The following is a 55528-nucleotide window of genomic DNA, read 5'->3' as shown; positions in this document are numbered from 1 at the left end:
GTGGCCGGCAACATCGTCAATGTGCCCTTTCCGCGGGGCACGGGTTCAGCCGCCTTCCGCGCCGCCATGACAGAGCAGTTGCTGCCGGCCCTGCGCAAGTTCGCGCCCGGGCTGCTGATCATCTCCGCGGGCTTTGATGCGCATCAGCTGGACCCGCTGGGCGGACTGCAGTTCACCGACGATGATTACCACTGGATCACCCGCGAGCTGATGAAGGTGGCCGATGAAAGCGCCGGTGGCCGTGTGGTGTCCGTCCTGGAAGGGGGCTACAGCATGGCGGGCCTGGCCAGCGGCACGGCTGCGCATGTGCGCGCGCTGATGGGCCACTGAGGGCGTGCTGTTCCACTAAGATCACGCCATGGAACGCAAACTTAGGGTCGGCCAACCCATCACCCCCGAGGAATTCGACGAACTCTCCGACGCGCAGCTTGAGCGTCTTGTGCCCAAGGCGCACCGGGAGTTTTTTCCGGGCAAGGACGACTGCGCCGACGGCTATTTTTATCTGCACGACGGCACCGCGTGGAGTTTCTACAAGGGAGGTTTTCTCGATGACTGATCTGGCCAAAGAGTTCGCACCTGCGGGCAGGCTGCGCGCGTCGCTGAACATGGGCAACCCGGTGCTCGCGCACAGCCACACGGCCCCGGAAAAACCTGCTGGCGTCACCATCGACCTGGCGCGTGAATTCGCGCGTGAACTGGGCGTGGCGGTGGATTTTCTGCAGTTCGACACCGCCGCCAAATCGGTCGCTGCGCTGGCCAGCGGCGAGGCCGACATCGGCTTCATGGCGATTGATCCGTTGCGTGCAGCAACCACACATTTCACGCCGGCTTATGTGCAGATCGAGGGCTACTACCTCGTTCCCGAAGGCTCGACTATCCAGACCAATGCGGACGTGGACCGCGCCGGCATACGCATCGTGATGGGCGCCGGCAGTGCCTACGGCCTGTACCTGCAGCGGCACATCCAGCACGCCACACTGGTGCAGGTGCCGACCTCGGAGGCCGTGGTCGATGCCATGCTCAAGGACGGCCTGGACGTGGCGTCCGGTGTCAAGCAGGGGCTGGAAGCGGACGCCCGCCGTGTCGGCGGCGTGCGCCTGCTGGGCGAGCGCTTCATGGTGATCAACCAGGCGATGGCCATGCCGCGGGCGCGCAGCGCTGCAGCGGCCGCCTTTCTGGATGATTTTGTCACCCGCATGAAACGCGGCGGTTTTGTCGCCGCTTCGCTCGCGCGCCATGCGATTGCTGGCGCGACTGTCGCCGACCATTGACCTTCGGTTGGTCGGGATGCTCTTCTTTTAATAGCTGCTTGCGCCCGCGCTGCTTGGGCTACAGGCCTTTTTTGCTTGAATTTTATAAATAAACGGCAACAAGCCGTTTATTTATTTGTAAAACGCCTCGACCTTGCCCTTGATCTTGATCAGCAGCGGGTGGCCCTTGCGGTCCAGCGCCTTGCCGGCGGGCACTTTGACCCAGCCTTCGCTGACGCAATATTCCTCGACGTCCGAACGCTCCTTGTCGTTGAAACGAATGCCAATGTCGTGTTCAAACACGGCGGCAACGTGATGGGGGCTGCGCGGGTCAATCGACAGGTGGTCGGGCAGGGGAGGGCGTTGGGTGGCTTCGTTCATGGCTATCTTTTTTTCAATTAACGCGAGTCGGTATCAAACAGGGCTAGATTTTCCATGATTTGGCGCTGGCCGGAATCAGATGGCCAAACAGGCCGTGTGGCCTGCTTTGAATTCAGGGGTCGTCGACTTAACCCGCCAGACCCGCAAAAATGTTCTGCACATCGTCATTGGCATCGATGGCGGCCAGAAAAGCCTCCACTTCTTCCAGCTCCGCGGCGCTCAGGCTGGCCGGATCAATCGGGTTTTTGGCCTTGTAACCCAGCTTGGCGGACAAGACGCTAAAACCCTGGGCCGGCAAGGCGCGGCTGACCAGGTCCAGGTCGGCCGCATCGGTCAGAAACATGGTGGTGCCGTCTTCCTCGCCCGGTTCAAAGTCCTGCGCGCCGGCTTCAATGGCTGCCAGCTCGGGATCGGCGCCGGGGACGGCCGGTTCGGCTTCAATCATGCCCACATGGTCAAAATCCCAGGACACCGAGCCGGAGGTGCCCAGTTGCCCCTTGCGGAACAAGACACGCATTTCAGGTGCGGTGCGGTTCAGGTTGTCGGTCAGGCATTCGACCATGACTGGCACACGGTGCGGCGCGAAACCTTCGTAAATCACATGTTCAAAATGCACGGCCTCACCCGTGAGGCCCGCGCCTTTCTTGATGGCGCGCTCCAGGGTGTCCTTGGGCATGGAGACCTTGCGGGCCTGCTCCACCACCAGCCGCAGGCGTGCATTCAAGGCCGGATCGGCCCCGCTGCGCGCCGCAACCATGATTTCCTTGGCCAGTTTGCCAAATACCTTGCCCTTGGCATTTGCGGCCAGTTCCTTGCCTTTTGCTTTCCACTGCGCGCCCATGCTTGAAATTCCTTGGTGTTGCGGCGCTCTGAGGCGCCTGACTGGTTTGGGGTGACCGGGACCTGCGCACGACTTACAAAAATGGGCGCAGGACCGGGGGGTTCTGTTTATACACCCATACGCTGGACTTGAGCTCTGAGGTGCTGGAGGCGGCGATGGGCAAACGAGCGGAGGGTGGCCTGAATCCGGTGTTTGAGGCGAGTCCGCTCAGCGTGTGACTCCGTTGGCCGTGGGCCCAATGCTTTGGACCGGTGTGTTCAGGTTTGAGCTAGTGAGCAGCCGATAGCCCGTGCCAGTCTGGGCTCTCATAGAGCAAGTCTTCTCCTACGGTGCTTGTGAGCGTCACTCCCAGCATCGCCATGTCACGCGAGATTTCTTCCCGGAGCAACGAGATGCCCTTGCAGACGCCTTGCTCGCCACCGACAGCCGCCGCGTAATTGAAGGGCCGGCCGACAAAGACGAATCGGGCGCCAAGGGCCAATGCTTTGAGCACGTCGGTGCCGCGCCGAAAGCCGCTGTCAATCATCACTGGAATCTCCGGGCACGCCTTGACGATGCCGGGCAACACACGCATCGGTGAAACGGTGCTATCGAGCTGTCGGCCGCCATGGTTGGAGACGATGATGCCGTCGGCGCCATTTTCCACCGCTAGACGGGCGTCCCGGACATCCAGGATTCCCTTGAGCACCAGTTTGCCTGGCCACATCTGTCGGATCAGGCGGATGTGTTCCCAGCCCAGATGCCCACGATCCGAAAAGTCACGCAGCACATTGGCGGAGAGGATGGGCGCACCGCGCCGGGCGTAGTTATTCTCAAAATGCGGCATGCCGTGCTTCACCAGGGTTTTGAGAAACGTCCCGAAGAGCCAGCGCGGATGTGTCAGCCCTTGCCACGCCAGTCGTGCGCTGGGCCGCAGTGGCGTTGAGAAACCGGCGCGGATGTTGTTCTCCCGATTGGATGCGATGGACGCATCAAGCGTGACCACCAATGTGCCGTAACCAGCAGCCTTGACGCGATCGATCAGCGCGACGATCTCGGGCTCCGAGCCGGGCAGGTAAGCCTGGAACCAGGCCCGTGGGTTCGTCTGTACGATTTTCTCAAGCGGGATGAGCGAAGAGCCACTCATGATCATAGGCACGTTCTCCCGCGCCGCCGCGTTGGCCAGCGCGAGGTCGCCGTGGTAGGCGGACAAGGCGCAAAGCCCCATAGGCGCGATGCCGAAGGGTGCGGACCAGGTTTCGCCGAACAGGCTGGTTTCAGTCGAACGCGCTGAGGTATTCACCAAAACGCGCGTCACGAACTCGAATCTCTCGAAAGCTCTGGCGTTTGCCTGGAGCGACTGGTTGCGTTCCACGCCGCCACAGACATACGCAAAGACAGGGGCCGGCAGATGCCGGCGTGCTGCAACTTCAAAGTCGTCCAGGGAAAGAACATGGCCCAACCGTGCCGGAAGGACGATCGGTTTGCCGAAGCTGATTGTTGCAGCGACGTGGTCCGGCAGGCCCATGCCGCTTGCTGAAGTTTCGCGCTGCATACCCGGCTTACTTTTCCCCCCAAGGCATCACTTGCCACAGTTGCTTGAAGCTGGCCTCGGTGTCTTTCAGTTCTGCTGAGTAGGCTTGAGGTTCAAGATAGCGCAGAGGAGCGAAGTAACTCGCAGCTTTAGCTTGAAATTCCGGGTCCGCGGCGGTCTTCTTCAGTGCGGAGGCGAGCTGCTCACGGATCTGTGCGGGCAAGCCTTTGGGCGCTGCGAAGCCGCGTAGGGACGCCATGATGATGTCGTACCCCTGTTCGCGGAACGTCGGCACGTCCGGAGCCACGGTGCTCCGCTTCGCGCTCATTTGGCCGAGCTGGCGAAGCTGGTTGCCGCCCTTCACAGCGGCCAGCGCCTCGCCGATGTTCATGACTGCGATCGTGATCTGTTTGCCCACCGTGGCATTGAGGACCTCGGCGGCACCTTTGAAAGGCACATGGTTCATCTTGATCCCGGCCGCCTTTTCGAGCTGCAAGGCCGCAAGATGGTCGTCCGAGCCGACCCCGGTTGTGCCGTAAGACACCTCCCCAGGATGCGCCTTGGCGTACGTGACAAGGTCCTTGAGCGTCTTGAATTCGCTGTCAGCGCGCACCGAGATGTTGTCTGGATCGTCGACCACGTTCCCCAGCAGGTCATAGTCCTGCCAGTGGAAGTTCGACTTTCGTTCGATCGGAATCGTCAAAACATTTGGCGTGTTGATCATGCCGATCGTGTAGCCGTCCGCCGGAGCGCGCGTGAGCTCGCCGAAACCGATGCCGCCGCCTGCGCCCGGCCGGTTCACGACCACGATGCTGGCGTTGTTGCCAAGATGCTTGGCCATGTGTTGCGCGACCAGTCTCGCGATGACGTCGCTGCCCCCCCCGGGGCGTACGACACGATCATCTTGATAGGTTGTTCGGGGTACGCCGCCTGAGAGATGGCTGGCATGACGGCAGCCGCGCACAGGGTGAGCGTCGGAAGCAGTCGACGCAGCAAGTTGGAGATAGATTTCATGGTGCTTGTCTCTTTTTGAAAGTTGGTTTTTGAACTAGCCGAGAATCTGTGCGCGGCGCCGCTCGAAATCTGGCCAGACTTCGGGGTTGATCAGGCGTGGCGGGCGACCGCCGGACAACACGCCGACGATCTGTTCTGCCGAAATGGCGGCGATGTTGCCCCTGGCCTCATGCGTTACGCCAGCCGTATGAAAGGTGGCGAACACGTTGTCCATCGCCAGCAGCGGGTGGTCGAGCGGTGGCGGCTCCCGATCCCATACGTCGATGCCTGCCCCCGCCAAATGTCCTGACTGCAGCGCCTGCACCAGCGCGACCTCGTCATGAATGCCGCCCCGCGCCGTGGTGATGAAAATGGAACCCTTCTTCATCTGTGCAAAGGTGTCTGCATTCATCAGTTTGACCGTGCTGGCGTCTCGGGGGCAGTGCAGCGACACAAAGTCAGACTGCGAGAGCAATGCCTGGAAGGACACCGCACTAGCGCCGCGGCGCCCAATTTCCTCTGCGGATAGAAGGGGGTCTGTTGCGATCACCTCGAGGCCGAACGCCGCGCAGAGCGCCGCGACGCGCGTGCCGATGTGACCCATGCCGACGAGACCGACGGTTTTACCGCGAATCTCATGACCCATCACGTCTTCACGCGCGTAGCCGATTTCCCGGCGCATGCGGCGGTCTCCTTCCAGCATCCTGCGCGAAACGCCAAGCATGAGGCCTAGCGTGTGCTCCGCAACGGAAGCGGCATTGCCACCTGCCTGATTCACCACGGCGACGCCGGCGGCAGTGCAGGCCGCAACGTCGACCGTGTCATAACCGGCGCCGCTGGATGAGACGCACAGCAGCTTCGGGCTGCGCGCAATGAGATCGGCTTGTGCGAACCACTCCCTGGGGAGTTCGTCCTTCGCCGCCGAGACGTGGTACACATGCGCGCTGGCTAGCGCGTCCCAGGCCGCGGTCGGGTTGCCACGCACCGGAAACACGCGCAGCGAGACATCCGTCTCGCGCGCCAAACGCGCGTCAAAAGTGGGAGCGATCCACAGGTCCGTTCGGACCACTCTTTTGTCGGCGGTCGTCATTCAGCGTGGTTCCGTGTTGCAACCCAGGCGGGTCAACGTTGCATCGATCCACGTGGTGTCCAGCGTGCCAGCCGCGATATCTGCCAGCATCTTCTTTTCGAGTTCCATCTTCTTGTGGGTGGCGGCGAGGACTTCTTCGACATCGTCGTAGGGAACGCACAGAAGGCCATCCGCGTCACCGACGATCAGGTCACCCGGCTGGATGACCATGCCATCAATGGCGATGGGGACATTGATCTCACCTGGGCCGTCCTTGTACGGACCGCGATGCGTCACGCCCGCTGCGTAAAGAGGGAAATCGCCGCGGCGGATCTCCTCGCAATCGCGCACAGCACCGTTCAGAACGATGCCGGCCAGGCCGATGCGGACCGATGTGGCGACCATGATCTCGCCGAAAAGGGAATTCGTCAGGTCACCCCCTGCATCGACCACGATCACGTCGCCTGGCTGGGCGAGCGTGAGCGCCTTGTGGATCATGAGGTTGTCACCCGGCCGGCACTTCACCGTGATTGCCGGCCCAGCCAGGTAGCCGCCCTTGTGCATGGGGCGCAGTCGGGGACCTGCCGCCGTCATACGCGTCATGCAGTCGCTGATGTTGGCAACGGGAAGACCATTGAAAGCTGCCACGAGTTTCGCCGACACTTGGCGCCTGCGCTTGAGAATTTGAAGACCGACCATAGGAAGTATTGATAGAAGTGGTTAAGGGGTAAGGCCCCTGCAATGTACAATAAAAAAACAATATAGTCGTCTTAATCGATGAAGGGTATACACCTATTAAGGTGAATCCTGCTCTCAGCGCTTTATAAAAGAACAAAATAGGAACAAACATGGCTGCTGCCGCTGACAATGCCTACGAAATCCTGAAGCAGCGCGTGATAGGAGGCACCTATGCGCCAGGGGCGCAGCTCAAGGAGGAGCACCTCGCGCGCGAGCTGGAAATTAGCCGGACCCCGATCCGGGCAGCCCTCAAGCGTCTGGTCGATGACGGGCTCGCGACTGCCGACCCGAACCGTGGTGTTCGCGCGGCGGAATGGACCGACTTGGACATCGAGGAAACCTTCGACTTGCGCGGCCTGCTGGAGTCGCATGGCGCTGGTCTCGCGGCACGTCGAGGCGGCCTCCCGCTTGCGGATCGCCTTGATGACCTGAACGAGCAGATGGATAAAGCGATCGCGGCTGGGGACGGAGGTCCAACCGAACGCCTGCAGGAGATCAATTCCCAGTTTCATCACGCGATCCTGGAGGCAAGCGGCTCGCCTCGCCTGCGCGCTATGCTGGCAGGCCTCATCGACATGCCGATCGTGATTCGTTCGCATTTCATCAGCACCCGGCAGGACAAGTTGCAGAGCCTTCAGCACCACCGTGACCTTGCCGCTGCCATCCGCGCGGGCGACCCGGAGCTCGCCAGGCAGGTCATGCACCTGCACCTGCGCGTCGCCTCGCACCGGTTCAAGCGCCAGCGCATGGAATTCAGCGCTGCCCATCCGGATGGAGATCACCGTTGATTCCTGCCCTGCACGCTGGCGACCTGCCGCCTTCGCTCACTCTGGCGTACCTTGCGGAGCTCAGGCTTCGTGGTTTTGGGGGTGACATCGAACAGACCCACGCCGACCGCACCGTGTTCGCGACGGACAACTCCATCTACCAGCTTGCGCCACAAGCGATTCTCTTCCCGCGCGATGAGACGGACGTCGTTCGTATCGCCAAACTCGCCAGTGATCCACGCTTCACCTCCCTGAAATTCACGCCGCGCGGCGGCGGCACCGGCACGAACGGCCAGTCGCTCACCGACGGCCTGTCCGTGGATCTGTCGCGGTATATGAATGCCATTCTCGAAATCAATCTCGAAGAAGGCTGGGCGCGGGTGCAGGCGGGCGTTGTGAAGGACCAGTTGAATGCGGCCGTGGCGGCCAGCGGGTTATTTTTCGCGCCGGAACTGTCACCGTCCAATCGCGCGACGATTGGCGGCATGATTGCGACCGATGCTTCGGGGCAAGGATCGGTGCTCTATGGCAAGACACGGGACCACGTGATGGCGCTGAACGCGGTGTTCATGGATGGTACGCAATGGCAGTCCAGGCCGCTGACGCCAACTGAACTTGAAAGCGCCAAAGGCCGCAACGACCGGGTCGGTCGCGTGCTGCGTGTGCTTGACCGCATCCGCCAGGACGACGCTGAACTGATCGCCGAAACTTTCCCAAAGCTGAATCGATGTGTCACGGGCTACGACCTCGCACATCTTTGCGATTGTCATGGCCGCTTCGACCTCGGCGCCGTGATCTGTGGTGCGGAAGGCACGTTGGCATTCGTGACCGAGGCAAAAGTCAAACTCACGCCGGTGCCGCGTTTCACCGCCTTGCTGAACATCCGTTACGCCTCGTTCGATGCCGCGCTTCGGGATGCGGGTACTTTGATGAAGCTGCAGGCGGCATCAAGCGAAACGATCGATGCAACCGTCCTCAGGCTGGCGCGGCAGGACGCCGTCTGGCTCAAGGTGTGTGCCTTTTTTCCTGACGATCCCGAAGGGCCGGCCGAGGGTGTCAACATCGTCGAGTTCGTCGCCGCGGATGAAACGTCGATCCAAGAGCAACTGGCACGCGTCGAGTCGGAGCTTGCCGTTGGGGGCGCCGGTCGAAGAGGCTATACGGTCGCGCGAGGTGCCGAAGCCGCCGCAGCGATCTGGTCTATGCGCAAGAAATCGGTGGGCCTTCTGGGCAGTATGCAGGGCGAGCAACGTCCCATGCCGTTTGTGGAGGACACCGTCGTTCCGCCCGAGCACCTGGCAGACTACATCCAGGAGTTTCGCGCGGCACTGGATCGCCGCGGACTGGTCTACGGTATGTTCGGCCATGTCGACGCCGGATGTCTCCATGTCCGCCCGGCACTGGACATGAAAGATCCGGCACAGGAGCGGCTTGTGCGGGAGATCTCCGATGAAGTGTTCGAGTTGACGCGCAAGTACCGGGGCGTACTTTGGGGAGAACACGGCAAAGGTTTTAGGTCCGAATACGCGCCGGCCTTCTTTGGCCGGCTTTACCCGCGTATGCAGGAGGTCAAGGCGGCTTTCGATCCGCACAACCAACTCAACCCGGGAAAAATCGCCTCCCCGCCGGGCCACGAACTCACGCGCCTGGACCAGGTTCCGACGAGAGGACAAGCTGACAGACAGATACCGATCAGCGTATGGCGTTCGAACGAGGACGCGCTGCATTGCAACGGCAACGCGGCATGTTTCAACTACGACCCCGATGATGCGATGTGTCCATCATGGAAGGCAACTCGCGACCGGAAGCATTCCCCAAAAGGTCGGGCGTCTTTGATGCGCGAGTGGCTGCGGCTGCTGGCAGCAAAAAATGTGGATCCCGTTGCGGCCTTGTCTCGCGGCTGGCTGGACCTGCCATCCCGTGCGCTCAATACCTGGAAAGCCCGCCGCGGTGCTTCCGACTTCTCTCATGAGGTAAAAGAGGCGATGGACGGATGCTTGGCGTGCAAGTCCTGTGTGGGCCAGTGCCCCGTCAAGGTGGACGTTCCCGCTTTTCGGTCGCGTTTTCTGAATACCTACTACGGCCGCTTCATGCGCCCCTTTAAAGATCACCTTGTCGCGAGTCTGGAAGCCTGCTTGCCGCTGGCCGCGAAAGCGCCGAGACTCGTCAATGCCTTCACCCATAGTCAGTTCGGCCACTTCGTGGCGCGCCGACTAGGGTTTGTCGAGCTGCCGGAGCTTGGGACCGTCGCCATCCGGGAGCAGTTGGATCAATGGGGTGTGCGGACAGCGACGCCGGGAGCGCTTGCGAAATTGACGCCCGCCGAGCGCAGTAAGAGTGTTTTGGTGGTGCAGGACGCGTTCACCACGCATTACGACGCTGAAGTGTTGCTCGACTTTGTCGAACTGCTTAGACACCTGGGATTCATGCCATGGCTCGCACCGTTTCGCCCTAATGGCAAGCCGCAACACGTGCTCGGTATGCTCGACAGGTTCCGGCGGACAGCAAGCTCCAATGCGGATATGTTGAGAGCGCTCGCAGAAACGGGCGTGTCCTTGGTTGGCGTGGATCCCTCCATGACCCTGGCCTACCGGTCGGAGTATGTCAAGGCGCTGGGGATGGAGGCGGTTCCCCAAATTCTGTTGCCGCAAGAGTGGCTGGCCATGCGGATCGATGAACTGGATCCGATACCGCTGGAGGACGGTTCGGCGTGGTCGCTTTTGCCACACTGCACCGAGCGGACAAACGCCCCCGTCGCTACTTCAGATTGGATCAAAGTCGCGCGTCGGCTGGGCGTTGATTTGAAGATACTCGAAAGTGGCTGCTGCGGTATGGCGGGTCTGTACGGACACGACCTGGCGAACAGGGCCACATCGGAGAAAATCTACGGCCTTAGTTGGGGGCCCATCCTCGCCAACGCTAGCCACGAAGGCAGAACGGTTGCGACAGGTTTCTCCTGCAGATGCCAAGCGGAAATTGTTGATGATCTGCGTTTGATGCATCCCCTTCAGTTGTTGCTCCGTACGCTAAAAGCAAAGCGTTCGCAGAGCATGCCACGGTCGCACACGCAGGATTCGAAAAACCTCGAGCATCACGAGGAGTACTGAGATCGGCAAGCGCCCTTGGAAGGCAATGTCTTCTTTGGACAAAGCGGATATTCGCAAAGTTGATTTGCGCCAACTATCGGTAATCGAACATGTCGCCAATCAGAAAATGATAGCTTTCGCCTGGAAATGGTCCCACGCTCGTAGCCTTCCGCGGCAGTTGTTGGGTCAAATGGGCCTTGGTTCGCAAGGCTTAGTGCTGAGTTGATTCGCGGAATCACCCCTGGCTCAAGACCAAGCCGTTCATTGTGTACGCCGGGCCGATCTGCCGCCTGTTCAAGCGCGCCAAACATTGAATTTTTTCCAGACTATCCATACCGGGTTGGTGGCCTGATCGCGGCCTTGAATTCCCATGGGCAATGGATTGAAGAAAAAAATGCGTGTCGTGACGCGGTGGATGGGGCTGGGGGTGATAGTCGCCGCTTGCCTCCCTCTCGGTGTGACCCCGAGGGCCAAGCAGCGCGAAGAGATTCTTCGATTTGAGTTTGAGTATTTCGGACCTTTGTTCAGGCGACGCGTGATCCCGTCGGCTGACATTTTTTCAGCGCCTCGTCACGCGTCATCACGGCGGCGTACTTTTGTCCCATGTCGAAGATACTCGCATCGTGCGGTGCGATGGCCCTGTCGCCCACACAGTCGCTGAGGACGACAGGGCGGAAACCCCAGGACATCGCGTCCACCACGCTGGCGCGCACACAACCGCTTGTCACCGCGCCCGCCACCACCAGCGTCTGCACCCCCCGCTGGGTCAGCCACTGCGTGAGCGGTGTACCGAAGAAGGCGGAGGGAACCGTCTTGCGCACGACCAGTTCACCGGCGGCCGGTGTCAGTTCGGGCACGATGGCGCTGCGGTGTTCCTGCTCCTTCAAGGTCAACATGGCAGGTACCTTCAGGGAGAAGATGTTGTGGTCGGCGCCGTCGTCCGCGTAGACGATGCGGCTGTGGGCAATGGCCCAGCCGCGCTCGCGTGCGGCCTGCAACAACGGCACCGTGTTGGCGATGGCCGTGGGAATGTTGCCGCCCCCAAAAATCTCAGGGTCGGCAAAACCATTGACGAAATCGACGATCAGCAGGCCGTAGGGCGCTTGCAGCGGGAGTTCCGCGCCAAAGCCCTGTTTCGCGTAGGTGGGGAGGTCGACGTGCATAGTTAAAACGCCTTTCATTGGTCCAAAACCTTGCCTTCGCGTACAACGTCTTCGCCGTCGAGGCGAACGGTGCACTTGCGCAGGGGAATATCAATGTGACAAGTGGTGGTGCGGTGACCGCCAGCCTCGTTGTTAGGCCCCAGCGAGAACAGGAAATTGCCTTCGAAGGCGCGCGCGTCCATGCCAATCGTGGCCTCGCGGTCGTACAGGCCCAGCGTGGACCAGCGCGCGCGTGATTGCAGACCCCAGCCAATGTGGGAGATCGCAAAAGACTCCGGATCGTTAAAGGCGGCCATGTAATCGTTCAACAACTCGGCATCGATGCCGCCTTCTATCTTGGTGGCGTAGCCGTTCTCCACGGTCAGGACAATGCGTTCACTGCAATACCTTTTTTGCGGAAGCAGGATATCCCCTTTGTCGATCACGATGGTGCCGTTGCTTCCGCTCTCGTCCGGGAAGGTCAGGGCAAAACCACTGGGCCAGTGATCCCAGCGGCCAGGTTCATCCACGAAACCGTACTCGCTGATCACGGGAAATTCACCCAGCTTGCAGCGCAGGTCTGTGCCCGCGGCGGAGACGATGTGCATTTCCCTGGCTTTGTCGATGCGGGTTGCTGCCGCTTTCACACGCGTCCGGTCCGCCTCGGTGGGTACCAGGCGCGCCAGTACTTCGGGCGGCTCTACGGCCAGCAGGATCTTGGTGCCGGTCGACAGGATGGCGTGCTGCTCGGGGGAGAACAGCAGCGTCATCAAATCGAGCACCAGGTCGCTGGCCGTCAGTGCCGCGATGGCGGCGGGGTTGCCTGTGAGAGGTGTGGTGCCGAGATAAGCCAGGCTGTCGCGGCTGTGGGCCTTCTCGCCATTGACAGGCGGCAGGTCCAGCCGGTTGACAATCGCGCCCATCTCCTGGGTGGCGATCAAGGCGCATGCCAGGGTCTGTGGATGCGTAGAGGCTCCGGTCAGAATGGTCACGGTCTGGCCGGGCTCTAGCTTGGAGAGGGTCAAGACCTGCTTCCAGGCGCTGACCAATTGGTAGTTGCTGACGGGCATGTGTACTCCTTGGGGTTGGAGAGATAGTGAAAGGGCTCAGGCTGCGTTGGCCGGCGTCAGGGCGTGCCCAAGGAAGTTGCCGAAAGCCGCATAAAAGCCTTCTTCATCGTCCCAGGGAATCATGTGACCGGCATTCGGCACGTGGGCGAGCTGCAGCCCGGGCAACAACTGCTCAAGCTCCTTTTGGTCCTCCGCTTGAATCACGCCGCCGCGACCGGCCACCATCAGCAGCGCAGGCACCTTGATATGAGGGACATCGGCATGAATGTCATCCTGGTGGAAACCGTCAAATGTCGTGACGATGGCGCGTTCGTCGCAAGTCTGAAGCCATTCGGCGCGCAAGCGAAGCTGCTCTTCGGTCCAGGTCGGGCAAAACTGGCGCATCTGCGCTATCGTGATGCCGCGCTGTGCGAGGCGGATCGAATCGATGTACCAAGGCAGTTGCGAGGGGTAACGGCGGCGGCCCGGACCGGAGACCGGCGGGTCGATGAGGACCAGCTTTTCCAGCCCTTGCGGATGTTGGCGGGCCAGGCGGATGCCGATGCGTGCGCCCATGGAATGGCCGACAAGCTGGTAGGCGCCCAAGCCGAGGGCTTCTGCAAACGCCGCCACATCGGCCGCGCAGGCGTCCAGGCCGTAGTCCAGCGAGTCGGAGGCTTCCGAAAGGCCGCGCCCACGCACGTCAAGCACGTAGGTGTCGAAGTGCCGGCCAAAGCGTTCGGCGACAAAGCCCCAGGTCACGGCCGGGCTGGTGATGCCCGGCACGATGACCACAGTCGGCCCTTGGCCACCATAACGCAAGTAGTGCTGACGAATGCCGTTGGCGCGCACGTTGGCGCCATAGAGGAAGTGGGAGGTATTTGGCATGGACTGCGGTTCTCAGTAAGCGCCGGAGAGCAGGGCACCCGCGCCGGGGACGATGGGCTCGAGCCCAAGCGCCTTTAGCATCGCGTAGGTGGTGGCGACGGCGGCGGTGATGACTGGCTTGCCCGTCATTGCCTCGACCTGGGCGATCACCGGGAGCGAGGGCATCTGCACGCAAGCGGACAGCACGATCACGTCAACGTCGTCGGTCTTGAGCTTTTGCACGATGGCCGGCAGGCGTGAGGGATCGTGGCGACCCACTTCGAGGTTGTCTGGAATTTGCAGCGCCGTCCAGTCCGAGACCTCGAAGCCTTCGTTGCGGATGTAGTCCACCACGAGTTCGGTCAGGGGCAGCATGTAGGGCGCCACCAGGGCGACACGTTTCGCCCCCAGGACTTTCAGGCCGTCGACCAGCGCGCCGGCGCTGGTGATGACAGGTGCCTTGCCGTCGTTCTTCTCCGTATGCGCCGTCAGTCGCTCTTGCGAGCGGCGGTGGTAGCCATGGCCCATGGCCATGATGGCCACCAGGCAGGCATAACCCAACACGTCGACGCGTGCATCGCTGAGCTCAAGGGCGCAGCGGTCGGATTCGCCGTCCATGGCGGCCAGCTCATCCTTTTGCACGGTTTTCATGCGCATGCGGCTGGAATGGAAGGTGAAACGCTCGGGCCGGATCTGCTCGCGCAGGCGCAACATGGCCGGGATCTCCGTTTCCATGGTGGTGTTCGAGCTGGGCACAATCTGGCCAATGCGGTAGTTGCGGTTCATTTGAGTTGCTCCTTTTGTGTGTCGGGCTTAGTTGGGCGTGAGTTTGAAAATCCGCTCGGCATTGCCGTGGCAAACCAATGCGCGCGTGGTCTCGTCGAGGTCGGACTGTTCGATGAAGTCGGCCGCGATCGCTGTGGATTCGTAGGGATAGTCCACCGAGAACAGCACCGCTTCGGCACCCATCTCGGCGATAGCACCTTTCAGTGCGGCCTCGGAGCAAACGCCTGAGGTGGTGATGAGGATGTTGCTGCCGATGTATTCCGACGGCTTGCGCTGGAGCTTCACGCCGAAGGGGTAGGCGGAGAAGCGGCTGTCGAAGCGCCAGCGTTGGAAGGGCAGGCCTTCGCCCATGTGGCCAATGATCAGTTTTAGCTTGGGAAAACGATCGAAGACGCCGGAGAACAGAAGGCGCAGGGCGTGGGAGCCGGTTTCGACCCCCCAACCCCATGCCGCGCCCTGGATCACGGGAAATCCCGCGAGTGTCTGCGGCACTTGCGGGAAGTCGATCGGATGTAGATACAGCGGGACGTCGAGTGCCTGCAGGCGTTCCCAGACCACGTCATAGGCCGGGTCATCGTAATAACGGCCTTGGCTGTGGCCGTTGACCAGTGCGCCCTTGAAGCCCAACTCGACCACTGCGCGTTCCAGCTCCTTGGCGGCTTGTTGGGGGGCCTGCATGGGCAAGGAAGCAAAACCTCCAAAACGGGTCGGATGTTTGGCAATGCGTGACGCCAAGTAGTCGTTGTTCTCCCTTGCACCCCGGATGGCTGTGGCGGTGTCCGCCTCACCCTGTACGCCTGGTCCCGTCTGGGAAAGAATGGTCAGTGCAATGCCCGCCTTGTCCATTTCTTCCAGCCGCAGTGTGTCGATGTCCGCCAATCGACGCCCCAGATCGGCGGCGGTGGCGGGATCGATGAACTGCAGAAACGCTTTTGAATACTGTTCAAAGCCGGGTGCCATGAAATGTTCTTCAAAGGCGATTTTTTTGATTCTGCTCATGAAAACTCCTGAAAATTACGAAGAAAGTATGTATGGACTACGTAAGTTATTGGCTATGAAATTGACTTCTGCTTGATATTTATCAATGAAAAATAGGTCGCCTTGGCATGCCTCCCTCGATATAATCGTCAGGGTACTAACATATTGGAGGGCCTGTGGTGATTGCCAAACCTGAAAAGGACATCGATCCAGCCAAGGAGGCGCTTTTTGCGCGACCGGGCTTTTTGATCCGCCGACTCCACCAGATCCACGTCGCCATGTTTATGGAGGAGTTCAAGTCGACGAACATCACGCCGGTGCAGTACGGCTTGATGAGCGCCGTGGCGGCGCTGCCTGGTTTGGATCAGACGGCGCTGGGTCAGGAGGTGGGGCTCGATCGCACCACCACCGCCGATGTGGTCAAGCGGCTCGAGGAGCGTGGGCTGCTGGAGCGCCGGCCCAACCCCCACGACCGCCGTACGCGTCATGTGCAGCTGACGGCCCAGGGTCAAGCCCGTGTTGCGGAATTGCATGGTGATATGACGCGCGCCCAGGAGCGTCTGCTTGAGCCGCTGCGGCCGGCGGAAAAGGCCATCCTCCTGGACCTCATGCGCCGCCTCGTCGAGGCCAACAACCAGTACAGCCGCACGATCCTGCGCGGCATCTGATGGGCTGGGCAGGATAGATCACAAGGGGTAGACCAGGTCGTTGGCAATGATCGTGGTGTCGTAGATGGCCTGACGCTCCTTGAGCAGCAGGCCGCCTTCCTTGCGCACCAGATGGTCATAAAAGGTGCCAGCCATGTGAATGGTGCTGGGGCCTTCGACCAGGGTTTGCAGCAGCACAAAGTTGGCCTGCGCCTCGATGCTGCCGTCTTCCGTCTCGTCGGTCACCCGCGTGTTGCTGACCAGGTGGAGGTTGTAGCGAGGGGCGAACATCTGGGTGCGCGAAATCGCGATGGCTCTATCGATCATCATGTTCCGCCCATGTGCGTAGACCAGGCCAACGGGCATGTTGAGCTCGGCGTTCTCGCGCGCCGTGATGCGGTAAATCCCGTCCTCGGTGAAAAAATCAGGCCACTGTTCGACCAGGCCGGCGTCCAGAACCGCACAGTACTCGGCGTTGAAGGCCTCGACCTCACGTGCCAGCACGGCGGAGCGTTCCCGCGAAATCTTGCGTGGACGAAAAAGAATGGATGTTTGCTCGATCATGGTCAGAATCCCATCACTTGGCGGTAGTACTGGTACATCCCGCGGATACATGCCTCGGAAATGAGTGTTTCGGAGGTGCCGACGCGGTCGGCGTCCAGCTTGATGACGTTGGTGTTGCTGCTGGAGCGGCGCACACCTTCCTGCACAAACTTCATGGCCTCGTTGTCCTCAAGGCCGAGAAAACCGGCCGGGCCCATCAGATTGCCCTGGCGCAGGCGGTGCTGTGTCATCTCCTCGGTGTCGTCTTCGTAGCCGAACATGGTCCATTGCATCAACATGCTGTTGGGGCCGTTGGGAACAATCTGGCGAACGCCCAGCGTGTTCATTTCACGCTGAACCACCAGGTTGGGCCAAACGGTTTGCATGGTCACCGACCACTCGGAATCGAACTCCTTCACGAATTCGAGAAAGCGGTCGTCGCGCAGGTGCATGCCTTCGTGGAAGGAGCGCATCTCCTTCTTGTTCTCGCTGCTGACCACGGCATATTTGTCTTCGGACTTGGCCGAAGCCATGGTTCCGTGGCGGCAGTGTTTGCTGTCGGCAATCATGGCCGACTTGTTGCCCGCAACGAGCAGGCCAAAAACCACCAGAAAGGAGTGCAGCAGCGTCGCGTGATATGGGTCCTTCAGGTTCTCGTGGTACATCTTCCAGTTGCATGGCAACTCGTTTTTGTAATAACCCAGAATCTTCAGTTTCCTGCCGTTGAAGACGACGTCGAAGTCCTTCAGCATCTCCGGACCGAGGTACTCCTCGATAGGCTCCACGTCCGCCGAATAGGAAGCGAAAACCACGCCGCGATGGGTGGTCACGAACAATTTTTTGAGGCCATGCTCTTCGTTCTTGAAGTCCTTGGGCATGCCGCCGGTCTTGTTGACGCCGCGTTTGAACGGTACGCCCTGCAGGTTGCCCTTCAGGTCGTAAGACCATTGGTGGTAGGGACAGACAAATTCTTTGACATTGCCCTGGCCGTGACGGCAGAACTCTGCGCCTCGGTGTGCGCACCGGTTTTCGAACACGTTGATCGAGCCGTCCTCTGCGCGCGAGACGACGACCGGGGTGTCTCCAACGTAAGAGCGCTTGTAATCACCGGAGTTGGGGATCTCTGCCTCCAGGGCGACGTAGTTCCAGGTGCGACCCCGGAAGATGAGTTCCATTTCTTTGCCATACACCGCTTCATTGGTGTAGACCCAGTCTGGAATGAAATGCATCGCGTCTTCTGGCCAAACGCAGGCCGAGAGGTCTGCGTCCTTGGATCGGACGGTGCGGTTGAGGACGGCGTGGGTGCTGTGCATACCTGGCTCCGGTTCAGGAAACGGTGAGGGTGGGTGTTCGCGCCAAGGCGGCGCGGACAAGGGGGCGAAGCGGCGCCGTGGCGTCGCAAAGAGAAATCGGATCGCAAGGTGTCTTGCTGTCTACCAGCGGCTTGAGCTGGCGAAGGTCGCCGCCGGCATTGAGGGCGATGGCGTGCAGGATCTGGCCTGTTTCATTGGTGCCCAGCAGCAAAAATTTCGGCGCCGCGTCGGGGCTGCTGAAATCGTCGCGGCGGTGATATTGCAGGCCGGCCACAGGCATGCCCAGGATCTGAAGGTTGTTGCCAAACTGGTCGCTCCAGAACCAGGGCGCGCTCAGAGGGGCGGTCGGCATTCCGGCGATCGCCGCCGCAGCCAGCCTGGCCTGCTCGTTGGCGTTTTGCCAGGATTCCAGGCGCATCTCATGTCCGGTGAAGGGGTGGGTCTGACTGCTGCAATCGCCTGCCGCATAAACGCCTGGGGCGCTGGTCATGCAGTGCGCGTCGACACAAATGCCACCATTGCCCGAATGAATGGACAGGCCTGCGCGGCTGGCGATTGCCACCTCGGGCGCCAAGCCAACGGCGACGACAATCATGTCTGCGGACAAGGTCTCGCCGGAAGCCAGGCCAATGCTGACACCGTCGGCGCGGACATCAAAGGATTCGCAGCGGGCGTTCAGTCGCAGGTCTACGCCCGAGGCTGTGACGGCATGGTGCAACCAGGATGACATCTCTGGCGGAAGGGCTCGACCCAGCAAGCGGTCGGCGCTCTCAATCACCGTTGCTGACAAACCTATGGACCGGGCGGTTGAAGCCACTTCCAGCCCAAGGAATCCGCCGCCCAGGATCAGTACCGAGCGGCATTGGTGCATCTCTTCGCGCAGGCGCAGGGCGTCTGCGATGGTGCGCAGGTAATGGATGTGGGCCGTGCCAGGCGTAAGGTCGGCGATGGTTCTGGCCTTGCCGCCTGTGGCGATCACGCAGTGTTGCCAGGTGATCGTTTTCCCGTTTTTCAACAGGGCCGTGTGTCCGTGAACGTCCAGGGACGCAACCTCCGTGTCAAGCAGGGTCTCGATAGCTTTTTCTTCGTGGAATCCTGTCGGATGGATCTGGATATCTTCAGCCGCGCCCGAGCCCGAAAGCATGGTTTTGGACAAGGGTGGGCGTTCATAGGGCAGCGGCCGCTCTGATCCCGCCACAACAATTCGATCCTGGTAGCCAAAGTCCCGCAGCGCTGCTGCCGCCGTCGCGCCGGCCTGGCCTGCGCCGATGATCAGGACGCCAGTGTGATCGGCATTCATCACGCGTCCACCAGGATGTCATCGCCTTCAACCTTCACCAAGTACACGCGGATCGGCTGGGTGGCGGGGGCGCACATGGCGGCGCCCGTCTTCAGATCAAAGCGCGCCTGGTGCAGTGGGCATTCGACACAGCCATCCTCTACATAGCCCTCGGAGAGCAGTGCGTATTGATGGGTGCAGATGTTGTCGGTGACGTGGAAGCCGCCGCCGCTGTTAAACAGCGCGAGCTTCAGATCGCCGATGACAACGGCGACCACTTCGTCTTCGCCGACCTGATCGGCGGTAGCAATCTTGGTCCAGGTCATGGTGGGTCTTTGTGTTGAAGGAGGATGAATTATCATCACTGTACTGATAATCGTCAATAGATTGTATTTGTGCTATTTGTCAGGGTTTTTACTTATCACTTATTCAACAGGTAGTTAAAAAACTCCCATTAAATCAACATCAAATGGCCTAAATTGGTGCAAAGTTGAGTTTTGGGCAACCCTAACTGGTGCATTTGAAAATCAGGTCAATCCCTATGTAAAAACCCTGTTGACACGGCTTAATGCACTCAGTATGCTGACGATAAATAGCCCACAACTACAGATAAAACGGCCTTGGGCAAGCCGTCGATCCATACTTTTTCTGGAGTTCACATGCAGCGACGTGCCTTCCTCGATAAAACCGCCATGGTTGGTGTTCTGGGTGCTATCGCAGCCCCGGCCATGGCGCAATCCACGCCCAGCATCAAATGGCGCATGTCCACCAGCTGGCCCAAAAGCCTGGACACGATGTACGGCTCGGCCGAACATCTGTGCAAGCGCGTCGCCGAGTTGACTGACGGCAAGTTCCAGATTCAATGTTTTGCCGGCGGCGAGGTTGTCCCCCCGGCGCAGAACATGGAAGCCGTGAGCAACGGGACCATCGAGGTCAACCATGTGCTGGCGTCGGCTTTTGTGGGCAAGAACACGGCCGTGGCTTTCGACACCGGTCTGCCTTTCGGCTTGAACGCTCGCCAGCACAACGCCTGGATGCAGTTCGGCGGCGGCATGCAACTGGTGCGGGAGATGTACAAGAAGATGGGCATCACCAACTTTGTGTGCGGCAACGTTGGCGTCCAGATGGGCGGCTGGTACCGCAAACAGATCAAAAGCGTGGCCGACCTCAAGGGGCTGAAGATGCGCATCGGTGGGATAGGCGGCATGGTGCTGTCCAAGTTGGGTGCCGTTCCACAACAGATTCCGGCCGCTGACATCTACCCTTCGCTGGAAAAGGGCACCATCGATGCGGCCGAATGGATTGGCCCTTATGACGATGCCAAGCTTGGCCTGAACAAGGTCGCGCCTTTTTACTACGCGCCAGGCTGGTGGGAAGGCAGCGCCTCAATTACCGCGATGGTTAACAGCAAAGCCTGGGACGCGTTGCCGCCTGCGTACAAAGCCGCCTTCGAATGTGCCTGCAATGAGCAGACCATGAAGATGATTGCTGACTACGACAACCGGAATCCCGAGGCGATCAAAAAGCTGGTCGGTCAAGGGGCCAAGCTGTCCTACTTCCCCAAGCCCGTGATGGACGCTGCTTTCAAGGCTTCCAACGAACTGATGAACGAACTTTCGGAAGCCAACCCTGACTTCAAGGCGATGTTGCCGAGCTGGCTCAAGTACCGCCGTGATCAGGCCAGTTGGTTCCGCGTGGCAGAGGCCGAGCTGGACAACTACACCTTCGCAAACGTCACCAAGTAAACACGGCCAGGTGCCGCAAGGGGCGCCCACCCGCAGGCGCCCCTTGAATGATTGATCGTCCCACATGAAAACGATAACCCCCAACGACCGCGCGCTGCCTGGCTGGGTGCGCGGCATAGACCATCTGACCGACTTTGCCGGTGTGCTTGCAAAGTGGGCTTTATTGCTGGCTTGCGTGATCAGCGGTGGCAACGCGCTGGTGCGCTATGGCATTGGCATCAGCTCCAATGGCTGGCTGGAGATCCAGTGGTATCTCTTTGGCGCTGGCGTGATGCTGGGCGCCGCGCAAGTGCTCCGACTCAACGAACATGTTCGCGTCGACCTGTTTTATGGACGCTGGTCGGCGCGCCGCCAGGTTTATATAGATCTTTTTGGGCTGATCGTCTTCTTGCTGCCGATCACGGTCCTTCTCGCCTACCTGTCGTGGCCGCTGCTTGTTGACATGGTCCGTTCAGGGGAGTCCTCCCCCAATGCCGGAGGACTGATCCGCTGGCCTGCGATGGCACTGTTGCCCGCGGGATTCGGTCTCCTGGTGCTTCAGGCGCTCAGCGAGATCGCCAAACGGGTTCTATGGCTACAGAACCGCTATGAGATGAACCTTCACTACGAAAAGCCCCTGCAATGAGCCTCGAAGCATTTCCACCGATGATGTTCGCGGCCCTGGTGGCCATTTTGCTGCTCGGCTTTCCTGTGGCTTTTTCCTTGGCCGCGCTGGGTGTTGCCAGCGGCGGTGTCGCCATCTACATGGATGGTTCCCCGCCGGATTCATGTCGGCCCTGCCTCTGAACGTTTTCGGCATCCTGTCGAACGACCTTTTGCTGGCGATTCCCTTTTTCACCCTGATGGGATGCGTGCTTGAACGCTGCGGCCTGGCCGAGGACATGCTTGATTCAATGGGCCAACTCTTCGGACCCGTGCGCGGTGGCCTGGGCTACTCCGTCATTATTGTGGGCTTCATTCTGGGCGCGATCACGGGTACCGTGGCCGGCCAGGTGATTGCCATGGCGATGATTTCGCTGCCGGTGATGATGCGTTATGGCTACAACATGCGTTACGCCACTGGCGTGTTGGCGGCCTCTGGCACGATCACGCAGATTGTTCCGCCCTCCCTGTGCCTAATTGTTCTGGCCGACCAGCTCGGCCGCTCAGTGGGCGACATGTACAAGGGCGCGTGGGGGCCCGCCATCCTGCAGGTTTTCCTCTTCGCGCTTTACACCTTTCTTCTCGGCCGCTTCCGGCCGCAAGATGTGCCGGGCATACCGAAGGAGGCGCGCACGCTCAATGGTTGGGCCTTGTGGTCCAAGTGCCTGCGCGGCATCATCCCTTCAGCTTTTCTTATCTTCGCGGTGCTGGGGTCCATGGGCGGCTTGCCGGGTATTGACGAGGCCATCGCCACACCAACCGAGGCGGGCGCCATGGGGGCGCTTGGTGCGTTCCTGCTGGCGGCCGTGCATGGCCGGCTGAGCTGGTCGTTGCTGCAAAGTGCCATGGCCTCGACCATGCGTATGACTGCGATGGTGGTGTTCATCCTGATTGGCTCACGCGCTTTTTCCCTGGTGTTTCAAGGTGTCAGCGGCGGCTTATGGATAGAACACATGCTGGCTGATCTGCCGGGCGGCCAGGTAGGCTTTCTGATCGTGGTCAATGTGTTCATTTTCTTTCTTGCATTTTTCCTCGACTTTTTCGAGATCGCCTTCATCATCCTGCCCTTGCTGGGCCCGGTGGCGCAAAAGCTCGGCATTGACCTGGTGTGGTTTGGCGTGCTGATTTGTGTGAACATGCAAACCAGCTTCATGCATCCACCCTTCGGATTTTCCCTCTTCTACCTGCGTGGCATTTCCGACACGCTGCACAAAGAAGGAAAGCTGCCCCACAAGGTGCAGTCAAAGGACATCTACCTCGGTGCCATTCCGTGGGTCTTCATGCAGCTGATACTCGTTGCCGTGGTCATCTTTGTGCCTCAGACGGTCACCTTCTTCCTTGATAAGGAGATGGTGGTGGACACCGATAAAGTGCAGCTCAACTTCCAGAATGCTCCCGAGCGGGCGGAAGATACACCCAATGAACGTGACGACCCATCCAAGATGTTCGGCGGCGCAGCCAGCGATCCCAAATAGCTCACCGGAGACAGAAAATGCAACACAGTCAACCCGATCCTGCCAAGTCGGCGAGTCAGGGCGTGGGCGCGCGCGTGGAACGCAAGGAAGATGCCCGGCATCTGAACGGTCGTGGACAGTTCGTGGCCGACATGTACATGCCGGAGATGAATGAGGTCGCCTTCCTGCGCAGCCCCTTTGCGCATGCCCGCATCATCAGCACCACGCTGGCGCCCGAAACCGCCAGCCGCGTCGTGCTACGTGCATCCATGGGCGATGTTCTCGACATTGTCGCCGAATCGGCGCTTCCGACCTACCAGTCGTCAGCGCAACCACCGCTGGCCTCGGGCAAAGTACGTTTTGTGGGCGAGCCGGTCGCACTGGCTTTTGCGCCCACCCGCGCGGAGGCCGAAGACATCGCCGAGACCATAGAACTCGAATTCGAGGATCTGCCGGTCTATGCCGACGCGACCACGGCCAAAGCCGCGACAGCGGATTTCATCCATGAGGGCTGGACACATCACAACTTTCTGACGCTGAAAGCCGACACCAGCTTCGACGCACTTGCCAGTCAGGCCAAACTGGTCGTCAGGCGTTCCGTCGATCTGGCGCGCCATTGCATGGTGCCTATGGAAGGCAAGGCCGTGCTGGCGTATTGGGATCATCAGGCCGACATGCTGGTGGTCTACACCGCCACCCAGGTGCCGCACATGATTCGCACCATCCTGGCCAAGTGCCTTGGCATGGATCAGGGCCAGGTTCGCGTTGTCGCACCAGATGTGGGCGGCGCGTTTGGCTACAAATGTGTGTTGCAACAGGAAGAGCTGTGCGTCGCCTGGCTGGCCAAAACCCATCGCAAACCGTTTCGCTATCTGGAGGATAGACGCGAACATCTGATCGCTGGTGCCAATACGCGGGAGCATCACTACGACATGACGGCCTATGCCGACGAGCGCGGCAAGATCTTGGCGCTAGACGCGCATATCGTCATCGACGGCGGCGCATATTCTGTCTGGCCTTTCACCATTGGCCTGGAACCAGGGCAGGCGATAGGCAATCTTCCCGGCCCCTATGCGTTCCGCGGTTACCGCTGTGTGACGGAATGCGTGGCAACGAACAAACCCGGTTTTGTTCCGTATCGCGGCGTGGCGCGCACGGGCGTTTGTTTCGCCATGGAGCTGACGATAGACGCGGTAGCCCGTGCGGTGGGCCGCGAGCCTTGGGAAGTGCGCCTGGAAAATCTTGTGTCGGCAGACCTCATGCCCTACGTCAACGTCACCAACAAACATCTGGACAGCGGTGACTACCCCGCCAGCCTGCTGAAGGCCCGCGAGATGATTGATTTCGAAGCGGTGCGCGAGCGGCAGCGCCAAGGGGAGGCGGATGGCCGGCTGATCGGCATGGGCTTTGCCACCTACACCGAGCAGTCGGCCCATGGCACCTCCGTCTTCGCCGCCTGGGGCACGCCTGTCATCCCGGGTTTCGACTCCGCCACCGTGCGCGTCACACCCGATGGTGGACTGGAGATGCGTGTTGGCGTGCATTCGCACGGCCAGGGCATGGAAACCAGCTTTGCGCAGATTGCTCACGAAGTCCTGGGAATTGATATCTCCCGCATGAAGTTGGTCCACGGCGATACGGCACAGACACCTTACTCGACGGGAACCTACGCTTCACGTTCGCTGGTGATGTCGGGCGGGGCGGTGTCGCGCGCCTGTAAAGTGCTGGCCCCGCGCATCAAGCGGATAGGCGCTCATTTGCTGGGTGCCCAACCAGAGGATGTGGAACTGGTGAATGGCCGGGTTGTCGGCCCCGGTGGCAGCGTCGCCATCGCCGAAATCGCCGAGGCCTGGTACCTGCGCCCCGACAGGTTGCCTGCCGACGTTGACCAAGGGGGCCTGGAGACCACCACCGGGTTTAAACCGAAGGTCGATACCGGTGCCTTCACATACGCCAGCCACGCCGTTACGGTCGCCGTGGATCCCGAAACCGGGCACGTTGAAATTCACGACTACGTCATCGTGGAAGACTGCGGCACCATGATCAACCCCTTGATCGTCGAAGGACAGACCTATGGCGGGGTCGCGCAAGGCATAGGCACCGCCTTGTACGAAGAGACGCCGTATGACGCCAACGGCCAGCCGCTGGCATCAACACTGGCCGACTATATGTTGCCGGGCGCCACGGAAGTTCCGCGCATGCGCATCCATCATTTTGAGACACCTTCGCCGCACACCGAGTTCGGCGCCAAAGGGATGGGCGAAGGCGGCGCGATTGCACCGCCGGCGGCCATTTTTAACGCGGTCAACGACGCCCTGCAAGGACTGGGCGCGGAAGTTGCTCACACCCCGCTGACACCCCGGCGCCTGCTCGAGGCCATTGCTAGGGCAGAGGCGGTTCAGCTTCGCCAGGCCGCTTAAGGAATCAATAATGAAAGCAGCTTTATTTGAATATGTCCGTCCTTCGACGCTGAAGGACGGACTCCAGCGCCTGGCCGAGGGGCAAGGCGCGGTCAAGGTCATGGGGGGGAGCCAGTCATTGGGGCCCATGCTCAACCTCCGGCTCGCACGGCCCAAGGTGGTCGTGGACTGCACGGCACTGCCCGAGATGCGCGATGTAACGATTGCCGATGGGGTGATCCGTATCGGAGGGGCCGTGACCCATGCCGAGATCGAAGATGGCGTGTTCCCGCTGCTGCGTGGAAGCCTTCTTCAAACCGTGGCAGCAGGCATTGCCTACCGTGCTATCCGCAACCGCGGCACCGTGGCCGGAAGTCTGGCGCACGCCGATCCGGCGGCGGACTGGGTGTTGACCATGACGGCGCTGGCCGCGCAGTTGGAATTGGTGTCGTCTGGAGGCAAGCGCATGGTCCCCATGGACCGCTTCATGCTTGGGGCTTACACCACCGATGTGGCCGAAGGCGAATTGATCAGCGCCATCCATGTGCCTGAGCTGGGGGACAAGGCCCGCTGGGGCTATGCGAAGTTCTGCCGCAAGACCGGCGAATTCGCCGAAGCCAGTTGCTGCGCTGTTTTTGATCCGCGTCGAGGATTCGCGCGCGTGGTGGTCGGCGCGCTGGACGGGGCGCCCCAGGCGCTGCCGGCTATCGCGGCTGCGGTCGCCGAGTCGGGTGCCATCCCGACGCGTGCCGACATCGGCAAGGCCCTGGAGGCCGCCGCCCCAGGCAAGGACGCCATAGACCGCAAACTGATGACGGCCGCTGTCCTGCGCTGTCTGGAACAAGTGTTGGGCAAGGAGAAAACGTTATGACGGTCATCGCCATCGAGATCAACAACAGGACAGTCAACCGCGACGTGCCGTCGCGCATGCACCTGGCCGACTTCGTTCGCGACGAAGGCCGTCAGACCGGAACCCACCTGGGTTGTGAGCACGGCGTCTGTGGCGCCTGCACCCTTCTGGTCGACGGTCAGCCGGTTCGCTCCTGCATCACGTTTGCCGTGGCCTGCGACGGCAAGAAGGTCACCACGGTCGAAGGTTACGGCGACGACGCGATCATGGCGCGGCTGCGTCCTGCCTTCTCGCGTCACCATGGCCTGCAGTGCGGCTTTTGCACACCGGGCATGCTGGCGACCGCGCGTGACATCGTGCTGCGTTTTCCCCATGCCGACGAAGATCTGATTCGTGTAGAACTTTCCGGCAATCTTTGCCGCTGCACAGGTTACATGGGCATCGTCAATGCCGTCATGGATGTCCTGGCGCAATGCCGTGATGACGCGGTTCCCGCAGTGTCGAAACTTCGGGCAGAAACCAAGAAGGTTTTCAAGGAGGTCACGGTCGTGGCAGGGGGCGCGGCCGGCTTTCAAACCTTCCAGGCGACCGACATTGGCAAGGTGGCCGTGGTCGCAGAAAAACAGGCGGCCGCCGACGAGAATGCCACGGCGATCAAGGGCGGCACCAGCATACAAGGCAGCTTCAAGGTTCCCTATCCCGCCGACGCCGTCTGGAAGTTCATGGCAGACCTGCCTGCCGTGGCCGGCTGCCTGCCCGGGGCGGAACTGACAGAGCACGTGGGTGATCGCGTCAAAGGCCGCGTGGCCATCAAGTTCGGCCCGATGTCGGCCAGTTTCAATGGTGCCGCACGTCTGGATCGCAACGAGCAGGCGCATTCCGCCGTTCTCAAGGGCGCTGGTCAGGACTCCATCAGCAAGTCCCGGGCAAATGGCGATGTGTCCTACCGCATGGTCGAGATCGACGCGAACACCACCAAGGTGGAGGTCGATCTTCTCTATTCGCTGCAGGGTCCCTTGGCCCAGTTCTCGCGTTCAGGTCTGGTGAAAGACTTTGTCGGCCGCCTGATTCAGGAATTCGGCAAGAACGTCACGCTTCGCATGAATCCGAACCGCTCGTCAGATTTGCCTCTGCCGCCGGCAAAGCTCAATGCCTTCAGCCTTGGCATGAGCGTGATGTGGTCCCGTATCAAGCGGCTCTTCGGCCGTGGTGAATGAATCAAAAAAACGTAGTTTCCGTTCCTGTTTGGCGCGATCGTCTGGGGGGCGTGCCTGGCTTCTTACTTCCTATTGGAGAATTACTATGAACCGTTTACTGTCTCGCCTGATCGGCAGTCTTGCCGTTGGCTGTCTTGGTCTTACCCTTTCAGTGGGCGCGCTGGCCCAGGGCCCCGAAAAGCTCAAAGTCCGCATGGACTGGACACCCTGGGGCGTTCAGGCCGCCATGCACCTGGCCCAGCAAAAGGGATGGTTCGCCGCTTCTGGCCTGGATGTCACGCTGGAAGACGGCAACGGCTCCGTGACGACGGTCCAGATCGTTGGCGGTGGTGATCAGTTTGATGTGGGACATGCGGCCCTGGCGTCCATGATGATTGCCCGCGACAAGGGCCTGCCGGTCAAGGCCGTCGCCGTTTTCGCGCGTTTGAGTGACATCGGCTTGCTGGTTCCGAAAGATGCCGGCATCAAGGGACCCGAAAGATCTGAAGGGCAAAAAGGTTGCCTACACCGCAGGCTCCCTTGAAGCGCCTTTCATTGACGCTTTCCTGGCGTCAGGCGGATTGAAACGAAGCGACCTGGAATTGGTCAACGTCGACGCGGCAGGCAAGGCCGCCACTTATTCTGCCGGACGCGCCGACGCTGCGTTTTCGACCATTCCCTTCTTTCTGCCTGTGGTGTCGCAAACGCGTGCCTCCAATGCAATCCGATTTGCAGACTACAACTTGAACATGCCAAGTTTTGGACTGTTTGCGACTGAGGCCAAGCTGGCGGCAAAACACGAAGCGATCGCCAAGTTTGCAAGCATTGTTGCCGCTTCATGGCAATACATCTACAACGGCCATGAGTCCGAAGCCGTTGATGCCATCGTCGCGCAACGGCCGCAAGCCAAGCTGAACAAGGAGATTCTGCGGGCACAGATTGATGCGCTCAAGGGTTTCTTCCAGCTTCCCGTTCCTGCCGGGCAAATGCTGGGCGCGCCTGTTGCCGCGGACTTTAGCGTCGCGGTCAAGACACTCACGGACGTCGGACTGATCAAGTCGATCAAGGACGGCAATGAATTTTTTGCACCCGGCCTGGTGCGTGTTGCTGCGGGTGTGCCGAAGTGAGCGCATCAACCATCACCTCCGTCGACGTGCGCAAGGTTTACGGGGGCGAGACGCCTCTGACGGCCCTGGACGGGATTTCGCTCGACATCCGGCCTGGCGAATTCGTCAGCATTCTTGGGCCCAGCGGCTGCGGAAAGAGCACCTTTCTGCGTTGCATCGCGGGCCTTGAAGAAACCTCCTCCGGAAGCCTCAAGGCGGACGGCCGGGAGATTTCCGGTCCACCGGATCACGTCGGCATGGTTTTTCAGCGCGACGCCCTGCTCGAATGGAGAACGATAGCGCGCAACATCATGCTTCCGATCGAGTTCGCGGGCAAACCAGTAGCGAACTACCAGCAGCCCATGCGTGATTTGCTGAAGCTGGTGGGCCTGACCGACTTCGCTTCCAAATACCCCCGGGAACTGTCCGGCGGCATGCGCCAACGGGCTGCGATCTGCCGGGCCTTGATTGATCAACCCAGCCTGCTGCTGATGGACGAGCCTTTCGGGGCGCTTGACGCACTCACGCGCGACCAGATGAACGCAGAGCTGCAGCGCATCTGGCTGGAGACGCGCAATACAGTGGTGTTTGTGACGCATGGCATCGCGGAAGCCGTCTACCTGGCCGACCGTGTGGTGGTGTTTTCGCCCAGGCCGGGTCGAATTGCGGACATCATAGAGATCGACCTTCCTAGGCCTAGAAAGCTGGCGGTGCGCGAGACGCCCGAGTTTGGCAAATACACCAACCGCATACGCGCACTTTTTCATGACATGGGACTCCTCAACGAAGAGCCTGGACAAGTCAACGAGGCGGTCGCAGCATGAGCACGAAAAAAACACATGCAGCGCAGCAGTGGATCCTGGGCGCACTCTCGCTGATAGGCTTCCTGGTCGTGTGGGAGGTCCTGGTGCGTGTGCTGCACGTGCGCCCAGTCACCCTTCCGCCGCCCAGCGCTGTGATCAACGAGTTATTCGGCGAGTGGCGTTTCTACCTGGACCACGCCGCTTATACCCTGCTCACGACGCTGGCCGGATTCGTCCTGGCCGCCGTCATAGGCGTGTTGCTGGCAACGATGCTGGTGGGCTCAAAACTGTTTGAACACACGGTTTATCCCCTGATCATCGGCCTGAACAGCGTGCCTAAGGTGGCGATTGCGCCGCTGTTCGTGATCTGGCTTGGGACGGGCTCCGAACCCAAGATTGCCATCGCGTTTCTCATCGCTGTTTTTGCGGTCATCGTGGATGCGATGCACGGACTGCGATCGGTGCCTGGCGATGTGCTGGATCTGGGGCGTGTGCTCAAAGGCTCCAGGATGGATTTCTTTTTCAAGGTTCGTTTGCCAGGGGCACTTCCGTCCATTCTTGCGGGTATGAAGGTCGCCATCTCTCTGGCCTTGGTGGGGGCAATCGTTGGCGAATTCGTGGCGTCCCAGCGAGGCCTTGGTTACGTCATCCTGAGCGCCCAAGGTACTTTTGATACGCCCCGTGTTTTTGCCGCGGTGGCCGTGCTTGCCTTCATGGGCCTGGGTCTGTATGGCGCTTTGGCCTGGGCTGAGCGTTATTTGACGCCCTGGCGTCGCTGAGGACGCGCAAGCTTTACCCTAGGGAAAAGTTGGAAGCATGAGAGCTGAGCTTGCTCGGCTTGAGCGAGACGGCACTCTCGACTCAAGGCCTTGAGGTCGTGGCAAACTGATGGCGAGAGTGCCCGGGTCTGCAGCATCGCCCATAGCGATGACTGCGGACATACCGCTGTACATGGAGGAAGGCACGCAGGATGTCATTCAATCGCTGGTGTTTTTCTGTGCTCGACCTTTCCTTGGCGAAGAAATTTCTCGCCAGTCATGATCCTCTGAATGTGATCGTTGGCTGCGCGATTTTTCTTTGATGACAAGCGCGCGGCGGACAAACAGTCTGCTATGTCAAGGCCGGCACTTTACGAGAATGATTGTTATGGACTGCGATTCAATCGGTCGATTTCCATTCCTTCAGGGGTGTTTTCAGCGCGTGGATCTTCTCCCATCAGACGTGGAAATCTCTTCAAGACAGACAGAAATCTGGCTCATGCCGGTCAAATTTTTAGGCAGGCTCAAGTCCTTGTTGAAGCGGGTGTTGATGCTCTGAGCTCCCAAAATTTCTAAGCATCCTGGAAGGCAAAAGACGTTTTGCGGGCATCTCTGCTCAACTGCGCCCAATCAGGTGAAGTTTCCCAAAATTGCAGTCTGGTGGTGTTGGTTTCTTGTCAATTTTTCTTCCGTGGTGAATGTATGTGAAATTTTTCATTCATTTCTTTTCACCTTGTAACGAAGGCGCATATGATCCGATTTCGCGAGGCTTATATTCCTCGCGACACGACGTCTCCATCACCTTTCAGGCTTGAAAAAATCCATATGAAATTGAAAACTGCAATAGTGACCGCTGCCCTCATGACCGCTTTCTCTGCCTTTGCTCAAAACAAACCAGTTGTTCATTTCATCGCGACAGGTGGGACGATCGCCATGAAGATCGATCCCGTGAAGAACGCGCCTGTGCCGGCGATCTCGGGCGATGACTTGCTGGCCACAGTTCCCGATATCGGCAAATACGCAAGCATCCACGTGAACAATTTGTCGAACGTGCCTTCGGACTACATGGATCCGGTGCGCTGGGTGCAGCTCAGCAAGGCCGTGCAAAGCTCTCTTGACAGCAAGGACGTGGCCGGCGTGATCGTGTCGCACGGCACGGACACGCTGGAAGAGACCGCCTTCTGGCTGGACTTGACCGTGAAGTCGTCCAAGCCTGTGGTCCTGATTGGTGCCCAGCGCAATGCATCACAGTCCGATTTTGATGGTCCACGCAACCTGCTCAATGCCGCCCGTATCGCTGTGGATGAAAAGTCCAAGGGCATGGGTGTGATGCTGGCCATGAACAACCAGATCAACTCCGCGCGCTACGTGAGGAAGACGCATACAGGCAATGTCGAGACCTTCAACTCTGGCGACTTTGGTTTCCTCGGGGAGGTCTACCAGGACCGCGTCATGTACGCCAATGCGCCTGTGCGCCGCCAGCACATCGAGATCCGTACCGACAAGATGCCTGAAGTGGAAATCATCGCCATGTATGGCGGTGCCGAAGGTGCGGCACTTCGCCATGCGGTTGACCGCGGTGTCAAAGGCATTGTGGTTCAGGCCCTGGGCATGGGCAATATGAACGCGCCTATGTTCGAAGCCGTGAAGTACGCGCTGTCCAAGTCGGTTCCCGTGGTGATCTCGACCCGTGTCGACAATGGCCGCGTGTTGCCCAACTATGGCTTTGTTGGTGGCGGCAAGACCACGTCCGACGCAGGTGCGGTGATGGCCGATGACTTGAAACCAGCCAAGGCGCGCATCCTGCTGATGCTCTTGTTGCAAAGCGGCGTGAAGGACAAGGCAGCCTTGCAAGCGGCTTTCGATCGCTGAGATTTCTGAAGAAGGAATAAGCCAGTGGTGACGACCCAGCAGGGCGTCGCTGCTGGCATGCCGGGCGAATGATGCGCCTCTGCTTCAATCACGCCCAACATCAAAGGTTTTTCGGACTATCCATGCCAGGTTCAGTGGTCTAATCGCGGCCCTGAATTCCCAGTGTCAATGGATTGAAGAAAAGAATGCGTTTAGTGATGAGATGGATGGGGCAGGGGGCGATTTTTGCCACTGCCGCCGCAGCCCTGGTAGCCCAGGCTGCCACAGGATTTGAACAATGTCCCCAGTTTTTTGCCAAGAGCCAGCCGCCGGCCGTGCAGCAGCGGCCTTTGCAGCGGGCGCTGTGTTACGAGGCTTTTGCCATTTTGCACAGCGGGGAAACCAAAACCCCGGTGTTTGTCGCCCAGCGCCTGAACCGCGAAAGCATTGACGACGCCGGCGAGAAACGCTCCAACAAGTTTTTCGCCGATGCGCGCTTGCCGCAGAGTGAGCGGGCGGCTCTGGACGACTACAAACACTCCGGTTATTCGCGTGGCCATATGGCGCCAGCGGCGGACATGCCCAGTCCCGCCGCCATGGCCCAGAGCTTCTCGCTGGCCAACATGGTGCCCCAGGCCATGAAACACAACTCGGGCGCCTGGGCCAAGATCGAGCAGGCCACGCGCAAATACGCGCACCGGGCGAAAGGAGACGTGTTTGTGATCACCGGCCCGGTGTTCACGCCGGAGAGCGAAAGTATTGGCCACAACCATGTGAAGGTGCCGACCTACCTCTACAAGCTGGTTTACGACGTTGAAACCAACCGCGCCTGGGCGCACTGGCAGGCAAACCTGGATGAAACCCGGGCCTCGCAGCCCATCAGTTATGACGAGCTGGTCAAACGCACCGGGGTGAAGTTTCTGCCGGGTGTGGTGCCCAAGTCTTAGTACTGGCCACTAGCCGCGTTTGGGAATGCCCAGGCCCTTGACGACCGCAGGGCGCGCCACAAAAGCTTCCAGCACGCGTGTGACGTTGGAAAAATCCTGGATGCCGACCAGCTCCCCGGCTTCATAAAAGCCGATCAGGTTGCGCACCCAGCCGAAGGTGGCGATGTCGGCGATGGTGTAAGCATCCCCCATGATCCAGGCGTGGCCGGCCAGGCGCTGGTCCAGCACGCCGAGCAGGCGTCTGGATTCGGCAACATAGCGGTCGCGCGGGCGTTTGTCTTCGTAGTCCTTGCCGGCGAACTTGTTGAAGAAACCAACCTGGCCGAACATCGGGCCTATGCCGCCCATCTGGAACATCAGCCACTGAATGGTTTCGTAACGGCCGGCGGCGTCTGTCGGCATGAACTGTCCGCTCTTCTCGGCCAGGTAAATCAGGATGGCACCGGACTCGAACAGGGCCAGCGGTTGGCCGCCCGGGCCATTGGGGTCGAGGATGGCCGGGATCTTGTTGTTGGGGCTGAGCGACAGAAACTCGGGCGACATCTGGTCATGGCTGCCGAAGTCCACCAGGTGCGGCTCGTAGGGCAGGCCGGTTTCTTCCAGCATGATGGAAATCTTGACGCCGTTGGGCGTGGGCAAGGAATACAGCTGCAACCGGTCGGGATGTTGGGCTGGCCACTTCTGGGTGATGGGGAAAGTGGAGAGATCGGTCATGGGGCTCCGGGGTTTTGATGGGCGTAATGAGCGTTCAATGTAGCGCAAGTCGACGAAAGGCGTATCCGCTCGGAGCTGAACAGGCGCGGTCAAATTCATTCGCGGACAATTCGTGAAATCTCAAGGACTCGCCTCATGAACACCTCCTCAGATCCTCACGCCATCACCACCGTTGCGCAGCTGGAATCGTTGTTTGGCACGGTGGGCGCGGCCTCCATCCAGAAGGAAGTGGCCTTTGTGCATCCGCATTACCGGGCGCTGATCGAGGCCTCGCCGTTTGCGGTACTCGCCACGGCCGGGCCGGGTGGGCTGGACGTTTCGCCGCGTGGTGATCCGCCCGGTTTTGTGCAGGTGTTGGACGACACCACCTTGCTGGTGCCCGAGCGCCGGGGCAACAACCGGGTCGACAGCCTGCGCAACATCGTGACCGATCCGCGCGTGGCCTTGCTCTTTTTGATTCCCGGCGTGGGTGAAACCTTGCGCGTGAACGGCCACGCCAGCATCAGCATCGCGCCCGAGATGCTGGCGCGTTTTGTCGTGCAAGGCCAGTTGCCCAAGTGTGTGATCGTGGTCAAGGTGGAGACGGTGTTCTTCCAGTGCGCGCGGGCCATCCAGCGCTCTGCTTTGTGGCAGGCCCCGGCGGCGGATGTGCGGGCCAGCTTACCCAGCCCAGGCACCATTTTGCAGGCGCTCACGCAGGCGGCGATCGATGGCGAGGCCTACGACCGCGAACTGCCGGCCCGCCAGCGCGCCACCTTATATTAAAGCTGTAATGCGCATTTGCTATGAAATAAATAGCTGATTGCGCAATGCGCATGAGGGCTGGAGGCCTATTTTATTCATAATCTGCGCTGTGGCCGGCGCCAGGGCTCAAAGGTCAATCACCACCTTGAAGCCGCCCCAGAACATGCGCATGCCGTCAAAAGGCAGCTTTTTCGGGTCCATCATGTCGGCCAGGCGCGGGTCTTTCATCACCTTGGCATTGACGCTGTCCCGGTGTTTGCGCGACTTGTAGACGATCCACGAAAACACCACCACCTCGCTGGCCTTGAGCTGCACGCTTTGCGGGAAGGAGGTGACCTTGCCCGGCTTCACGTCGTCGGCCACACTTTCCGTGTATTGCAGCGCACCGTGTTCGCGCCAGATCTTGCCAGCCTTGCGCGCCATGCGGCGGTAGGCGTCGATGTTTTTCTTCGGAACCGGCAGCACAAAACCATCGATGTAGTGGGCCATGGGAGTTCTCCTTTGCGGGTGGTTGAAAAAACGGGATCAGGGTTCAGGCGTTGACCAGGCACAGGATGTTGCCGTCCGGGTCTTTGCACCACGCCACCTTGCGTTCGCCCGAGACATGGATGTCGCCTTGGCGCGTGGTGTCGGGTAGGTCGTAATGTTCAAAGGCCACACCTTTGTCTTTCAGCGTTGTCACCAGTGTTTCGATGTTGTCGCCCACGGTCCAGGTCGCGGCCGTGGCCTGGTTGCTGCCGGCGTAGGGCGATGGGTAGACCAGGACCGTGCTGCTGCCGCTGCGCAGGGTCAACAGGCCGGGTTCGCCGTCGTCCAGGGGCTGCAAGCCCAGTTGGTCCACATAAAACGTCCGGGCGCGGGCCACGTCCTTGACGGCGATGGTGGCCATGGCGTTGCTGTGGTTCAACATGTCGCTCTCCTTGTGAAAAAACATGTTCTGCGCTGAGTGCGATCACGGCCAGGCCAATTCATTCATACCGGTCTGCGTGTTGGTTCATGCTTCAGCCATGAAGGCGTCGAGCTTGACAAATGTGGCTGTCCATCCGCGCTCGTGGTTGTCGCGTGCGGCCTGATCGAAAAACTGCTCATGCAGAAACGTCAATTCCGTGCCTTCTGCCGTGGGCCGCAAGGCCACGGTGACCCGGGACACCCGTTCGGGTGTGCTTTTCCAGGCCCAGGTAAACACCAGCTTGCGGTGCTTGAGCACCTCCTGGTAGACGCCGCTGACATCGTGGGCTTCGCCGTCCGGCGTCGTGAAGGCGATGTGGTAACGGCCGCCGATACGCACATCCAGGTCGGCCCGCGTGACAGAAGACGGCTCGCCCGGGCCGAACCATTGGGTCAGGGCTTGCGGGGTTGTCCATGCTTGCCAGACTTTTTCGGGCGGGACCGGGTAGGTCCGCTGGAGCCGGAGTGAGGGGCTTTCCTGGAGGGCGCTGCTTGCCATGGTTTGATTTCCTCTTGGTGGTACAGATATCGGCCAAGTGCATCGAGTCTGTCGCGCCAGAACTTCCGGTACAGGGAGAACCACATGACAGCCTCCTGCAAAGCTGGTTCGGAAGGGGGCTGTGCTGTGTGTCAGTGCGGCGAACCAGCCGGTTCAGAACATCGCCTTTAAACTTAACCGTGTGGTTTAGTTTAAAAGCCATGCCGAGTCTTTGTCAAGCGAGGGCGTTAATGGGTGTAACGAGCCGCTTGTGCGGGCTTCACTCTGCGGGAATAATCGCCTGTCCTCACTTCATCAGGAAACCCTGTACATGATCGCTTCTTCTTTCCGCCGGCGCGCCGGTCTGGCCACCGTGCTCGCGGTGACCGGTTTGCTGACACTGCCGGCGCTGGCTCAGGATGCCCACTATCCAGCCAAGCCCATCCGTTTTATCGTGCCTTATCTGCCTGGTGGCACGACCGATCTGGTGGCGCGCTCGGTGGGCCAGCGCGTGGCCGAAAAGCTGGGCCAGCCGGTGATCATCGACAACAAACCGGGCGCCGGCGGCAACATCGGCATGGACGCGGTGGCCAAGGCGGCACCTGACGGCTACACCATTGGTTTTGGCGCCATCTCGACCAATGCGCTGAACCCGCATCTCTACAAGTCCATGGCCTTCGATCCGCGCAAGGACTTCAGCGCCATCAGCCTGCTCGGCCATTCCACCATCGTGTTGGAAGTCAGCCCGGCGCTGCCGGTGAAAACCGTGGCCGAGTTTGTGAGCTATGTGAAACAGAAACCCGGCCTGACCTATGGCACGGCGGGCGCGGGTACCTCCATGCACCTGGCGGCCGCTATGTTCGAACAGATGACACAAACCAGCTTGACCCATGTGCCTTACAAGGGCAGCGGGCCTGGCATCAACGACATGCTGGGCGGCCACCTGCCGGTGATGTTTGACAACCTGCCGGCGTCGCTGCCACACATCAAATCCGGCAAGTTGCGTGCGCTGGCCGTGGCCGGCAAAACCCGTTCGCCCTCGCTGCCGGATGTGCCGACCATGGCCGAGGCCGGTATTGCTGGTTATGACGTGGACCCATGGTTCGGCGTTTTCGGCCCGGCCGGCATGCCGCGCGCCGTGGTGCAGGCCTTGAACGAGGCTTTTGTCGAAGCGCTGGCGCAACCGGCCATCAAGGACAAGCTGATACAAGCCGGCTTTTCGCCGCGCAGCTCCAGCGCCGAAAGCCTGGGCGCGCTGGCGGCCTCGGAGTACGAACGTCTGGGCAAGGTGGCGCGCGCCGCGAAGATGTCGCTGGAGTAAATTCGCTATTTAATTGATAGCTGCTTGCGCATATGATGAAAGGGCTGGAGGCCAATTTCTCTTAAAAAATATGAGAAATCGGCCGCCAGCACCGTGTCAAGCATGGCGGCGTTCCAGCCAGAGTTAGGCCGCTTCCACCAGCAAGCCGGCTGCCCTTTGTACCTCGATGCGGATTTCTTCCATCAGCCGCGCCTTGAGCTCCATAAATACCGGCGTGGTCTTGACCGAATAGTGGCGCGGGTGCTCGATAGGCACCGGCAGGTCACACTTGATGCGGCCCGGGCGCGCACTCATCACCACCACACGGTTGCCCATGAAGATGGCTTCGTCGATGTCGTGGGTGACAAACAGCACGGTCTTGCGTTCGGCCTCCCAGATGCCTTGCAGCAACTCCTGCATCAACTCACGGGTCTGATGGTCCAGCGCGCCGAAAGGCTCGTCCATCAGCAACATGCGCGGGCTGTTGGCCAGGGCCCTGGCCAGCGCCGTGCGTTGTTGCATGCCGCCCGAGAGTTGTTTGGGGAAGTGGTTCTCAAACCCTTTGAGGCCGACCTTGGCAATAAAGGGCTGGGCAATCGCGTGTTGCTCGGCCAGCGGCAGACCTTTTTCACGCAGGCCGAAGCAGACGTTTTCCAGAATGGTCAACCAGGGGAACAGGGTGTAACTCTGGAACACCATGCCGCGGTCGGCACCCGGGCCGGTGACGGGACGGCCGTCCAGCGTGATGCTGCCGGTGGTCGGGATGTCCAGGCCGGCCACCATGCGCAGCAAGGTGCTTTTGCCGCAACCCGAGGGGCCGAGGATGGTGATGAAGTCGTTCTCGGCCACGTTCAGGTCGGTGGCCTGCAAGGCGACGGTGCCGCCCTTGGCGCCCGCGAAGGTTTTGGAGACCTGGGAGATTTGAAGAATGCTCATGAAGTTTTCGGTGTGCTGGCCGTCGCCATGACAGTTATTTGCCGAGCTGTGCCCAGGGGAACAGCTTGCGGTTCAGGGCTTTGAAGGCCATGTCGGTCACCAGCCCGATCACGCCGATGACGATGATGCCGAAAATGATCTGGTCGGTGGCCATCAAGGCCTGGCTGTCGGTGATCATGTGGCCGATGCCGCTGGACGCGCCTATCAGTTCAGCCACGATCACATAAGTCCAGGCCCAGCCCAGCACCATGCGCAGGGTCTCGGCAATCTCGGGCGCGCTGCTGGGCAGCAACACACGCGTGACGATGCCGCGGTCGCCCGCGCCCAGCGTGTAGGCCGCTTCCACCAGATCGCGCCGCGTGTTGCCCACACTCACGGCAAACATCAGCACCAGCTGGAAAAACGAGCCGATAAAAATCACCGCCAGTTTTTGCGCCTCGCCAATGCCGGCCCACAGAATCAGCAGCGGGATGAAGGCCGAGGCCGGCAGGTAACGTGCAAAACTCACAAAGGGTTCAAAAAACGCTTCGATTGGTTTGTAGGCGCCCATCAGCACACCCAGCGGAATAGCCAGCAAGGCGGCCAGGGCAAACCCGCCCAGCACCCGCCAGACCGTCATGCCGATGTCCTTGATGAAGCCCTGGTTGACCAGCAGGTCGTAACCCGATCGCACCATGGTGAGCGGGTCGGCCAGGAAGGTCTTGGAGACCATCCCGCCGAACGTGACCGCGGCCCAGAGTGCAAAAAACAGGACGAAGAAGCTAATCCCCAGCGCGATGCGCGCGCCGGGGTTCACGGGTTGAAGAGGCCGCATTTATTTGAGGAAGCGGGTGTCGGCCAGCTTGCTCATGTCGGGCAAGGCCTTGATGATGCCGGCGCCCATCAGCAGCTCGGCGGCCTCCTTGCTGAAGGCCGCGTGTTCACCAGCGAAGAACTTCTGGTTCGCGCTGCGGTCTTGCCAGCGCAGGTATTTGGCCGAGGCTTCAAACGCTTCGCCGGTCTGCTTCACGTCGGCGCCCATGATCTCGTAACTCTTTTTCGGATCTTTCTGGATCATCTCGACGGCTTCAAAGTAGCTGTCGGCCAGGGCCTTGGCGGCTTTCGGGTTGTCGGCCAGGAACTTGGGGGTACAGCCCACGGTGTCCATGATCATGGGGTAGTCGAGGGTGGTGGCGATGATCTTGCCGGCTTCCGGCTTGGCGCGCACGGCACCCAGGTAAGGCTCGTAAGTCATGGCGGCGTCAATGCCGTCGGTGCCGGCGATCATGGCGTTGGCCGCGGCTTGTGGTTCCAGGTTGACGATTTTCACGTCTTTGGTGCTCAGGCCGTTTTTCTTGAGCATCCAGGCCAGGGTGAAATAAGGCGCGGTGCCGGGTGCGCTGGCGGCCACGGTTTTGCCTTTGAGGTCGCTGATCTTGCTGATGTTGGGTTTGACCACCATGCCATCGGCGCCGTAACTTTTGTCCAGCTGGAAAATCTGCGTGGTGGCCACGCCGTTGGCATTCCAGACGATCCAGGTTTCCACCGTGGTGGCGGCGCATTGCACGTCACCCGAGGCAATCGCCAGGTGGCGGTCTTTTTGCGGGATTTTCTTGATCGACACATCCAGCCCGTTTTTCTTGAAAATGCCGGCTTCCTTGGCCAGGGTCAGCGGTGCAAAACCGGTCCATCCCGACATGGCCAGGGTGACTTTGGTTTCCTGGGCTTGCGCAGAGAGACAGGCGAGGGCGACGAGAGAGAGGGTCAGCAGCTTTTTCATGGGTTCTCCTGGTTTTTAGGGGGTGAAAGGGTTGGTGGCCAAACTGTATGCAGTCTTCATGCCAGCCGCAATGCGTGTAAATCCGGTATTTGCGCATCAAGCGCATGCGCAATGTCGCCGGCCGCCACCAGATGGTGCATGGCTTCCATGTCGCGAGCCAGGCTGCGGTCTTCCATCATGGCGGGGGAGACGATACGGATCAGGCGCAACACACTTTCAAGCGGCGCCGAACTGGTGAGCGGGCGCAAAACTCGATGCCCTGGGCGGCAGCCAGCAGTTCGATGCCGACAATGTGTGCGGTGTTGCGCAACATGGGCTGCAGGCGGCGCGCGGCAAAGGTGGCCATGCTCACATGGTCTTCCTGATTGGCCGAGGTCGGCAGGCTGTCGACACTGGCCGGGTGCGCCAGCGACTTGTTTTCGGAAGCCAGCGCGGCCGCCGTGACATGCACAATCATGAAGCCGGAGTTGAGGCCGGCATCGGGCGTCAAAAAGGGCGGCAGGCGCGACACCACGGTGTCCACCAGCATGGCGATGCGGCGTTCTGTGATGGCGCCGATTTCGGCAATCACCACGGCCAGCGCATCACAGGCCAGCGCGACCGGTTCCGCATGGAAGTTGCCACCGGAGAGCAGGCTGCCTTGCTCGGCGAAAACCAGCGGGTTGTCGGTCACGGCATTGGCCTCGATCACCAGCACCTGCGCGGCATAACGCATCTGGTCCAGGCAGGCGCCCATGACCTGGGGCTGGCAACGCAGGCAATATGGGTCTTGCACGCGGTCGTCGCCTTCGAGGTGCGAGCGGCGAATCTCGCTGCCCAGCATCAGCGAGCGGTAGGCCGCGGCGCAAGCGATCTGCCCAGGCTGGCCGCGCACGGCGTGGATGCGCGGATCAAACGGGCCGTCGCTGCCGCGTGCCGCGTCGAGCGTCAAGGCGCCGGAAATCACGGCGGCTTCAAACAGACGGTCGGTCGCCAGCAAGGCGTCCAGCGCCAGTGCAGTGGAAACCTGGGTGCCGTTGATCAGTGCCAGGCCTTCCTTGGCCGAGAGTTTTAACGGCGCCAGGCCGGCTTGCGTCAGTGCCTCAGCGGCGGGCATGCGCTGGCCCTGGTAAAAGACTTCGCCTTCACCAATCAGCGGCAGACACAAATGGGCTAACGGCGCAAGGTCGCCTGAGGCGCCGACCGAGCCCTGGCAGGGGATGACCGGGCATACGCCCTGGTTGTGCAAGGCCAGCAGGCCGTCAATCACTTCTTCGCGCACGCCGGAATAACCGCGCGCCAGACTGGTCGCCTTGAGCAGCAGGATCAGGTGCACCACCCGTTCAGCCAGCGGCTCACCCACACCCACCGCATGGGAGCGCAGCAGCTTGAGCTGCAACAAGGCCAGGTCTTCCTTGGCGATGCGGGTGTTGGCGAGTTTGCCAAAACCGGTGTTCACGCCGTAGACGGCATCGCCGCCCTCAGCGGCTTGTTTGACCAGAGCGGCACTGGCGCGAATGCCCGCGCGGCAGGCCGGGTCGAGTTGCACCGACACGGGTGTCACGCCGCACAGGCGCCGCAGCTGGGCAAGGCTGAGTTGCCCCGGGATCAGGGTTTCGGATTGGGGCATGGGGTAATAAGGAAAAAGGAAACGGGTGGCTGGGAGCGGCTCAGCCCAGCATCGGCAGGTTCAGGCTGTTGCTTTTGGCGCTGGCTTTGGCGATGTCGTAACCCGCGTCGGCATGGCGCATCACGCCGGTGGCCGGGTCGTTGAACAACACCCGTTCAATACGCTCCGCCGCTTCGGCCGTGCCGTCGCAGACGATGACCACACCCGAATGTTGCGAATAACCCATGCCGACGCCGCCGCCATGGTGCAGGCTGACCCAGGTGGCGCCGCTGGCGGTGTTGAGCAAAGCGTTGAGCAGCGGCCAGTCGCTGACGGCATCGCTGCCGTCTTTCATGGCTTCGGTTTCGCGATTCGGCGAGGCGACCGAGCCGCTGTCGAGGTGGTCGCGCCCGATGACGATGGGGGCTTTCAGTTCGCCGCTTTTGACCATCTCATTGAAGGCCAGGCCGGCCAGGTGGCGCTCGCCCAGACCTATCCAGCAAATACGCGCTGGCAGGCCTTGGTAGCTGATACGTTCTTCGGCCATGTCCAGCCAGCGGTGCAGGTGTTTGTTGTCGGGGAAGAGTTCTTTCATCTTCGCGTCGGTCTTGCGGATGTCCTCCGGGTCGCCGCTCAGGGCCACCCAGCGGAAGGGGCCGACACCGCGGCAGAACAGCGGCCGAATGTAGGCGGGCACAAAGCCGGGGTAGTCAAAGGCGTTGGCCACACCAAAATCCTTGGCGACCTGGCGCAGGTTGTTGCCATAGTCCACGGTCGGGATGCCCATGGCATGAAAGGCCAGCAAGGCTTTCACATGGGTGGCGCAGGATGTGCCGGCGGCCTGTGTCAGCGCCGCATGTTGGGCCGGGTCTTTTTGCGCGGCCTGCCATTGCGCGACGGTCCAGCCGGCTGGCAAATAACCGTTGATGATGTCGTGCGCCGAGGTCTGGTCGGTCACCATGTCGGGACGCAGGCCGCCGGCTGCGGCGCGCCTGGCCAGCTCGGGCACGATTTCGGCCGCGTTGCCGCACAGGGCAATCGACACCGCTTCCTTGCGGCTGGTGTGGTGCTGGATCATCGCCAGCGCTTCATCCAGATCTTTGGCCTGTTTGTCCACGTACTTGGTGCGCAGCCGGAAGTCGATGCGCGACTGCTGGCATTCGATGTTGAGCGAGCAGGCGCCGGCAAAGGTGGCGGCCAGCGGCTGCGCGCCACCCATGCCGCCCAGGCCGGCGGTGAGCACCCAGCGGCCAGACAAATCGCCGTTGAAATGCTGGCGCCCGGCTTCGACAAAGGTCTCGTAGGTGCCCTGCACGATGCCCTGCGTGCCGATGTAGATCCAGCTGCCGGCCGTCATCTGGCCATACATCATCAGGCCTGCGCGATCCAGTTCGTTGAAGTGTTCCCAGGTTGCCCATTTGGGCACCAGGTTGGAGTTGGCGATCAGCACACGCGGTGCGCCGGTATGGGTGCGAAACACGCCCACCGGTTTGCCCGACTGCACCAGCAGGGTTTCGTCGGCCTTGAGTTTGCGCAGCGAATCCAGGATGGCGTCAAACGCCGGCCAGTTGCGCGCGGCCTTGCCGATGCCGCCGTAAACCACCAGTTCGTCGGGGTTCTCGGCCACCTCGGGATCGAGGTTGTTCTGGATCATGCGGTAAGCCGCCTCGATCTGCCAGTTGGCGCAACTCAGGGTGTTGCCGCGGGGCGCGCGCACCGGCCTGGCCTTGCTGTCGAGAAAAGGGGTTTTCGAAAGGTCTGACATGGCAAAACTCCGGCGATGACGGGAAACAGGGGAAAACAAACACTGTCCGGTAAATCGTAGTTGTCTATACAACTTGTGTCAACTGGGGTAATCTATGGCTTATGCCAACACCTTTAATGCCTGCGTATGAGCAGGTCAAGGCCTTCATCAAGACACGTATCAGCGCCGGCACCTGGAAGCCGGGCGACCCGGTGCCCAGTGAGGCGGTGCTGGCGGTGCAGTTCGGCATCAGCCGCATGACGGTCAACCGCGCCCTGCGCGAACTGGCTGCCGAGGGCCTAGTGACGCGGGTGCAGGGATCGGGCACACGGGTGGCCGAGTTGCACCGTATTTCTTCCCGGCTCACAATCCGGGACATCCATGAAGAGGTGGCCGAGCGCGGCCATTTACACACCACCCGGGTTTTGCAGGTCGTGGCCGAAAAGGCCAGCGTCGATCTGGCCAAAACCATGGGTTTGCGCACGGGTGCGCGGGTTTTTCACACCTTGCTGGTGCATATGGAAAACGGCGTGCCCATCCAGTACGAGGACCGCTACGTGAACCCGGCCGCCGCGCCGGATTTTCTCGACACCGACTTTACCCAGACCACACCTACCCACCATCTGCTGGTGCATGCGCCTTTGACCGAAGCCAGTTATTCCATCGAGGCTTGCTTGCCGACGGCCCAGGAGGCCAAACAACTGGGCATCAAACGCAACGAACCCTGCCTGGCCATGATGCGTCGCACCGTCAGCGGCGCCCATGTGGCCAGCGTGGCCCGGCTGGTTTATCCTGGCACGCGTTACAGCTTTGCAGGACAATTCCAGGCATGAGCCGACTGGCCGTTCCCGAGGCAAAACCAGGCGCTCACAGAGCGGAGCTTATCCCATGACTTGGCAAATGATTCCCCTGGAAGATGTGGTGCCCGCGCCCTGGCGCAATGGCGGCGGTGTCACGCGTGAACTGCTGGCCTGGCCGACCCCGCAGGACTGGGACTGGCGGATTTCGGTGGCCGAAGTGGACAAGAGCGGCCCGTTTTCGCATTTCGACGGCGTACAGCGCTGGTTTGCGGTGCTGGGTGGCGCGGGGGTCAGCCTGGCGCTGGACGGGCAGGCACACCTGCTCACGGCGCAAAGTGATCCGCTGTGTTTTGACGGCGCCTTGCCCTGTGGCTGCGAGTTGCTGGACGGACCCACCGAGGACTTCAATTTGATGTTGCGCAAGGGGCGGGCCAGTGCCCGCATGGTGCGTGTGCTGGGCGTGCTGGACACCCAGGTGGTCCCCGGCACCCGTGTCGCGGTCTATGCCTGGGACGAGCCGGTGGCCGTGCAGGTGGACACAAGTTTTGCCACCGTGCCGCCGCACACCCTGGCTTGGCGGGTGATGCTTGAAGGCGCTTCTGTACGCCTTGAAGCGCCGACCGCTCTCTGGATGGAAATTCGATGACATTACAAATCTGGCGCCATTGCCGCATTGCCACCCTGCAGCCGGACCACGCTGCGCCTTATGGCCTGATCGAAGACGCGGCGCTGGCCGTCGAAGCCGGGCAGGTGGCCTGGGTCGGTCCGCGCAGCGAGTTGCCGGGCGAGCTGACAGTTCGCTGTACACGTGAACACGACGCCGGCGGCGCAATGATCACGCCGGGCCTGATCGATTGCCACACCCACCTGGTGTACGGCGGTGACCGCGCGCAGGAGTTCGAGCTGCGGCTCCAGGGCGCGAGTTACGAAGACATTGCCCGGGCCGGCGGCGGCATTGCTTCCACGGTCAAGGCCACACGTGCGGCGTCGGAGGCAGAGCTGCAGGCGCAGAGCCTGAAACGGCTGCAAGCCCTGGTGGCCGAGGGGGTCACCACCATCGAAATCAAGTCCGGCTACGGCCTGGCGCTGGAACATGAGCGCAAAACCCTGAGGGTGGCCCGTGCGCTGGGCCGTGCGCAGCCGGTGGATGTACGCACGACCTTTCTTGGTGCCCACGCCGTGCCGCCCGAGTTTGCCGGTCGCACCGATGCCTACCTGGATGAGGTGTTACGCATGTTGCCGGCGTTACATGCGGAAGGCCTGGTTGACGCGGTGGACGCCTTTTGTGAACGTATTGCCTTCAGCACGGCGCAGACCGAACGTGTGTTCGACACGGCGCGCCAACTCGGGCTACCGGTCAAGCTGCATGCCGAACAACTCAGCGACAGCGGCGGCGCGCAACTCGCGGCGCGTTACGGCGCGCTCAGTTGCGATCACCTGGAGTGGCTGAGCGAAGCGGGTGCGGCTGCGATGGCGGCTGCAGGCAGTGTGGCCGTGTTATTGCCCGGTGCGTTTTACTTTTTGCGTGAAACCCGGGTACCGCCTATAGAATTGTTGCGTGCGCAGCAGGTGGCCATGGCGATTTCTACCGACTGCAATCCCGGCAGCTCGCCGTGTACCTCTTTGCTCTTGATGCTCAACATGGCCTGTACCTTGTTCCGGCTCACGCCTGAAGAAGCCCTGGCCGGTGTGACCCGTCATGCGGCGCGCGCGCTGGGTCTGCCAGATCGTGGTGTGTTGGCCAGGGGCCAGCGTGCCGACTTTGTGTTGTGGGATGTGTCCCATCCCGCCCAATTGAGTTATGCCCTGGGTGCGAATCCGCGTCTCCAAACAATTTTTAATGGTGAACCTGTATGAGTTTTAAATTGGAGCAAGGCAGCGTGCCTTTGCTGGTTAGCATGCCGCACACCGGCACCGAAATTCCGCCCGACTTGCGCGGCGACTACACGGCGCGTGCGCTGGACGTCGAAGACACCGACTGGCATTTGCATCGGCTGTATGACTTTTTGTCGGCGCTCGGCGCCAGCGTGCTCAGGCCGACCTATTCACGGTATGTCATCGACCTGAACCGTCCACCCGACGACGCACCGATGTACCCCGGAGCGTCCAACACCGAGTTGTGCCCAACACGGTTTTTCAACGGTGATGCGTTGTACCAGGAAGGCAAGGCCCCTGAACCTGCCGAGCGCCTGCGCCGTCGCGAAACCTATTGGCAGCCTTATCACACGGCCTTGGCCAATGAGCTGGCACGCCTCAAGGAAAAACATGGTTTTGTGCTGCTCTGGGACGCACACAGCATCCGCTCCGAAATCCCCTGGCTGTTCGATGGCCGCCTGCCAGACCTGAACATTGGCACGGCCGACGGCGCGGCCGCTGATCCTTCCATCGCCGAAGCCGCGGCCGCCGCCTGTGCTGGCGCGGAGGGCGTGAGCAGCATCGTCAATGGCCGCTTCAAGGGCGGCTACATCACGCGCCGTTATGGTCAGCCGGCGCAGCATGTGCACGCGATCCAGCTGGAGAAATGCCAGAGCCTGTACATGCAGGAAGTCGCGCCGTTTGCCTATGACGAGGCGAAGGCGAAAAAGATCCAGCCGGTGCTCAAGGCCATGGTGGAAGGCAGCCTGGCTGCGGCCCGCAAGCTGTATGGCCAGTGAGGTCAAGCATTTCCTCGCACCCCAGGCCTGGGTCAATGGGGCCTGGGCGCAGGAGGTGTTGCTGAGTATTGCGGCAGATGGTCACTGGACACATGTCGAGCCCCAGGCCAGTGCCGAGTTGCAACGCGGGGCAGAACGTCTGGGTGGGCCGGTCTTGCCGGGCTTGGTCAATGCCCACAGCCACGCCTTCCAGCGCGCGATCGCCGGATTGACCGAACGCGCCAGCGGCAGCGATGACGATTTCTGGAGCTGGCGCGATCGCATGTACAGCGCCGCGCTGCGTATCACACCGGAGCAGCTGGAAGCCGTGGCGGCGCTGCTTTACGCCGAGCTGCTGCAAGCCGGTTACACCCAGGTCTGCGAATTCCATTACCTGCATAACCACACCGATGGCCAGCCTTATGCCGACCCGCTGGCCATGTCGCTGGCACTGGTACGTGCGGCGCAGCGTGTGGGCATGGGCCTGACCCTGCTGCCCACGCTGTATATGCGTTCGGGTTTTGGCGCCAAGGGCCTGCGCGAGGACCAGCGACGTTTTGCCTCCACCCCGGACTCGGTGTTGCGCCTGGCCGAAGGGGTGCGAGGCCAAAGCACCGGCCATATCAATACCGGCCTGGCTTTGCATTCACTGCGTGCGGTGGACGAGGCGGCGCTGCACGAAGTCGCGGCCGCGGCCAGGGCGCGGGGCATGGCGGTCCATATCCACATCGCCGAGCAGATGCAGGAAGTCCAAGACTGCCTCACGGCGCATGGCGCGCGGCCTATCGAATGGTTGCTGCAACACGCGCAGGTCGATGCGCGCTGGAACCTGGTCCATGCCACGCAGGCCAGCGCGGTCGAGCTACAGGGTGTGCAGCGCAGTGGCGCGGCGGTTGTGATTTGCCCAAGCACCGAAGCCAATCTGGGTGACGGTGTGTTTGACCTGCCGACCTATGCGGCGGCCGGCGGCCGCTGGTCCATTGGTTCCGACAGCCACGTCACACGCAATTGGCAGGAAGAACTTCGCCTGCTCGAATACTCCCAGCGCCTGACCTTGCGTCAGCGCAACATCGCGGCGCGAACCTTGGGCGGGCCTAGCAGTGCCGGATCGTTGTTTAACGCCGCGCTGGCCGGCGGCTCCGCGGCGACGTCCTTGCCGCTGGGCGGCATCCGGCCCGGCGAGCGTGCCGACTTTTCGGTAATCGATAGGTCATCACCGGCCTTGCTAGGCATTCCGGCCGAGCATCTGCTGGACGCGCTGGTGTTCTCCAGTCCCGACGCGCGTTTCCGCGAGGTGTTTGTAGCCGGGAAACCTGTGGTCAGCGGTGGGCAGGCGGCCGGGTGGCCGCGTCTGGCTCAAGACTTCTCGCAGGCCATGAATACCTTGTGGGCCTGAGCAGCGTCATCGACGCTGGCGCCACACCGGCTGGCCTGTGTTTCTTTGAGCCTAGGTTTCTTCCAAAACGCGCAAGCGGCTGCGCAGCGTTTCCAGCTCTTCAAGCAGTTGTAGCGCCAGTGCGGCACCGGCCAGGTTCACCCCCAGGTCTTCCTGCAGGCGCAGCGCGACAAGCGCGCGTTGCATGTGCAGGCCGGTGAAACGCCAGTATTCGGGCGTTGGGCCGCTGGGCACTATCAGGCCTTCATCGACCAGTTCAATGACCACGTTGGCTTGCGTCGCGCAGGCGCGGCACAGATCGGCCAGGGTGAGTTCGGTCTGGTCTTCCAGAACAAACCCGATGAGTTGAGGGATGGCGGTGTGGGATGTCATGGCTGGCCTTCCAGTTGGGCGCGCGGGTTGAAGGTCTTGAATGCCGTGGCCATACCCTGGTAAGCATTTTTTGCGGCATCGGTGTCGGCTGGCGGCAGCGTGAGCTGCAACACGTAATAAAAATCACCGGGCGTCTTGCCGGGCAGGCCGCGTCCCTTGAGCCGTAGTTTGCGACCGGTGGCCGAGCCGGCGGGGATTTTGACCTCGACCCGGCCGGTCGGCGTGGGCGCTTCAACTTCGGCCCCCAGTGCGGCCTCCCAGGGTGCTACGGGCAGGTCCATGTAAACATCGTGGCCCTCGGTCCGGTAAAGCTGGTGCGGCAAAAACGCCACGTCCAGGTAGAGGTCGCCGGGGCTGCCCTGGCCCACGCCGGGTGCGCCCTGTCCGGCCAGTCGTATGTGCTGACCGGCGCGTATGCCTTTGGGAATCACAAACTCGATGCTGCGGTCCTGCATCTGGACGCGCCCGTCGCTGCTTTCCTGCGGCGTGCGCAACTGCAAGGTACGGGTGGCGCCGTTGTAGGAGTCTTCGATGCTGATTTGTATCTTCGCGTGTTGGTCCTGGCCATGCATGTCGAACATGTCCTGGCTGTGCCCGCCATGCCTGCTGCCGCCCATGCCGCGAAACAGTGACTCAAAAAATTCGCTGTGATCGGCACCTTGAGCGCTGAACTGGCCTTCGCGAAAACCGCGGCTCCGGCTGCTGGAGGCGTGGCTGCCGGCCCATTCAGGCGGTGGCCGGAAGTCCTGTCCGGCCTGGTAGTTGGCGCCCAACTGGTCGTATGCCGCGCGTTTGTCGGGATCGCTAAGCACCTCATAGGCCTCAGAGACTTCCTTGAAGCGCGCCTCGGCGTTTTTTTCCTGGCTGACGTCGGGGTGGAACTTGCGCGCCAGCTTGCGGTAGGCGCGCTTGATGTCCTCCGGTGTTGCATCACGCGTGACGCCGACGGTTTCGTAGTAGTCCTTGAATTCCATGAAAACCTTTCAGAAGGAATGCACCACCGTACCGGAAAATTCGCGTGCCGACTGTAGGAATATTCCATCAATGCAGCCCCCTGCACGCGGCCGCCACTTGTCGCGTATGGATGATGCTGCGTCAGCTGTCCCTTGAATTTTCATCCTTTGTCAGCCTTTGGGCGCTGCCGTTTAATCTCTGGCAAGGCGCTGAGTCCGGCCTTTGCGTAACACCAATATTTCAACAGGAGACGTCATGCAGGGTGGTACAGGTTTATTACTGGTTTTGCTGGCCGCGATCGTGCTGATCGTGGTGCTGATCGTCAAGGTTCGGGTGCATGCTTTCCTGGCCTTGATGGCAGCCTGTTTTGTGGTCGGCCTAGGCTCGGGCATGCCGCTCGCCGACATCGCCGGGTCTTTGGAGAAAGGCGTGGGCGGCACGCTGGGTTTTCTGGCGGCCATCATTGGCCTGGGCAGCATCCTTGGAAAAATGCTGGAGGAGTCCGGCGGGGCCGAACGTATTGCCCAGACCTTGCTGAACACGCTGGGCAAGCAGCGCGCCTCCTGGGTCATGATGCTGGTCGGCTTTATCGCCGGGATTCCGGTGTTTTTCGAGGTCGGTTTCGTCCTGCTGATTCCGCTGATCTATGTGGTGGCCAAGGACACCCGCCTGAACATGCTGTACCTGGGTGTGCCGCTGGCCATTTCGCTGATGACGGTGCATTGCATGTTGCCGCCGCACCCCGCTGCGATGGCGATCACCGGCATGCTGGGCGCCGATGTGGGCAAGGTGATTCTGTACGGCCTGATCGTCGGCCTGCCGACGGCCGTGATTGCCGGGCCGCTGTGGATCAAACTGGCCTGCAAGAGCGAAGCGCCGGCCACACAAGACGCCTTCCTGGAAGAACGTTGCGAAACCCGCGCCAGCAAGGATTTGCCCGGTTTCGGCCTGACGCTGTTCACCATTTTGCTGCCGCTGTTGCTGATGGTCGGCAAGACCCTGGGTGTGATGGGTCTGAGCAAAGGCTCGGCGGCCTACGAGCTGGTGAGCTTTCTGGGCAACCCGCTGACGGCGCTGGTTATTGCCGTGGTGTTTGCCTACTGGTCGCTGGGTTTGCGCCGTGGCCTGCGCATGCCCGATCTGCTCAAGTTGACCGATAAATCCTTCCCGCCGCTGGCCAGCATTTTGCTGATCATTGGTGCGGGCGGTGCCTTCAACGGCATTCTGATCGACAGCGGCATAGGCAAGGTGCTGGCCGACTCGCTGGCACAGCTGAACATGAACCCCATCGTGCTGGCCTGGCTGGTCGCCGGCTTGATGCACTTCGCGGTGGGTTCCGCCACCGTGGCCATGATCAGTGCCGCCGGCATGGTGCTGCCGGTGCTGAATACCCACCCGGAGCAGAGCCGGGAAATCATGGTGATTGCCATAGGCGCGGGCGCCATCGGCTGGACCCACGTGACCGACTCCGCCTTCTGGGTGGTGAAGGAATACCTGGGCGCATCGCTGGCCGACGCGTTGAAGAAATTCACGGCCGGCACGGTGCTGGCCTCGCTGGTCGCCCTGGGGCTGACCTTGCTACTGGCGCAGTTTGTCTGAGCCCTGACCGATAACAACGATATCAAGCGAAACCCATCAAGGAGTTGAAGATGATGATTTTGGGAAAAACCTTGGAAGACTGGACCACCAGCCACCCTTTGATCCGCGATCTGGTGGCGTTGAAGGAAACCAGCTGGTTCAACCCGGCCACCGCCCCCACGGCGGAGGCGCTGGGCGACGTGGGCCTGACCGCCGCTGACGTGGCCGACGCCAGCGCCCGCCTGGTGCGTTTTGCGCCCTACATCATGCGGGCGTTCCCCGAGACGGCGGCCAGTAGCGGCATCATCGAATCCGGCATCCGGCCCCTGCCTGCCCTGCAAGCACTGTTGAGCCAGCGTTACGGCCTGGTGACTGGCGGCGGCGCCTTGTGGCTCAAGACCGACAGCCACCTGCCGATTTCCGGTTCCATCAAGGCCCGGGGCGGCATTTACGAAGTGCTCAAACACGCGGAAGACCTGGCACTGGCCGGTGGCCTGCTGCAAACCGGCGATGACTACGCCCAGCTGGACAGCGACAAGGCGCGCGCCTTTTTTGGCCAGTACAAGATTGCCGTCGGCTCCACCGGCAACCTGGGGCTGTCGATAGGCATCATGAGCGCGCGCCTGGGTTTTCAGGCCACGGTGCACATGTCGGCCGACGCGCGCCAGTGGAAGAAAGACAAGTTACGTTCACACGGCGTCACCGTGGTCGAGTACGCCTCCGACTACAGCGTGGCCGTGGCCGAGGGTCGCAAGCAGGCCGAATCCGACCCCAGTTGCCACTTTGTCGACGATGAAAATTCCACCAGCCTCTTTCTGGGTTACGCGGTGGCGGCGGAGCGGCTGAAAGGCCAACTGGCCACGGCCCATATCACGGTGGACGCCGAACACCCGCTGTTTGTCTACCTGCCTTGCGGCGTGGGCGGCGGCCCCGGCGGTGTGGCTTTCGGGCTCAAGCTGGCCTTTGGCGATGCCGTGCACTGCATCTTTGCCGAACCCACCCACTCGCCGTGCATGCTGCTGGGTGTCTACACCGGGCAGCACGATGCCGTGTCGGTGCAGGACTTCGGCATAGACAACATCACCGCCGCCGACGGTCTGGCCGTGGGCCGCGCTTCTGGCTTTGTCGGCCGTGCCATGCAACGTCTGCTGGACGGTTATTACACCGTCAGCGACGAGGAGTTGTATCGGCTGCTGGCGCTGATGGAGCGCAGCGAAGGCCTGCGCCTGGAGCCGTCGGCGCTGGCAGGCGTGCCGGGCATGGCCCGGGTGTTGGGCGAGCAGCAGGGTTATCGCGCCCGCGCCGGCCTGAGCGCCGAGCGCCTGGCCCGGGCCACCCATCTGGTGTGGGGCACAGGCGGCGGCATGGTGCCGCCGGCCGAGATGGAGGCCTATCTGGCCAAGGGCCGCCAGTTGCTGCAAGACTGAAGCCTTGAGGCGGGAGTCAACCGCCCGTCCCGCTGCCATGTTTTAAAAATTTGGTACAAAGCGGGACGGGCGGTTTGTCGTTCGAGGGAACCTATTGCCATGCTGAATCTTCCTCCCCGCATCGCCTCGCGGCTCAACAGCAGCCAGTTTTCAAATCTCTACACCTTTCTGGTGGCAGCCCGTCACCTCAGCTTTGCGGGTGCCGCCGACGAACTGTGCCTGACCCCCAGTGCGGTCAGCCACCGCATTGGCCGGCTGGAGCGCGCCCTGTCCATTCGCCTGTTCCAGCGCCTGACGCGCCAGGTTTGCCTGACCGAGGAGGGCGAGCGCATTTTTGGCATCTTGCAGCACGCGGTGGGCGAGTTGTCCGAGGCGCTGCAGCCCAACTCGCAAGCCGAAATTGCCGGCACCATTGCGCTGTACGCACGGCCATCGGTCGCGCAATGCTGGCTGGTGCCCAGGCTGGCGGACTTCGCCGAACGCTACCCCTTGGTCGCGCTGGATATCCGGGTGGGCAATGACAACGCCGACTTTCGCACCCGCAATATCGACCTCGCCCTGTATTACGCCAATGGTGACTTTCCCGGCCTGGTCAGCCACAAGCTGATGGAGGAAAAAATGGCGCCGGTCTGCAGCCCCGAATACGCCCGCCGCCACGGCCTGCTGGATCATCCGGAGCATCTTCGCGATTGCACCCTGCTGCACGATGCGCTGGCCTGGGACAACGCCGCCAGCGATGCCGAATGGATGTTATGGGCCAGACAGCACGGCACGCTGGCGCAGCTGCCCGGGCGCGGCATCACCTTCGACCGCTCCGATCTGTGCGTGGTGGCCGCGATGAACCACGCCGGTATCGCGATAGGCCGCCAGCAACTGGTGCAAAAACGCATAGACCGCGGCGAGCTGATTCTGCCTTTTGGCGGCTTCACCCAGTCGGGCCACTACGATTACTACCTGGTTCACCCGCCGCACGACCCCGTGCCCAGGCGGCTGCAGGTCCTCATGGACTGGCTGCACGAATGTGCTGCCCCCTCATCGCCGGCGAGTAGTGTCGAGCCGTTATTGGTTTGAGCTGGTTTTGCCCGCAGGGCGGCTGTGGCGGCCGCAAGCGCCGTGGATCGACGGTTGAATGTTAAGTTTGAAGGAAAATCGGCCTGTAGCCCATGATTGACGGATGTGGATAGCTCCTGATTTGATAGTGAGCTGAGACGCATCGGGCGCTATCCATGCCCGCCGGTTTCCAGCGTCTGTATGCGGCCTGCGCCTGACCAGGTGACACAGTGCCGGGACGGGCGTTGTGCATCGGCTGCGTGGCGCCCGCCGGCCCTATCATCGCCGGATGACCTCCAGCACCCACAGCCGTCCTGCCGACGCCAGCCTCGCCGCTCTTTTTGAGGTCCAGTACCGCGCCAGCCGCGCCCAGATCGAGGTGCCGCTGGCCTTGCGCCGTGACCGGCTGCTGCGTATGCGGGCCTTGCTAGATAAAAATGGTGCGGCGCTGGCCCAGGCCGTACAGGCCGATTTCGGCGTGCGCTCGCCGCAGCTGACCGAGATTGCTGATCTGTTTGTGTTGCGCACCTTGCTGTCGCACACACTCAAGGCGCTCCCCAAATGGATGAAGCCGGTCAAGGTCAGCACACCGCTGTACCTGCAACCTTCGTATGCTTACCTGCAGCGCCAGCCGCTGGGTGTGGTCGGTGTGGTCTCGCCATGGAATTACCCGGTGCAACTGTCGCTGGGGCCGGTGATCACCGCACTGGCGGCGGGCAACAGTGTGATGCTCAAGCCCAGCGAGCTGACACCAAAAACATCTGCCTTGCTGGCCGAGTTGATTGGCCAAGCCTTTGCCGAGGATGAGATTTGTGTGGTGTTGGGTGATGGCCAGCTTGCCGCAGAATTCTGCAGCCTGCCGTTTGACCATCTGTTTTTTACCGGCTCCACCGCCGTGGGCCGCATTGTGGCCAAGGCGGCTGCGGCCAACTTGACGCCAACCACGCTGGAGCTGGGCGGCAAGTCGCCTTGCATCATTGATGCGTCGTGCGACCTGGACCGGGCCGCCATCAAGATCGCCCATGGCAAGCTGCTCAATGCCGGCCAGACCTGCATCGCGCCCGACTATGTGTTGCTGCCCAGGGGCCGCGAGGCCGCATTCGGCGAGGCCTTTGCAAAAGCGGTCGCCAAACTTTTCCCCACCATTGCCGGCAACCCGGATTACGCCGCCATCATCAGCCCGCGCCACCACGAACGCCTGCAGGCATTGCTGGCGCAGGCCGAAGGTGAGGGCGCACGTTTGCAGGTGCTGAACCCGGGTGCCGCAGCTGGAGCACCCGCCTCAAGGCAAATGGCGCCGGTGCTGGTGTTTGGTGCGGCGGTCGATTCCAAACTGCTGAACGAAGAAATCTTCGGCCCCATCCTGCCCGTGCTGCCTTACGACTCGCTGGACGATGCCATCGCGTACATCAACGCCAGGCCGCGGCCGCTCGCGCTCTACTGGTTTGGCACCGACACCGCATCGCGCGACGCCGTGCTGGCACGCACCGTGAGCGGCGGCGTGACGGTGAACGACACGCTGATGCACATCGCCCACGAAAACCTGCCCTTTGGCGGCGTCGGCGAAAGCGGCTGGGGCAGCTACCACGGCGAAGCCGGCTTCCTGCGCCTGACCCAGCAAAAGCCGGTGCTGGTGTCGTCGAAGTGGGCGCGCGGTGATTTGTTTTATCCGCCGTATGGCAAACGGTTTGACCAGGTGATGGGATTGCTGAAGCGTTGGTTGTAGGACGTAGGCCTGGAATTATTGCTATTCTTTTAATAGCTTGCTGCGCCCGCATATAGGGGCAATGGCTAGAGTGCAGGTGATGAATTCGCTACCTGCTCTGATCAAAAACGCGAATGGATTGCAAGGGTTGTTGAGGGGCTTCATGGAGTTTATAACTGGATGAATTTGCAGAATGTGATCCTAAAACTCAGCATGCAAGCCATTTTCAAGAATATTTAATGTCCAGATTAAGTTGCAGCCACAGTTTTTGCGGCATGCATTACGTTAGCCATTACAAATGAGAAATTCGAAAGTCCGTACTATGAAATCACGACTACTCCACGTCGCCTTGTTCTTGCTGGTAGCCCTCGGCGGCTGCGGTGAAACAGCCGATCCCAAAACGATTTCT

Annotated in this window: 52 protein-coding genes and 3 pseudogenes (2 of these 55 cut by a window edge); 29 read left to right on the top strand and 26 right to left on the bottom strand. The window is 61.1% G+C overall.

What is annotated here, in order from left to right; all coding sequences use genetic code 11:
• The 3 genes in view from ACHMXK_RS15060 to ACHMXK_RS15050 are tightly spaced (at most 28 nt apart) and all read left to right on the top strand, a layout consistent with a single transcriptional unit that may run on beyond the window.
• Positions 1–330, top strand: partial view of a histone deacetylase family protein gene (locus ACHMXK_RS15060; RefSeq protein WP_397441360.1) — the final stretch only. The gene continues 603 nt to the left of window position 1, outside the view; only the last 330 of its 933 coding nucleotides appear in the window; the start codon falls outside the window, past its left edge; its stop codon occupies positions 328–330.
• A gap of 28 nt (positions 331–358) precedes the next feature.
• Positions 359–556, top strand: a complete 198-nt coding sequence (locus tag ACHMXK_RS15055; RefSeq protein WP_397441359.1) for a hypothetical protein — start codon at positions 359–361, stop codon at positions 554–556.
• Positions 549–1271 (top strand): transporter substrate-binding domain-containing protein, encoded by a 723-nt coding sequence (locus tag ACHMXK_RS15050; RefSeq protein WP_397441358.1) that lies wholly within the window; start codon positions 549–551, stop codon positions 1269–1271. Before ACHMXK_RS15055 ends, ACHMXK_RS15050 begins: the two co-directional genes overlap by 8 nt.
• Positions 1272–1382: 111 nt before the next feature.
• Here the strand turns inward: ACHMXK_RS15050 and ACHMXK_RS15045 are convergent, their stop codons facing one another.
• The 6 genes from ACHMXK_RS15045 to ACHMXK_RS15020 all read right to left on the bottom strand — a co-directional run bounded on the left by ACHMXK_RS15045 (position 1383) and on the right by ACHMXK_RS15020 (position 6746).
• Entirely contained in the window at positions 1383–1631 is a 249-nt protein-coding gene (locus ACHMXK_RS15045) for a DUF3297 family protein (protein WP_397441357.1), read from the bottom strand.
• A 127-nt stretch (positions 1632–1758) separates the two neighbouring features.
• The gene (locus ACHMXK_RS15040; RefSeq protein ID WP_397441356.1) at positions 1759–2472 is read right to left on the bottom strand and encodes a YebC/PmpR family DNA-binding transcriptional regulator; all 714 of its coding nucleotides are present in this window, start codon (positions 2470–2472) and stop codon (positions 1759–1761) included.
• Between the two features lie 268 nt (positions 2473–2740).
• Positions 2741–3979, bottom strand: coding sequence for an alpha-hydroxy acid oxidase (locus tag ACHMXK_RS15035; protein WP_397442534.1), 1239 nt, complete (start codon positions 3977–3979; stop codon positions 2741–2743).
• A 34-nt stretch (positions 3980–4013) separates the two neighbouring features.
• Entirely contained in the window at positions 4014–4826 is an 813-nt protein-coding gene (locus tag ACHMXK_RS15030; protein ID WP_397441355.1) for a tripartite tricarboxylate transporter substrate binding protein, read from the bottom strand.
• Positions 4827–5033: 207 nt separating this feature from the next.
• Positions 5034–6068 (bottom strand): hydroxyacid dehydrogenase, encoded by a 1035-nt coding sequence (locus ACHMXK_RS15025; protein WP_397441354.1) that lies wholly within the window; start codon positions 6066–6068, stop codon positions 5034–5036.
• Complete coding sequence (locus tag ACHMXK_RS15020; RefSeq protein WP_397441353.1) at positions 6069–6746, bottom strand: RraA family protein; 678 nt, start codon at positions 6744–6746, stop codon at positions 6069–6071. It abuts the gene before it with no gap.
• A 149-nt stretch (positions 6747–6895) separates the two neighbouring features.
• Here ACHMXK_RS15020 and ACHMXK_RS15015 point away from each other — a divergent pair, with 149 nt between their 5' ends.
• Positions 6896–7573, top strand: coding sequence for a GntR family transcriptional regulator (locus ACHMXK_RS15015; RefSeq protein ID WP_397441352.1), 678 nt, complete (start codon positions 6896–6898; stop codon positions 7571–7573).
• A complete protein-coding gene (locus ACHMXK_RS15010; protein ID WP_397441351.1) occupies positions 7570–10659 on the top strand; it encodes an FAD-binding and (Fe-S)-binding domain-containing protein in 3090 nt (1029 codons plus the stop codon). The genes ACHMXK_RS15015 and ACHMXK_RS15010 overlap by 4 nt, the downstream gene beginning before the upstream one ends.
• A gap of 503 nt (positions 10660–11162) precedes the next feature.
• Here the strand turns inward: ACHMXK_RS15010 and ACHMXK_RS15005 are convergent.
• From ACHMXK_RS15005 to ACHMXK_RS14985, 5 genes are read right to left on the bottom strand one after another with little or no spacing between them, the layout of a single operon-like run.
• Entirely contained in the window at positions 11163–11801 is a 639-nt protein-coding gene (locus tag ACHMXK_RS15005; RefSeq protein ID WP_397441350.1) for an N-carbamoylsarcosine amidohydrolase, read from the bottom strand.
• A gap of 14 nt (positions 11802–11815) precedes the next feature.
• On the bottom strand, positions 11816–12850 hold the full coding sequence (locus tag ACHMXK_RS15000) for a 2,5-dihydroxypyridine 5,6-dioxygenase (RefSeq protein ID WP_397441349.1): 1035 nt from the start codon (positions 12848–12850) through the stop codon (positions 11816–11818).
• Between the two features lie 36 nt (positions 12851–12886).
• Positions 12887–13717, bottom strand: a complete 831-nt coding sequence (locus ACHMXK_RS14995) for an alpha/beta fold hydrolase (RefSeq protein WP_397441348.1) — start codon at positions 13715–13717, stop codon at positions 12887–12889.
• Positions 13718–13729: 12 nt separating this feature from the next.
• Entirely contained in the window at positions 13730–14482 is a 753-nt protein-coding gene (locus ACHMXK_RS14990) for an Asp/Glu racemase (RefSeq protein ID WP_397441347.1), read from the bottom strand.
• A gap of 27 nt (positions 14483–14509) precedes the next feature.
• Entirely contained in the window at positions 14510–15481 is a 972-nt protein-coding gene (locus ACHMXK_RS14985; protein ID WP_397441346.1) for an amidohydrolase family protein, read from the bottom strand.
• Between the two features lie 158 nt (positions 15482–15639).
• Between ACHMXK_RS14985 and ACHMXK_RS14980 the strand changes: the two genes are divergently transcribed.
• Entirely contained in the window at positions 15640–16128 is a 489-nt protein-coding gene (locus ACHMXK_RS14980; protein ID WP_397441345.1) for a MarR family winged helix-turn-helix transcriptional regulator, read from the top strand.
• An 18-nt stretch (positions 16129–16146) separates the two neighbouring features.
• Here the strand turns inward: ACHMXK_RS14980 and ACHMXK_RS14975 are convergent, their stop codons facing one another.
• The 4 genes from ACHMXK_RS14975 to ACHMXK_RS14960 are packed head-to-tail and all read right to left on the bottom strand — an operon-like array spanning position 16147 to position 19568.
• A complete protein-coding gene (locus ACHMXK_RS14975; RefSeq protein ID WP_397441344.1) occupies positions 16147–16671 on the bottom strand; it encodes an aromatic-ring-hydroxylating dioxygenase subunit beta in 525 nt (174 codons plus the stop codon).
• Positions 16672–16673: 2 nt separating this feature from the next.
• Positions 16674–17963: an aromatic ring-hydroxylating dioxygenase subunit alpha gene (locus ACHMXK_RS14970; RefSeq protein ID WP_397441343.1), complete on the bottom strand. Its 1290-nt coding sequence runs from the start codon at positions 17961–17963 to the stop codon at positions 16674–16676.
• A 13-nt stretch (positions 17964–17976) separates the two neighbouring features.
• A complete protein-coding gene (locus ACHMXK_RS14965) occupies positions 17977–19263 on the bottom strand; it encodes an NAD(P)/FAD-dependent oxidoreductase (protein ID WP_397441342.1) in 1287 nt (428 codons plus the stop codon).
• Positions 19263–19568 (bottom strand): non-heme iron oxygenase ferredoxin subunit, encoded by a 306-nt coding sequence (locus ACHMXK_RS14960; RefSeq protein WP_397441341.1) that lies wholly within the window; start codon positions 19566–19568, stop codon positions 19263–19265. The genes ACHMXK_RS14965 and ACHMXK_RS14960 overlap by 1 nt, the downstream gene beginning before the upstream one ends.
• A gap of 333 nt (positions 19569–19901) precedes the next feature.
• On the opposite strand from ACHMXK_RS14960, the gene ACHMXK_RS14955 reads away from it, so the two are divergent.
• From ACHMXK_RS14955 to ACHMXK_RS14905, 11 genes and pseudogenes are all read left to right on the top strand, one after another.
• The gene (locus ACHMXK_RS14955; protein ID WP_397441340.1) at positions 19902–20987 is read left to right on the top strand and encodes a TRAP transporter substrate-binding protein; all 1086 of its coding nucleotides are present in this window, start codon (positions 19902–19904) and stop codon (positions 20985–20987) included.
• A gap of 64 nt (positions 20988–21051) precedes the next feature.
• A complete protein-coding gene (locus tag ACHMXK_RS14950) occupies positions 21052–21612 on the top strand; it encodes a TRAP transporter small permease subunit (protein ID WP_397441339.1) in 561 nt (186 codons plus the stop codon).
• Positions 21609–23104 (top strand): annotated as a pseudogene (locus ACHMXK_RS14945) (TRAP transporter large permease subunit). Before ACHMXK_RS14950 ends, ACHMXK_RS14945 begins: the two are co-directional and overlap by 4 nt.
• Before the next feature lie 17 nt (positions 23105–23121).
• Positions 23122–25503 (top strand): xanthine dehydrogenase family protein molybdopterin-binding subunit, encoded by a 2382-nt coding sequence (locus ACHMXK_RS14940; RefSeq protein WP_397441338.1) that lies wholly within the window; start codon positions 23122–23124, stop codon positions 25501–25503.
• Between the two features lie 10 nt (positions 25504–25513).
• On the top strand, positions 25514–26353 hold the full coding sequence (locus ACHMXK_RS14935; protein ID WP_397441337.1) for an FAD binding domain-containing protein: 840 nt from the start codon (positions 25514–25516) through the stop codon (positions 26351–26353).
• The gene (locus tag ACHMXK_RS14930; RefSeq protein WP_397441336.1) at positions 26350–27549 is read left to right on the top strand and encodes a 2Fe-2S iron-sulfur cluster-binding protein; all 1200 of its coding nucleotides are present in this window, start codon (positions 26350–26352) and stop codon (positions 27547–27549) included. Before ACHMXK_RS14935 ends, ACHMXK_RS14930 begins: the two co-directional genes overlap by 4 nt.
• 85 nt (positions 27550–27634) lie before the next feature.
• Positions 27635–28655, top strand: a pseudogene (locus ACHMXK_RS14925) (ABC transporter substrate-binding protein).
• Complete coding sequence (locus ACHMXK_RS14920) at positions 28652–29458, top strand: ABC transporter ATP-binding protein (protein WP_397441335.1); 807 nt, start codon at positions 28652–28654, stop codon at positions 29456–29458. The pseudogene ACHMXK_RS14925 and the gene ACHMXK_RS14920 overlap by 4 nt, the downstream one beginning before the upstream one ends.
• A complete protein-coding gene (locus ACHMXK_RS14915; RefSeq protein ID WP_397441334.1) occupies positions 29455–30216 on the top strand; it encodes an ABC transporter permease in 762 nt (253 codons plus the stop codon). The genes ACHMXK_RS14920 and ACHMXK_RS14915 overlap by 4 nt, the downstream gene beginning before the upstream one ends.
• Positions 30217–31020: 804 nt before the next feature.
• Positions 31021–32067 (top strand): asparaginase, encoded by a 1047-nt coding sequence (locus ACHMXK_RS14910; RefSeq protein WP_397441333.1) that lies wholly within the window; start codon positions 31021–31023, stop codon positions 32065–32067.
• 206 nt (positions 32068–32273) lie between these two features.
• The gene (locus ACHMXK_RS14905; RefSeq protein WP_397442533.1) at positions 32274–32993 is read left to right on the top strand and encodes a DNA/RNA non-specific endonuclease; all 720 of its coding nucleotides are present in this window, start codon (positions 32274–32276) and stop codon (positions 32991–32993) included.
• 9 nt (positions 32994–33002) lie between these two features.
• On the opposite strand, the gene ACHMXK_RS14900 is transcribed toward ACHMXK_RS14905, so the two are convergent.
• Positions 33003–33707: a glutathione S-transferase N-terminal domain-containing protein gene (locus ACHMXK_RS14900; protein WP_397441332.1), complete on the bottom strand. Its 705-nt coding sequence runs from the start codon at positions 33705–33707 to the stop codon at positions 33003–33005.
• Between the two features lie 135 nt (positions 33708–33842).
• On the opposite strand from ACHMXK_RS14900, the gene ACHMXK_RS14895 reads away from it, so the two are divergent.
• Positions 33843–34472, top strand: coding sequence for a pyridoxamine 5'-phosphate oxidase family protein (locus ACHMXK_RS14895; protein ID WP_397441331.1), 630 nt, complete (start codon positions 33843–33845; stop codon positions 34470–34472).
• Between the two features lie 105 nt (positions 34473–34577).
• On the opposite strand, the gene ACHMXK_RS14890 is transcribed toward ACHMXK_RS14895, so the two are convergent.
• The 3 genes from ACHMXK_RS14890 to ACHMXK_RS14880 all read right to left on the bottom strand — a co-directional run bounded on the left by ACHMXK_RS14890 (position 34578) and on the right by ACHMXK_RS14880 (position 35898).
• Positions 34578–34940 (bottom strand): DUF1428 domain-containing protein, encoded by a 363-nt coding sequence (locus ACHMXK_RS14890; protein WP_397441330.1) that lies wholly within the window; start codon positions 34938–34940, stop codon positions 34578–34580.
• A 43-nt stretch (positions 34941–34983) separates the two neighbouring features.
• Positions 34984–35361 (bottom strand): VOC family protein, encoded by a 378-nt coding sequence (locus tag ACHMXK_RS14885; RefSeq protein WP_397441329.1) that lies wholly within the window; start codon positions 35359–35361, stop codon positions 34984–34986.
• Between the two features lie 84 nt (positions 35362–35445).
• Entirely contained in the window at positions 35446–35898 is a 453-nt protein-coding gene (locus ACHMXK_RS14880; protein WP_397441328.1) for an SRPBCC domain-containing protein, read from the bottom strand.
• Between the two features lie 310 nt (positions 35899–36208).
• Between ACHMXK_RS14880 and ACHMXK_RS14875 the strand changes: the two genes are divergently transcribed.
• A complete protein-coding gene (locus ACHMXK_RS14875; protein ID WP_397441327.1) occupies positions 36209–37198 on the top strand; it encodes a Bug family tripartite tricarboxylate transporter substrate binding protein in 990 nt (329 codons plus the stop codon).
• Between the two features lie 123 nt (positions 37199–37321).
• On the opposite strand, the gene ACHMXK_RS14870 is transcribed toward ACHMXK_RS14875, so the two are convergent.
• The 5 genes and pseudogenes from ACHMXK_RS14870 to hutU form a co-directional block, all read right to left on the bottom strand.
• Positions 37322–38113 carry an ABC transporter ATP-binding protein gene (locus ACHMXK_RS14870; RefSeq protein WP_397441326.1) on the bottom strand — a complete coding sequence of 264 codons (792 nt, stop codon included), beginning with the start codon at positions 38111–38113 and terminating at the stop codon, positions 37322–37324.
• Positions 38114–38147: 34 nt separating this feature from the next.
• Complete coding sequence (locus tag ACHMXK_RS14865) at positions 38148–38927, bottom strand: ABC transporter permease (RefSeq protein ID WP_397441325.1); 780 nt, start codon at positions 38925–38927, stop codon at positions 38148–38150.
• On the bottom strand, positions 38928–39872 hold the full coding sequence (locus ACHMXK_RS14860; RefSeq protein ID WP_397441324.1) for an ABC transporter substrate-binding protein: 945 nt from the start codon (positions 39870–39872) through the stop codon (positions 38928–38930).
• Between the two features lie 56 nt (positions 39873–39928).
• A pseudogene (gene hutH / locus ACHMXK_RS14855) lies at positions 39929–41481 on the bottom strand (histidine ammonia-lyase).
• 40 nt (positions 41482–41521) lie between these two features.
• On the bottom strand, positions 41522–43225 hold the full coding sequence (gene hutU / locus ACHMXK_RS14850; protein WP_397441323.1) for a urocanate hydratase: 1704 nt from the start codon (positions 43223–43225) through the stop codon (positions 41522–41524).
• Between the two features lie 101 nt (positions 43226–43326).
• Here hutU and hutC point away from each other — a divergent pair, with 101 nt between their 5' ends.
• The 5 genes from hutC to ACHMXK_RS14825 are packed head-to-tail and all read left to right on the top strand — an operon-like array spanning position 43327 to position 48033.
• Positions 43327–44037, top strand: coding sequence for a histidine utilization repressor (hutC, locus tag ACHMXK_RS14845; protein WP_397441322.1), 711 nt, complete (start codon positions 43327–43329; stop codon positions 44035–44037).
• A 55-nt stretch (positions 44038–44092) separates the two neighbouring features.
• On the top strand, positions 44093–44650 hold the full coding sequence (locus tag ACHMXK_RS14840) for a HutD family protein (protein WP_397441321.1): 558 nt from the start codon (positions 44093–44095) through the stop codon (positions 44648–44650).
• On the top strand, positions 44647–45861 hold the full coding sequence (gene hutI, locus ACHMXK_RS14835) for an imidazolonepropionase (RefSeq protein WP_397441320.1): 1215 nt from the start codon (positions 44647–44649) through the stop codon (positions 45859–45861). The genes ACHMXK_RS14840 and hutI overlap by 4 nt, the downstream gene beginning before the upstream one ends.
• Positions 45858–46658 carry an N-formylglutamate deformylase gene (gene hutG / locus ACHMXK_RS14830; protein ID WP_397441319.1) on the top strand — a complete coding sequence of 267 codons (801 nt, stop codon included), beginning with the start codon at positions 45858–45860 and terminating at the stop codon, positions 46656–46658. Before hutI ends, hutG begins: the two co-directional genes overlap by 4 nt.
• Entirely contained in the window at positions 46648–48033 is a 1386-nt protein-coding gene (locus tag ACHMXK_RS14825; RefSeq protein ID WP_397441318.1) for a formimidoylglutamate deiminase, read from the top strand. Before hutG ends, ACHMXK_RS14825 begins: the two co-directional genes overlap by 11 nt.
• Positions 48034–48084: 51 nt before the next feature.
• On the opposite strand, the gene ACHMXK_RS14820 is transcribed toward ACHMXK_RS14825, so the two are convergent.
• Both ACHMXK_RS14820 and ACHMXK_RS14815 read right to left on the bottom strand, forming a co-directional pair.
• Entirely contained in the window at positions 48085–48405 is a 321-nt protein-coding gene (locus ACHMXK_RS14820) for a chaperone modulator CbpM (protein WP_397441317.1), read from the bottom strand.
• Positions 48402–49379: a DnaJ C-terminal domain-containing protein gene (locus ACHMXK_RS14815; RefSeq protein WP_397441316.1), complete on the bottom strand. Its 978-nt coding sequence runs from the start codon at positions 49377–49379 to the stop codon at positions 48402–48404. The genes ACHMXK_RS14820 and ACHMXK_RS14815 overlap by 4 nt, the downstream gene beginning before the upstream one ends.
• A 235-nt stretch (positions 49380–49614) precedes the next feature.
• Here ACHMXK_RS14815 and ACHMXK_RS14810 point away from each other — a divergent pair, with 235 nt between their 5' ends.
• The 5 genes from ACHMXK_RS14810 to ACHMXK_RS14790 form a co-directional block, all read left to right on the top strand.
• The gene (locus tag ACHMXK_RS14810; protein ID WP_397441315.1) at positions 49615–50958 is read left to right on the top strand and encodes a gluconate:H+ symporter; all 1344 of its coding nucleotides are present in this window, start codon (positions 49615–49617) and stop codon (positions 50956–50958) included.
• A gap of 53 nt (positions 50959–51011) precedes the next feature.
• Entirely contained in the window at positions 51012–52364 is a 1353-nt protein-coding gene (gene dsdA, locus ACHMXK_RS14805; protein WP_397442532.1) for a D-serine ammonia-lyase, read from the top strand.
• Positions 52365–52463: 99 nt separating this feature from the next.
• Positions 52464–53435 (top strand): DNA-binding transcriptional regulator DsdC, encoded by a 972-nt coding sequence (dsdC, locus tag ACHMXK_RS14800; protein ID WP_397441314.1) that lies wholly within the window; start codon positions 52464–52466, stop codon positions 53433–53435.
• A 268-nt stretch (positions 53436–53703) separates the two neighbouring features.
• Complete coding sequence (locus ACHMXK_RS14795; RefSeq protein ID WP_397441313.1) at positions 53704–55140, top strand: coniferyl aldehyde dehydrogenase; 1437 nt, start codon at positions 53704–53706, stop codon at positions 55138–55140.
• Between the two features lie 301 nt (positions 55141–55441).
• Positions 55442–55528 carry the 5' portion of a hypothetical protein gene (locus ACHMXK_RS14790; RefSeq protein ID WP_397441312.1) on the top strand. Its footprint extends 414 nt past the window's final position, so the window shows 87 of its 501 coding nt (coding positions 1–87); the start codon lies at positions 55442–55444; its stop codon lies off the right edge, out of view.

Origin of the sequence: Polaromonas sp. UC242_47, from assembly GCF_044452385.1 — a bacterium.
Taxonomy (GTDB): domain Bacteria; phylum Pseudomonadota; class Gammaproteobacteria; order Burkholderiales; family Burkholderiaceae_C; genus Polaromonas.
Note: the sequence above shows the minus strand (reverse complement) of the source record. Positions and strands in the feature narration are given on the sequence as shown.

What these genes read in the sequence shown, in the direction of transcription:
- ACHMXK_RS15055 (WP_397441359.1), top strand. Translation starts at nt 359, where the DNA reads ATGGAACGCAAACTTAGGGTCGGCCAACCCATCACCCCCGAGGAATTC.
- ACHMXK_RS15050 (WP_397441358.1), top strand. Translation starts at nt 549, where the DNA reads ATGACTGATCTGGCCAAAGAGTTCGCACCTGCGGGCAGGCTGCGCGCG.
- ACHMXK_RS15045 (WP_397441357.1), bottom strand. Translation starts at nt 1,631, where the DNA reads ATGAACGAAGCCACCCAACGCCCTCCCCTGCCCGACCACCTGTCGATT.
- ACHMXK_RS15040 (WP_397441356.1), bottom strand. Translation starts at nt 2,472, where the DNA reads ATGGGCGCGCAGTGGAAAGCAAAAGGCAAGGAACTGGCCGCAAATGCC.
- ACHMXK_RS15035 (WP_397442534.1), bottom strand. Translation starts at nt 3,979, where the DNA reads ATGGGCCTGCCGGACCACGTCGCTGCAACAATCAGCTTCGGCAAACCG.
- ACHMXK_RS15030 (WP_397441355.1), bottom strand. Translation starts at nt 4,826, where the DNA reads ATGGCCAAGCATCTTGGCAACAACGCCAGCATCGTGGTCGTGAACCGG.
- ACHMXK_RS15025 (WP_397441354.1), bottom strand. Translation starts at nt 6,068, where the DNA reads ATGACGACCGCCGACAAAAGAGTGGTCCGAACGGACCTGTGGATCGCT.
- ACHMXK_RS15020 (WP_397441353.1), bottom strand. Translation starts at nt 6,746, where the DNA reads ATGGTCGGTCTTCAAATTCTCAAGCGCAGGCGCCAAGTGTCGGCGAAA.
- ACHMXK_RS15015 (WP_397441352.1), top strand. Translation starts at nt 6,896, where the DNA reads ATGGCTGCTGCCGCTGACAATGCCTACGAAATCCTGAAGCAGCGCGTG.
- ACHMXK_RS15005 (WP_397441350.1), bottom strand. Translation starts at nt 11,801, where the DNA reads ATGCACGTCGACCTCCCCACCTACGCGAAACAGGGCTTTGGCGCGGAA.
- ACHMXK_RS15000 (WP_397441349.1), bottom strand. Translation starts at nt 12,850, where the DNA reads ATGCCCGTCAGCAACTACCAATTGGTCAGCGCCTGGAAGCAGGTCTTG.
- ACHMXK_RS14995 (WP_397441348.1), bottom strand. Translation starts at nt 13,717, where the DNA reads ATGCCAAATACCTCCCACTTCCTCTATGGCGCCAACGTGCGCGCCAAC.
- ACHMXK_RS14990 (WP_397441347.1), bottom strand. Translation starts at nt 14,482, where the DNA reads ATGAACCGCAACTACCGCATTGGCCAGATTGTGCCCAGCTCGAACACC.
- ACHMXK_RS14985 (WP_397441346.1), bottom strand. Translation starts at nt 15,481, where the DNA reads ATGAGCAGAATCAAAAAAATCGCCTTTGAAGAACATTTCATGGCACCC.
- ACHMXK_RS14975 (WP_397441344.1), bottom strand. Translation starts at nt 16,671, where the DNA reads ATGATCGAGCAAACATCCATTCTTTTTCGTCCACGCAAGATTTCGCGG.
- ACHMXK_RS14970 (WP_397441343.1), bottom strand. Translation starts at nt 17,963, where the DNA reads ATGCACAGCACCCACGCCGTCCTCAACCGCACCGTCCGATCCAAGGAC.
- ACHMXK_RS14965 (WP_397441342.1), bottom strand. Translation starts at nt 19,263, where the DNA reads ATGAATGCCGATCACACTGGCGTCCTGATCATCGGCGCAGGCCAGGCC.
- ACHMXK_RS14960 (WP_397441341.1), bottom strand. Translation starts at nt 19,568, where the DNA reads ATGACCTGGACCAAGATTGCTACCGCCGATCAGGTCGGCGAAGACGAA.
- ACHMXK_RS14955 (WP_397441340.1), top strand. Translation starts at nt 19,902, where the DNA reads ATGCAGCGACGTGCCTTCCTCGATAAAACCGCCATGGTTGGTGTTCTG.
- ACHMXK_RS14950 (WP_397441339.1), top strand. Translation starts at nt 21,052, where the DNA reads ATGAAAACGATAACCCCCAACGACCGCGCGCTGCCTGGCTGGGTGCGC.
- ACHMXK_RS14940 (WP_397441338.1), top strand. Translation starts at nt 23,122, where the DNA reads ATGCAACACAGTCAACCCGATCCTGCCAAGTCGGCGAGTCAGGGCGTG.
- ACHMXK_RS14935 (WP_397441337.1), top strand. Translation starts at nt 25,514, where the DNA reads ATGAAAGCAGCTTTATTTGAATATGTCCGTCCTTCGACGCTGAAGGAC.
- ACHMXK_RS14930 (WP_397441336.1), top strand. Translation starts at nt 26,350, where the DNA reads ATGACGGTCATCGCCATCGAGATCAACAACAGGACAGTCAACCGCGAC.
- ACHMXK_RS14915 (WP_397441334.1), top strand. Translation starts at nt 29,455, where the DNA reads ATGAGCACGAAAAAAACACATGCAGCGCAGCAGTGGATCCTGGGCGCA.
- ACHMXK_RS14910 (WP_397441333.1), top strand. Translation starts at nt 31,021, where the DNA reads ATGAAATTGAAAACTGCAATAGTGACCGCTGCCCTCATGACCGCTTTC.
- ACHMXK_RS14905 (WP_397442533.1), top strand. Translation starts at nt 32,274, where the DNA reads ATGGGGCAGGGGGCGATTTTTGCCACTGCCGCCGCAGCCCTGGTAGCC.
- ACHMXK_RS14900 (WP_397441332.1), bottom strand. Translation starts at nt 33,707, where the DNA reads ATGACCGATCTCTCCACTTTCCCCATCACCCAGAAGTGGCCAGCCCAA.
- ACHMXK_RS14895 (WP_397441331.1), top strand. Translation starts at nt 33,843, where the DNA reads ATGAACACCTCCTCAGATCCTCACGCCATCACCACCGTTGCGCAGCTG.
- ACHMXK_RS14890 (WP_397441330.1), bottom strand. Translation starts at nt 34,940, where the DNA reads ATGGCCCACTACATCGATGGTTTTGTGCTGCCGGTTCCGAAGAAAAAC.
- ACHMXK_RS14885 (WP_397441329.1), bottom strand. Translation starts at nt 35,361, where the DNA reads ATGTTGAACCACAGCAACGCCATGGCCACCATCGCCGTCAAGGACGTG.
- ACHMXK_RS14880 (WP_397441328.1), bottom strand. Translation starts at nt 35,898, where the DNA reads ATGGCAAGCAGCGCCCTCCAGGAAAGCCCCTCACTCCGGCTCCAGCGG.
- ACHMXK_RS14875 (WP_397441327.1), top strand. Translation starts at nt 36,209, where the DNA reads ATGATCGCTTCTTCTTTCCGCCGGCGCGCCGGTCTGGCCACCGTGCTC.
- ACHMXK_RS14870 (WP_397441326.1), bottom strand. Translation starts at nt 38,113, where the DNA reads ATGAGCATTCTTCAAATCTCCCAGGTCTCCAAAACCTTCGCGGGCGCC.
- ACHMXK_RS14865 (WP_397441325.1), bottom strand. Translation starts at nt 38,927, where the DNA reads ATGCGGCCTCTTCAACCCGTGAACCCCGGCGCGCGCATCGCGCTGGGG.
- ACHMXK_RS14860 (WP_397441324.1), bottom strand. Translation starts at nt 39,872, where the DNA reads ATGAAAAAGCTGCTGACCCTCTCTCTCGTCGCCCTCGCCTGTCTCTCT.
- hutU (WP_397441323.1), bottom strand. Translation starts at nt 43,225, where the DNA reads ATGTCAGACCTTTCGAAAACCCCTTTTCTCGACAGCAAGGCCAGGCCG.
- hutC (WP_397441322.1), top strand. Translation starts at nt 43,327, where the DNA reads ATGCCAACACCTTTAATGCCTGCGTATGAGCAGGTCAAGGCCTTCATC.
- ACHMXK_RS14840 (WP_397441321.1), top strand. Translation starts at nt 44,093, where the DNA reads ATGACTTGGCAAATGATTCCCCTGGAAGATGTGGTGCCCGCGCCCTGG.
- hutI (WP_397441320.1), top strand. Translation starts at nt 44,647, where the DNA reads ATGACATTACAAATCTGGCGCCATTGCCGCATTGCCACCCTGCAGCCG.
- hutG (WP_397441319.1), top strand. Translation starts at nt 45,858, where the DNA reads ATGAGTTTTAAATTGGAGCAAGGCAGCGTGCCTTTGCTGGTTAGCATG.
- ACHMXK_RS14825 (WP_397441318.1), top strand. Translation starts at nt 46,648, where the DNA reads ATGGCCAGTGAGGTCAAGCATTTCCTCGCACCCCAGGCCTGGGTCAAT.
- ACHMXK_RS14820 (WP_397441317.1), bottom strand. Translation starts at nt 48,405, where the DNA reads ATGACATCCCACACCGCCATCCCTCAACTCATCGGGTTTGTTCTGGAA.
- ACHMXK_RS14815 (WP_397441316.1), bottom strand. Translation starts at nt 49,379, where the DNA reads ATGGAATTCAAGGACTACTACGAAACCGTCGGCGTCACGCGTGATGCA.
- ACHMXK_RS14810 (WP_397441315.1), top strand. Translation starts at nt 49,615, where the DNA reads ATGCAGGGTGGTACAGGTTTATTACTGGTTTTGCTGGCCGCGATCGTG.
- dsdA (WP_397442532.1), top strand. Translation starts at nt 51,012, where the DNA reads ATGATTTTGGGAAAAACCTTGGAAGACTGGACCACCAGCCACCCTTTG.
- dsdC (WP_397441314.1), top strand. Translation starts at nt 52,464, where the DNA reads ATGCTGAATCTTCCTCCCCGCATCGCCTCGCGGCTCAACAGCAGCCAG.
- ACHMXK_RS14795 (WP_397441313.1), top strand. Translation starts at nt 53,704, where the DNA reads ATGACCTCCAGCACCCACAGCCGTCCTGCCGACGCCAGCCTCGCCGCT.